This is a genomic window from Streptomyces sp. NPDC059499, from assembly GCF_042749285.1.
In the GTDB taxonomy this organism is placed as follows: Bacteria; Actinomycetota; Actinomycetes; order Streptomycetales; family Streptomycetaceae; genus Streptomyces.
The window spans coordinates 123,090-180,760 of sequence record NZ_JBHYTT010000014.1; the positions used below are offsets into that span (position 1 = coordinate 123,090).

Sequence of the window (57,671 nt, forward strand, 5' to 3'; positions counted from 1 at the left end):
CTCCGCACGGCCGTGTGGGGCTCGGGGGCCGGCGGGCAAACGCCCCCCACGGCCCCGGGGGGGGGCGGGCCGCCCCCCCCGCGGGCCCGCCCCCCACGACCACCCTCCCCGCAGCGCCCACCCGCCAAGGAGCCCCACCGTGGCAGCACCCGTCCTCAAGGCCGCGCGCCCCGCGCGGGCCGGTACGCCCCGCGCCGGCGCGTCCCGGCTGAAGCAGAACCAGCGCGGCGCCGCGGCTCTGTTCATCGTCCCGTTCTTCGTGTTCTTCGCCGCTGTCATGGCGGCCCCGATCATCTACGCCGTGTGGATGAGCCTGTTCCAGGAACGCTCCTCGACGGGCCTCGGATTCGGTGGCGCGGAACGGGCGTTCGCCGGCTTCGACAACTTCACCAACGCGCTGTCCGACCAGGGCTTCCGCGAGTCGTTCCTGCACATCGCGGTCTACTGCGCGCTGTACATCCCGGTCATGATCGGAGCAGCCCTCGGGCTGGCCCTGCTCGTCGACTCCGCCCTCGCCCGGGCGAAGAAGTTCTTCCAGCTGGCGATCTTCCTCCCGCACGCGGTACCGGGCCTGATCGCCTCGATCCTGTGGATCTACCTCTACACGCCCGGACTCAGCCCCGTGCTTGACTGGATCGGCGCCCTCGGCGGTTCATGGAGCTTCTTCAGCGACGACCATGTGCTCTCCTCCATGGTCAACCTCACCGCGTGGCAGTGGATCGGCTACAACATGGTGATCTTCTACGCCGCCCTGCAGGCCGTACCGCGTGAACTCATCGAGGCCGCCGTCGTCGACGGGGCCGGCGCCATTCGCACCGCCCTCCGGATCAAGGTGCCGATGATCGCCTCCGCGGTCGTCCTGACCGTGCTCTTCACCTGCGTCGGCGCGATCCAGCTCTTCACCGAGCCCAAACTCTTCAACCAGCGGGGCACCTCGTCGGTCGACACCGAGTGGTCGCCGACCCTGTTCATCTGGAAGGCCGGCTTCGTCCAGCACGACTACGGTCTCGCCGCCGCCGCGTCCCTGATGCTCGCCGCCCTCGGCGTGCTGCTCTCGTACATCGTCACCAAGCTCGGAAACCGGTGGAAGTCCGCATGAGCACTCACACGGTCACCAAGGCATCCGCCCCCGCACCGGCCCCTCCGGCCGAGCGCACCCCCGCCACGGCCGGCCGGCGAAGCGGGCCGACGCAACTGCTCTCCAAGGGCGTCGTCAACGGCATCCTGCTGCTCGCCGCCTTCTACATGCTGATGCCGGTCAGCTGGCTGTTCTTCGCGGCGACGAAGAACCACCGGGACCTGTTCGCCACCGGGGGCTTCACGTTCGGCGACTTCAACCTCTTCTCCAACATCCACGACGTCTTCACCTACAACGACGGCATCTACCTGCGGTGGTTCGGCAACAGCCTCCTGTACTCCGTGGTCGGCTCGGCCGCGTCGGCCTTCCTGTGCACCGCGACCGGTTACGCCTTCGACAAGTACGACTTCCGGGGCAAGGAGAAGCTGTTCGGCGTGGTGCTCGGTGGCGTCCTGGTGCCGGCCACGGTCATCCAGCTGCCCATGTACCTGCTGGCCTCCAAGGTCGGCGTCGTCAACACCTACTGGGCGATCCTGCTGCCGGCCCTGGTCAACCCGTTCGGCGTCTACCTGGCGCGTGTCTTCTCCGAGGGATACGTGCCCGGCGAGGTCCTGGAGGCGGCACGGGTCGACGGAGCGGGTGAACTGCGGATCTTCAGCCGGATCTCGCTGCCGATGCTCGCCCCCGGCTTCATGACCATCTTCCTGTTCTCCTTCACCGGAAGCTGGAACAACTTCTTCGGTGCCCTGGTCATGCTGAACGACGACTCCCTCTACCCGGTCAACCTCGGGCTGTTCATGTGGAACACCACCACCGCGCAGCAGCCCGAGTTCTACTCGCTGGTGATCACGGGCTCGCTCATCGCCGTCATCCCGCTGATCGTCGCGTTCATCGCCCTGCAGCGGTTCTGGCGCTCCGGCCTCACCGCGGGCGCGGTGAAGTGACCGTGCTCGTACCGGAAAATGCCGTCCTGCACACCCCGGACCACACCCCCGGCGTCCGGCGACCGGTCACCCTGCTCGCCATGGGCGGGGACGTCCACCGCACGCTGCTCTCCGAAGGCGGCCTCGACAGGCTGGCGGACATCGCGTCCGTGGACACCTCGCTCCTGGTCACGGACTACGCGACAGCCGACCCGGCTGCCCTCGCCGCCGCCGAAATCCTGTTCACCCACTGGGGATCCCCGCGACTCACCGGCGACGTGCTGGGCCTCATGCCGAGTCTGCGTGCGGTCGTCCACGCGGCGGGTTCGATCAAGCACCACGTCACCGAGGACGTGTGGGCGCGAGGCATCGCCGTCTCGTCCGCAGCCGCGGCCAACGCACTGCCCGTCGCCGAATTCACCCTGGCCGCGATCCTGTTCGCCAACAAGGGGGTACTCGGCGCCGCCCGGCAGTACCGCGAGGCCAGGGGCGCCTTCGAACTCCTCCCGCACTTCGCGGGGCGGGGCAACTACCGTCGCGTCATCGGGGTCGTGGGTGCCTCCCGGATCGGCCGCCGCGTGATCGAGCTGCTCCGACCGTTCGACCTGACGGTCCTGCTGCACGATCCTTACGTCGACCGCGAGGACGCCGCAACCCTCGGTGTGGAGCGCGTCGCACTCGACGAACTCGTCCGCCGCAGCCATGTGGTGTCCATCCACGCACCCCAACTCCCCGAGACGCGTCACATGTTCGATGCCCGCAGACTGGCGCTGCTGGCCGACGGGGCCACGCTCGTCAACACCGCGCGCGGCTCGCTGGTCGACACCCGCGCCCTCACCGACGAACTCGTGTCCGGCCGGATCCACGGAGTCATCGACGTGACCGACCCCGACCATCTGCCGCCCGACTCCCCGCTCTACCACCTGCCCAACGTGCTGCTGACCCCGCACATCGCCGGCTCCCTCGGCAACGAGCTCGGTCGCATGACGCACTGGGCGGTCGACGAGGTGGAGAGGTACGCACAGGGTGCGCCCTTCGCGTACGGCGTGGGCCCCGACGAGCTCGACCGCTCCGCCTGAGAAGCACTCCCGCACGCGGCACGGCCGGGCCCGCGACGGCCGGCCGTCCCCACCGGAAGGACCCACCCCTATGCCTGGCCGTGCCCGCCGTGTCCTCGTCGTCGGCATCGACGGCGTACGTCTCGACACCCTGCGCCGACTGCCGACCCCGCACCTGGACGCCCTCACCCGGCAGGGCTTCCTGACGACGGTGGCGATCGACGTGGACACCCCGACGATGTCGGGCCCCTGCTGGGCCACCGTCGTGACCGGCGTGACCGCGGCAAAACACGGCGTGTGGAGCAACGACTTCAGCGGCCACCGCCTCGGCGTCTTCCCCGACTTCGCGACCCGGCTCGCGGAAGGGGACGGGCGCCGCACCTTCGTCGCGGCCGGGTGGGAGCCCCTGATGCTCGCGCGCGGCGGCGGGCCGCTCTTCCAGGCCCCGGCCAGGGCCGCGTACGTGTCACCCGAGGTGGACACCCCCGAGGGATGGGAGCGGTGCGACGAGCAGATAACGGAGGAAGCCGTACGGGTCCTGTCGGACGACGATCCGGAAGCCTCGTTCGTCTACCTCGGCGCCCCCGACGAGACCGCGCACTTCCTCGGCTGCGGCGACGAGTACGACCGTTCCGTCCTGGCGGCCGACGAGCGTCTGGGGCGGCTCCTGGAGGCGGTACGATCGCGGCCCTCGTACGAGCACGAGGACTGGACGTACCTCGTCGTCACCGACCACGGCCATGTGGACGCGGGCGGGCACGGCGGCCGCTCGGAGGCGGAACGCACCGCATGGCTGATCGCCGCGGGACCCGGCATCGACGCGGGAAGCGCTCCCCGCGCCGTCCGCCATGTCGACGTGGCACCCCAGGTGTTCGCCTCGCTCGGCCGGCACCCCGACCGCCACTGGACACTGGACGGCAGGCCCTTCGCGGCCGCCCCGCACGCCGTGCTCCTCGACATGGACGGAACACTCGTCGACACGGAGACCCTGTGGCTGCGAACCGTCCGGGAGACCGCGGAGGGGCTCGGCCATGAACTGGGCGAGGAGGACCTGCCGTTCGTCCTCGGCCGCGCGGTCGCGGACACCGCCGCCCATCTCCGGCAGGTCTCCGGAACCGGGCGCAGCGAGGATTCCGTGGCGGGCGAACTCGACGCGGCCTTCCTGACAGCCGTCGAGCGCGAGACCGACGTACTGCCCGGAGCGCTCGAACTCCTCGATCTGCTGGAGGACCTGGACATCCCCGCGGCGCTGGTCTCGGCGTCACCCAGGCCGGTCGTGGACGCCGTGCTCAAGGTGCTCGGTGCGGAGAGGTTCCGCACGACGGTCGCCGAGGGTGAGACGCCGCGCACCAAGCCCGCCTCCGACCCCTACCGTGCGGCGGCGCGTGCCCTGGGCGTGGACCCGGCGGCGTGCCTGGCCGTGGAGGACAGCCCGACCGGTGTCGCGGCCGCCGAGGCCGCGGGGTGCCGGGTGCTCGCGGTGCCCTCGTTCACCGACATCCCGTCCGCCCCCCGCAGGACGGTGCTGCCCGGCCTGTCCGCCGTGAGCCGGCGGACGCTGTGGACCGCGGGCCTCGCCTCCCGGTGACGGGCCGGGGACGTGGGGGCGACCCACACGTCAGCCTTCGGGTTGCGTGAGGACCCCCTTGCACTGGGGGACGTTATCCGCCGTACCCGGCACGGCGGCGGCCTTGACGCTGTTGAAGTGGGCGACGTACAGGTCGTGTTGAGCGGAGTCGTCGACCTTGAGCAGGGCTTCGTCGTTCTCCCTGAGTGCCGGACCACTGTAGTTGTGGCTTCCGGTCCACAGGACCTTGTTGACCGTGCCGTCGTACTTGCCGTCGATGAGCAGGTACTTGGAGTGGATGACGCGTGCCGAGGTGGCGGCGTTGTTGTCATGGTCGTGGTGGTAACAGAGCGGGGCGAAACCCGTGGCCGAGTGGAGGGTCTCCCACGTACCGGGAGTCTGCCCGTCGGCGGAACTCGCCTTGCTGTCGGTCTCCGTGTAGACGAGCTCGACGGAACATCCTGCCTTCTTCAGCGCGACGAGCTTGTCGGCCACGCCCTGCCGCGTGAACTTGAACATGGCCACCCGGACCTTGGTGGTCTTGGCCGCGCCGTCCTGCGTGTAGGTGCAGGTGACGTTGTCGAGGGTGTTCCAGATCGTGTCGGTGGTGTTGCCGGTGCCCGGGTAGTACGGGAAGAAGTAGGCCTTGTACGGGCTCCAGGTGGAGGAGCGGTAGCGCCAGTTCTCCGCGTCCTGACGGACCAGATCGGTGAAGTACGAGGCGTAGGCGTTGTAGATGCCCGTGTTGTTCGCAACCACGAACGCGTCGTTCCAGAAGGCGCTGTAGGAAGACGGCGACATGTTCGTCGAGGTCTGGAGCGTCACGTCCGCTGCGCCGTCGACCTGGGAGAACAGCCAGAACTTGTTGTGATTGATGGACGCGCCGAACTCGGGTCTGCCGAGGCAGGACTTCCCCGCGGGGCACAACGTCACGAAGGACGGCTGTGAGGTGTCGCCACCCAGGGAGGTCCGGAGGATGCCGTAGGTCGGGTCGGACGGGCGGGCGCTGACGGTGCTCTCGTCGAGGACGAGCTGGACCCCGACGCCGCGGGCATGCGCGTCGGCGAGTGCCTGCCCGACCTCCTGGTCCCAGAAGTGGTAGAGCGCGACCTTGATCGAAGCCCCTGCGGGGCTGGTGCCGACGTACTGGAGGATCTTGGTGCGTATTCTCTGCTGCTCCTCGGCCGTGCCGAGCGGATTGTTGAAGAGGGCGCCGGACTGCTCGACCGCTGCCGGAGCGGCGGCCACCCGTGGTCCGGCGGAGGAGGAACCGTGCACCGGGGTGAAGCCTGCGGTGAGCAGCACTGCGGCCGTGGCGGCGATCGTGCCGACTGTTCTGGACAGCGCGGGGCGAGGCATGGTTTCTCCCTGAAGGAAGCGCGTACGCGTGCGGGGGAACTCGGTTTCGGACCAAGGTGGTTCCTGGACCGGGCAGGTGGTGGGGCTGCGGGCGTCAGCCTGCCGCGTCGTACGGCCCGGTATGCCCGGACCGGACTGTTCTCGCTGAGGCGTCTCTCCGCGGCGTCGGATCCGGCGGGACGCGTGACGACGCAGGACCCGACGGCACTGCCACCGGCCCGAGGCCGTCCGACGCGGATGCCGAGTATGCGGGCGTCGGGCTGATCCGCCGTCGGGGCTGCAGGTGCGAGGGGCGGCGTCGCTGCGTGCGCGCGGCCCGGGGCTTGCCCGCGGTCACCAGGTGGTGCAGTCGTGGGTCTCTCAACGGAACTGCCTTTCTCGTCGAGTCGGCAGCGGTGGTGACACCTGCGGCCTGCGGCACCTGGGGGCATGGACCGGGATGGGAACGGTCGGACGGACGAAGGGGAAGGGGCGGAGAACCCGGTGGGTGGGACATCTATACGCGGGCATCTTGTCAGATCGCTGAGCCTTGGCAAGGGGAAAGTAAAAGTCCCACCAGTCACTGCTGTTACGCCCACCCTGTGCTGGACGGGGTGGCCGGCCTGGGTTACTTTCACGGCCGCTGAAAGCGCTGTCTCCATAGGAGACATGACGTGCCGCCAGCACGTGAGCACATGTCCGATCAGTGGCTGCATTTCAGGTTTCAGGTTTCAGGTGGAGGTGGGGGCAGTGCGGAAGAGACGTCGCCTGGTGGTGCTTGGCGCCACCAAGGCGTTGATCGTCGGATTCCTCTCGGCGGTGGTCTTCGCGCCGGAGGTAGCGCTGGCGTTGCCGTCGGGAGACCAACCGAGCGTGCCGGGCAGGACTCCCGGTGCGGCGATCGAACAGCCGGCGGAACGCGGGACCACCGCGCCCCCGAAGACGGTGTGGCCTGAAAAGGGTGTAGCCACGGTGGCGGTGCCCGGGGCCGGGGCGAGCCGCAGGTCGGTGAAACCGTCCGGAGCCGAGGAATCGGTCGTTGCGGTCCGGGCGGCGAACGTCTCCACCGCGGTGACCGGGCGGCAGACCGGAGCGCCGGCCCAGGTGCGGGTGGAGGTCCTGGACCGCGGCCAGATCGAGCCGTTCGGAGGCCTGGGGCTCGGCCTGCGGGTCGCCCGGCACGACGGCGGCCAGACGTCGGCACCGGTCGAAGCGATGATCGACTACTCCGGCTTCGCGCATGCCTACGGCGGCTCCTTCGGTGATCGGCTGCGGCTGGTGAAGCTGCCCCCCTGTGCGGTGAGCACACCCGAGCGTGCGGGCTGTGCCACGGGCGAGCCGGTGCCGGGACAGCGCAACGACACGGCGACCGGGACGGTCACCGCCGTGGTCGAGGCTGCCCCGCAGATCGCTCAGATATCGGGCATGGCCGCGCTCGCCGCCCCCGCCGTCTACGCGCTCGTCTCCGGTTCGTCGTCGGACGCCGGGGACTACCGGGCCTCCCCGACGAATCCCTCGGGGAAGTGGGACGTCTCGCTCGGCTCAGGAGCGTTCACCTACCAGGTACCCATCGAGGTGCCCAAACCGCCGATGGGCGTCGCTCCGGAGCTCGCGCTGACCTACAACTCGCAGAGCATCGACGGGCGGACGTCGGCCAGCAACAACCAGGCCTCATGGGTCGGCATGGGCTGGGACCTGAACGTCGGTGCGATCGAGCGCAAGTACAGGAACTGCACCCAGGACGGGCACCCGGGCTTCGGTGACCTGTGCTGGGACTCGCCGAACTCCGCCGGCGACCCGAACGGCGCGGTCTACACGATCGTCATCGGCGGGGTCACGTCCGAACTCATCCAGGACGACACGGGCACCGGCAGCTTCCGCATCAAGGACGACCCGGCCTGGCGGGTGCAGAAGATGAACGGCGGGTTCGGTTCCGACAACACGGACGAATACTGGGTTCTGACCAAGCAGGACGGCACCCGCTACTACTTCGGCTGGGGGCGCACCGAGCGGCTGAATCTGGACAACGCGCGGGAGAAGACGAACTCCGTGCTGACCGTGCCGGTGGTCGGCGACGACGCCGGAGAGCCGTGTCACGCTTCCTTCCCCTCCCCGTGCCGACAGGCATGGCGCTGGTCCCTGGACCGGGTGGTCACGCCCAACGAGGTGGAGAACTCCTACTTCTACAACAAGGAGACCAACTACTACCGTTCGGTGGCGGCCGAGGACAAGGCACGCGGCTATGACGCGGGCTCGTACCTGTCGCGGATCGACTACGGCTGGTCCTCGCAGATCTCCGGTGCCCAGCTCCCCGCGATGATCGACTTCCAGCATGTGAACCGCTGTGTGGAACGGATGGCGGAGAAGGACCCTCTCAACACGACGCCGCCGAACTGCCCGTCCATCGACGCCGAGCCCGAGTCGTACCCGGATGTTCCCGTCGACCTGATCTGCGACGGCCCCGAGGACGGTGAGAGCTGCGCCGGCAAGACGTACTACCCCACGTTCTTCCAGCGGGACGTCCTGTGGGACATCAACGTGAGCGTGCGCGACACCAACACCTCCGGCTGGGATCTGGTCCGGCAGTACCAGATGAAGTACGCGCTCATGAACCCCTCCGGCGCCGTCGGCGACCAGCTGTGGCTGGATTACATCCAGCGCCGTGGCTACTCGGGCGACGACATCGACGAGCCCACCATCAACTTCAACGGCGAGTGGCAGGACAACAAGGTCGGCTCCGGCGAGCTGAACTTCCGGCGCGTCAACAAGATCTTCACCGAGACGGGCTCCACGGTGACCGCGACGTACGGGCACGCCACCGACGATGCGGGCTCCGTCGACCGGCAGTGTCCGGAGACGGGCGGTACGTCCGAGGCGAACAACGCCTACGAGTGCTTCTGGCAGAAGTGGACGCCCGAAGGCGGCTCCGAGAGGACGGGCTGGTTCAAGAAGTTCGTCACCAAGCGGGTCCAGGTCGACCCAGGCAAGGCCGACGACGGCGCCCCGTCGATGATCACGGACTACGAGTACGACGGCGCGCCGGGGTGGAAGTTCGCCGCGGACCCACTCGTCGACGACGAGGACGAGTCATGGTCGGAGTGGCGTGGCTACGGCAAGGTGTTGGTGACCACGGGGGCGGCGGACAACCGCCACTCGACCTACCACTGGCTGTACCGGGGCCTGAACGGGGACCGCACCTCGAAGACGGACTCCTCCGCCACCCGCCCGGTCAGCGTGACGGACTCCGAGAACAAGGCATGGCCCGACCACGCCTGGCTCTCCGGCGAGACCCTGGAGACCTCCACACGGGACACCAACGGCGACTCGCAGAAACGTGAGTGGCACGAGTACTGGTGGTACACCACCGCGCAGTACACCGGCCTGACCGATGCCCGGATGGTGCGGGAGAGCAGGACGACCACGCTGGAGAAGGTGGTCGGCTCCGCGTCCGGATGGCGGGAGCGGATCGTCGAGCAGGAGTACGACAACGCCGAGAAGGCCTCGACCGTGTTCGGCCTGCCGATGCGCACCGACGAGTGGGGTGAGACGGGCGTCTCGGACAACTCCTGCACGGAGTACGGCCGCGCCTACAACACCGACGACCTCGCGGACGACTCGACCGGCACAAGACGCTGGATGGTGTACCCGGACGATCAGAGGCACTACAGCGTCAGCTGTACGGCCGTCGCGGCCGACGAAACAGCCGGCACCCCGGCGGCCCACATGGACCGGCGTACCACCACGTACTACGACGGTGCGCTGTCCTTCTCCGAGAACGGCCCCAAACTGGTGGACGGGAACCCCACCGAGGTACACACCTACACCGCGGAGACCTCGTGGAGGACCACCAAGGCACAGTTCGACGCCGCCGGCCGGGTGGTGAAGAACTGGGACGGCAAGAACAACCTGACCACCACCACCTACACCCCGGCCACCTCCTGGCCGATCGGTGGGGTGAAGGTCACCACGCCCGACCCCGACGTGTACTCCACGACCTTCATCTCCCGCTTCTGGAACACGCCCTGGAAGACCGTCGACTCGAACGGCAGCACCACGCTGCTCTCGTACGACGCCGTCGGCCGTCTGACCAAGGTGTTCAAGCCGACCGAGGCAGCCAACTACCCTGACGGCACTGCGTCGTCGGCCTTCACCTACACCGTCCCCGTGGCCGCGTCGGCGACCGGAGTGCCGCGCGTGGCGACCGGGGACCCGATCGTCGTGAAGTCGCGGGCCCTCCAGTCAGGTACCACGTACGTCGACGCCTTCACCTACGCCGACGGCCTCGGACGCGAACGTGAGACCCAGACCGTCGCGCCCTCCGGCACCGGTCGTACGGTGACCGTGACCCGGTACGACTCCTCGGGCAACGTAGCGGGCACCTCGGCGCCCTTCTACAATTCGGCCGCCGCGGGCTCCGGCCTGGTCAACCCCGCCGTCGCGGACATCCCGTCGTACACCGACACGGTGTCGGACTGGGCAGGGCGGGTGACGCTCTCACAGATCAAGGTGAGGAATGCGAACCAGGCCGCGGGCAGGACGACCACGCAGTACCAGGGCGCGGACGAGATGACCGTGTTCCCCGCCTCCGGCAGTCCGACGAAGATGGTCAAGGACGTCTTCAACCGGGTGACGAAGGTGGTGGAGAACCTGGGCGCCGCCCAGTACGCCACCACCTACGAGTACACACGCAAGGGGCAGCTCAAGTACGTCCACGACGCGAAGGGCAACACGGCGCACTACACCTACGACTGGGCGGGCGGGCGCCTCACGGCCGAGGATCCGGACGCCGGACCGACCAGCCAGACGTACGACAACAACGGAAACCTGGCCACCACCACCGACGCTACCGGACGGGTGCTGACGCACTCCTTCGACGCACTGAACCGGCCCCTGGGCATCAAACAGGGCAGCACCGTCGTCACCGCGTACACCTATGACGCACCGGCGAGCCAGATACCCAACGGGCTGGGCCGGGTGGCCACATCCACGAGGCAGGTGAACGGGCTCGCCTACGTGAAGCGCACGGAAGGTTACGACCCGCGGGGCCGCACCGTCTCCACCTCGCTGACCGTCCCCGACGACGGCTCGGGTCTCCAGGGCGTGTACACCACCTCGCTGACGTACGACGCGGCCGACCACATCACCCAGGTGGAGCACCCGGCGATCGGCGGCCTGGCCGCCGAGACCGTCACATCGACGTACACACGCGGTCGCCTCGACAAGGTCGCCAGTCCGATCGGCACCTATCTGAGCGGTACCGGGTACGACGACAACGGCCGTCTCGTCTCCCGGTCGCTGGGAACCGCCGGCACCGGCACGAGCGCGACACGGACCTTCGCCTACGACGACGCGAACGGGACGGGCTGGCTGAAGAGCATCTCCACCGCGACACTGACCGGAGGCGTCTCGGCCAAGATCCAGGACGACACCTACACACGCAACAACGTCGGCGCCGCCACCGCGCTGCGGGAGAACACCGCCGGGCAGCAGCAGTGCTTCACCTACGACGACCTGCAACGGCTCAGCGGAGCCTGGACCACCGCGGCGACCTCGTGCACGTCCACGCCGCAGTCGGACTTCGCCGGGCCGGACCCGTACCAGACCAGCTGGTCGTACGACGCCATGGGCAACATCCAGTCGGTCACGGACAAGGCGTCCGTCGCCTCCGCGTCGGTTACCAAGGACTACAAGTACCCCGGCTACAGCGCCGACGAGACGGCGTACACGCCGGACCAGGCGCGGCCGCACGCTGTGACGAGCGTCGCCAAGTCTGATGGCGGAAGCGACAGTTACACCTACAACTCCGCCGGCCAGCTGACCGACCGGACTGTGGACTCCGTCGCCTCCGTCTTCGAGTGGAACGCACAGGACCGGGTTTCCCAGGTCACTCAGAAGAAGCCGACGGGCGACGAGGTCACGTCCTACGTCTACGACGCCGAGGGGTCGCCCCTGATGCGTCGAGCCCCCGGGGAGAACGTCCTCTACCTGTCGGGGCACGAGCTCAGGAAGTCCGGCACGGCCGCACCGAAGGCCACCCGCTACTACTCCGCGGAAGGGACCTCGCTCGCGGTCCGCGTGGCGGCTGACGGCACGACGAACGGAAAGCTGACCTGGCTGCTCTCGGACAACCAGGCCTCGACCCAGCTCATGGTCGCGGCTGTGGGTGGTGTGGTCACCCGGCGGCGCACCAATCCGTTCGGTAAGGCCCGCAACAAGTCGGCCGGCGGTCTCCCCGCCGACATGGACCGCGGGTTCCTCGGCAAGGCGGAGGACGACTCGACAGGGCTGAGCATGATGGGGGAGCGCCTCTACGATCCCGGTCTCGGCCGCTTCCTGAGCACCGACCCGGTGACCACCCCGTACAAACCGCAGACCATGAACTCCTACAGCTACGCGTCGAACAATCCCGTGTTCTTCACGGATCCGACGGGCCTCGGAGTGCCGGAGTGCATGTCCGGCGTCATCACCGGCTGCAACAACGGTGTACCGGACAAGGACTCGGTCTACCACCCGGAGCGTGAGCGCGGCGGCGTGTCCAACACGGACATCGTCGACCAGTGGATCAGCAGCGGCGACCCGTTGCCCATCCCAGGAGTATTCCGTGCGGGCCTGGGAATGCGGGACGAACTCCGCGTCATCATCTGGAACTCCGGTTTCCAGGACACGGAGGAGACGCTGGAGCAGATCAACGAGCTGAACACCGTCAATGTCGGGGCGGGCGGCGTGGAGCAGGAGATGGACATCCTGCAGATCGCGGGGGGTATCGCCCGCAGCTTCGCCAAGATGAAGAGAAGCGAGTCCGCTCAGGTCAGCAGGATCGGCCAGCGCGGTCTGACGTTCCTCAGGAACAACAAATGGGCCAGACAGCTGAGCAAGGGATCGGCCTACGCCAGCAAGTACCTCACTGCGGCGACCGCGGTCACCGACATCGTGAGCAACATACTGAGAGGTGAGGACAAAGCCACCGCCGTGCTCAAGGGCGCCATCACCGGGGCGACCACATCCGTAGGAGCCAGCGCGGGTGTGACCGTGGGCACGGCAATGTGCGGAGGACTACCGGCGTGCGGGGTCGCGGGCGGCATCATGGGGGGCTCCCTCGGTGCCGCGGTGGGTGAGGACCTCGTCGGATTCCTCGAGGACAAGGGCGTCTGGGAGAAGACCGACGGATGGTTCTCCTGGGACTGACCACAACCCCTGAGCATGCGTAGGGACCGCCTCCATCCGCAATACGGGTGGAGGCGGTCCTGGTTGTCCGGCCCGGGGCGATGCTGTACGTTCGCCGCCTGGCCGGCGAACGCACGGCATCAGGGAGTGCGACAAGGAGGCGGTACGTGGGTGCCAGGGATCTCCTCGTCGCGGCTTCTGCGCTGGTGTTCCTGGTCATGATCCCGGTGGCGGTCCGCAGGCACTGGCGCGGAGAGGTCAGCGGCCCTACGGACCGCGGAATCATGCCGATCCAGGTGTCCGTGGACACCAAGCAAGCTTTCCGCCGGACCATGCCGGTGAACTCCTTCGCCTTCTTCTGCTGCCTGGTGGCTTGGAGCCTGGTCAAGAGCGAGGAGATCCTCGACTCCCCGCTCCCGGACGCGCTGCTGACGGGCCTGGTGCTCGCGTCCGTCTCACTCGCCCTGGTCGCCGTCCTGTTCGTGAGCCCTCTCATCGTCTTGTTCAACCGGCCGGGGTTCCTGGTAGCGCCGCCGTACCGGGGCGAACCAGGGATGCTCGCGCTCCGTCGGCAGAGGCAGGGCCGCGGTCGCTGACCGGATGGTCCGGGCCCGGGGGCACGACCGGAGCCTTCAGCCCCACCCGGTCACGTTGCAGACGGTCAGGACGCCACGTCCGCGTAGGTGGTCCCGACCTTCAGTCCGTCGATCCAGTTGATCACCCGCTTGTCCTGCACCTCGGCGCCGTAACTGCCCCACCGGGTGTCGTTGCCCAGGTCGTCCCAGGTGCGGCCGGAGAACTCGGCCACCTTCGAACCGTTGTAGTACGCCTCGACCCAGCCGGCGGAGGCGGTGTCGGACGTGTGGATGCCGAGGACGATCCGCTTGTACGTGCTGGTCGTCACCGGGGTGGACCACTTGAGGGTCCAGACCTCGCCCACCTCGATGTGGAAGAGCTTGAGGACCCCGCCCTCGACCTTCATGAGCACCGGGTAGTTCTGCTGGTGCTGGTCGTTGGTGCCGTAGGACTTCCATTGGAAGATCGTCCCCGCGTCCGGGGTGTTGGTGGAGGTGTCCCAGCCCAGGTAGTACGTGCTGTTGTTCTTGAAGGTGTAGCGGGAGCCGCCCACCGACATGCCGTGGGCCTCGCAACGCAGCAGTCCGAGGGGCTTGTTGAACTTGAAGACCGTGCCCCGGCCGTCGTTGTTGTCCTGGGCGGTGAGGCTTCCGGGGGAGTCGCACAGGACGCCGTCGAACACGGCCGTTCCCCCGGAAGCGTCACCGTTCCAGATCACGGACGCGCTCGCGGGGTGGGCGACGACGAGAGACCAGGCGAAGGCCGCGGCGGCAGTGGCGAGCAGGGATGTACGCATGGTTCGTCCTCCGATGGTGAGGGGCGCGTGCCCGCTGTGCCGGTGTGGCTCACGCCGGAACAGCGGGCACGGGAGTGACGGGGGAGGCGGGGGCCGTCAGGCCGTGCGGACCTTGACGCGGTGGGTCGCGCCGGCGGTGCCGCTGAGGTCGCCGAAGGTCAGGGTGAGGGAGGAGCCGGTCCGGGCGCCGGTGACCGAGGGGGCCTTGGAGAGGACGGAGGCGACCGGCCGCCGCCAGGTCAGGGTGAGGCTCTTCACGCTGCGGGACGGGTCTGCCACCGAGATCGTCGCCGTGCCGTCGCGCTTCTCCCGGATCTGCACGCTCACCGGTGCGTCGGCCGTGACCTTGCCGGCCGTGCCCGCAGCCCAGAAATTGATCCCGGTGAAGCCGAGCGAGGGGACGCGAATGCCGTGCTGCTGCGGGGTGTTGGCGAGGATCCGCAGCCACAGCCGGTCGAGGGCGCGAGCGGCGGTACGGATCTTTCCGGCGCCGGGCATGAGGATGTACGCGTAGGAGGCGTCCTGCGGGTCGATGCCGTGGTCCTGCCACAGGGTCAGGTAACGCCGGGTGAAGGGGGCGGGGGAACTGCCGGCGTTGATGTCCTTCCACGCACCGGTGCGCTCCTCGCGCAGTGCGCTCACCCGGCTGCCGCCCGCCTCCGGGAAGACGTAGCCGGCATGCCCCTCGATGTGCGCCCACCTGGTGTGCTCCCGGGTGGTGAGCCGGCCCCGGGCGCCCGGCTGCGGGATGCCGTCGAGGACGAGCGCGGCGGTGCCCGATGCGCCGAGGTTGCGGTTGTCGATCACCGTCTCCACCGTGGCGCCGTCGGCCGAGGTGATGCCCGCGCCCAGGCAGACGACGGAGTCGTCGAGCCAGAACCACGACTTCTTCGCGGTCATCGTGCTGCCGACGCCCCGCAGGTGCTGCCCGGTGGTGCCGAACTCGCCGTCGGTGGTGCCGCCCACCCACGTGGTGTCCGGCTTCGGGTTGCCCCAGTTGCCGCCGAACCCGTCCGGAAGCTGCTTCCTCGAGACGGTGACACCGGGCAGCCGGTACGGGTCGACGGTCGGCCAGAAGGTGTCCGAGTACTGCGCGAGGCCGTGGTCGCCGCCCCACCAGGACAGCCAGCCCGAGCCGGTGTGGTAGCCGCGGGCGTGCTCACCGTTGCCGAATTCGTAGTGCGCGATCCGGGCGGAGGCCATGCTGACCGACGCGCCCCAGTCGCGGCGGCGGTGGGTGGCACGGTCCATGTTGGGGAAGGCCCGGTGCTCGCCGGGTTCCGGTGAGGCCCTGACCGTGTCGTCGTCGTACAGCTTCTGCAGCCGCGCAGTGTTGACCAGGCTCAGCTTCGGGTTCTTCAGGGCGGGTCCGTAGGAGTCCCGCAGGAGCCAGCCCTTGACCATGGAGTTCCAGCGGGCCTGCTCCTCGGCGCTCGCGCCCTGGCCGACCAGGACGACGGAGGCCATCACGCTGTGCGCGCGGGTGTGGTCGTCCTGGGGGAGCTGGAAGGGGTCCGCCGCCGTCAGGCCGCGGCTGATCCCGCGACTGGAGACGTTGTCCATCATCAGGCCGTTGTAGATGAACGGGGCGATGGCCTTCTCGACGGTGTCGAGGAAGAGCTGGCTGCCCGGGTCGTCCACCTGCCACGTCGAGTCCCGCAGCAGCGCGAACAGCCGTCCGAGGCCGTCGTGGAGCACCGCGCCGTAACCCCCGATGTACGGGACATTCGTGTGCTGGACGAATGAGCCGTCGGCGTAGAAGCCGTCGCCGGACGTCACGTAGGGGAAGACGGGGGACAGCGCGTCACGGCCGACTTCGATCTTGGCTGCGTTGCCGCCGACGACGCCGCGCAGGATGAGCCCGCGGCACAGGTCGACACGGTTGGCCCCGGTACTCGTGCCGGTGTACTTTGCCACGGCCGAGTCAGGAAGGAAACGGTCCACGGACCGGCAGTAGACGGCCACCTGCTCCGCCGAGAGGTGGTCGTGGAGCAGCACGGCGGTGTCGAGCAGCGCCTGCGGTGAACCGATCTGGAAGTTCCACCAGTTGCCGAACGGCGCCCGGTCCGCGCTGTAGACGTCGGAGCACAGGTGGTCCAGGCCCGTGATCACGGCATCCCGCAGCGCCGCGTCGCCCGTGACACCCGTCCCGGGCTGGGCGTACGCCTGGGCCATCGTGCTCAGCCGCGTGAAACTCTCGTTCATACGGGCCGAGTAGCCGTAGGACTCCTGGTCGGTGTCCGGGGTCGGATCGGCGTATCCGAGGCCGGGCCAGAGAGATCCGGCCACCGGTGCCATGGTGTCCCGGAAGCCGGCTGCCTGGGTGCCGAGCGTGGTGAGCTTCGACCGGAAGGGCTCGGCCGTCGGGCTGAAGCCCTCACCGAGGATCAGGGTGCGCCATGTGGCACGCAGCGCGGCGAAGGCTTCGTCTGTCTCCGCGGCAGCCGCCGCCGTGCTGCGGGGGGCCGCCGAGACGGCGCCGGTCTCGGCGAGGCCGACGGCTACTGCGGTGCCGCCGGTCGCCGCGAGGAAGGTGCGGCGGGACCAAGGGGGCGGGGGAGGGGGCGTCATGGGTGCTCCGGAGGCCGGGATCTGGACGGGAGAGCGCGTGGAAGTAAGGCGGTTTTTAGCACGCATACGCTCAACTGCTCAATGGAGTCGACGGAATTGATCGTTACGATCGGAACGAAGGGTTGCCTCTGGCTGGGTATGACGGAAATGCCCTTGCGATCCTCCGGCCTTCGCGCTGCCCGGCAGGGGAATGCCGTACGCGGACTGGCTGACGATGCAGGCGAGCTTCCCGTCAGCGCCCCGGGTGAACGCAAGCACGGATTCTCTCAGTTCCAGTCAGGCCGGTCGGGTGCGCACATGCGGGGGTACCACTCCTCCGGCATCCAGTCCGGTCCCGTCACCCGGGTCCAGCCGGGTCCGCCGAAGTCGGACGGCCAGTCGGTGGGTGTGGTCCCGAACCTTCTCACCTGCTGTCTCCGGCGAACGGCCCGTCCGGGGCCCCGCTATCCTCTGCTGGTCTTCGAGGGGAAGGGCGCACATGCTGGAGACGCTGGGCCTGAGCACGGGCGAGTCGCAGATGTACCAATTCCTGGTCAGGTCGGGCCGCATCCGTACCGATCAGATGCGGCACCGGCTCAACCTGAGCCATGCACAGACGGTCGAGGCGACGCAGGGGCTCGTCGCCAAAGGGCTGGTGACCCTCACCGACGAGAGGCCCGCGCAGGTGATTCCGTCTCCGCCCGACATTGCCGGGGAGGAGCTCCTGCTGCTGCGGATGAACCAGCTCCGGACGGCTCGGGGCGTCCTGGACCGGCTCACCAAGGAGTACCGGAAAACCGCCTCGGGCCCGGCTGCCCTGGAGGAGATAGCCGAGATCGTTCCCGAGGAGAGCCTGGCGCTCAGGTACGAGCAGATCCAGCGCAACGCCCGTAAGCAGGTGCTGAGGTTCGACGCACCGCCGTACCTGGTGTCCGAGGCCCTCAACGCGGCCGAGCTCGACCAACTGACGGCCGGGGTCGCGTACCGGACGGTGTACGACCGTCTGGCCGTGGCCGAGAGCGGTGCGCTGCAGGAGATCAAACAGTACGTCGACGCAGGCGAGCGGGCCCGTGTCCTCAACCAGGTCCCGCTCAAGCTGGTGATCGTCGACAGATCCGCGGCACTGGTGTCACTTCGGGCGGAGGAGGCACAGCTGCCACACGTGGCCCTCCTGATCCACCCCGGGCCGCTCTTCGAAGCGCTGCTCGCTCTCTTCGAGATGGTGTGGGCGACCGCGCTGCCGTTGGATCCCGTCTCCGATCAGGGGCCCCTGACACAGCCGGACGCCCAGATGCTGACTCTCCTGCTCTCGGGACTCACCGATGACGCGATCGCACGGCAGCTCGGCATGGGCAAGCGCACGGTGAACCGGCGGGTGCACAGCCTCATGGACCAGGCGGGCGTCTCCAGCCGGATGCAGCTGGGATGGCAGGCTGCCCGGCTGGGGTGGATCACGGATGTCCCTGAACTGGTCACGGCGTGCCGACCGGATTGACCGCGCTACTTCGTCCGGCAGTCGGCCTTCAGGAAACGATGGTCCACGGGCGGCGAAGGCCGTCACCGAAGGCGGCCAGTGCCGCGCGGGCCGCAGGGTAGACGTCTGCCGGGAAGCGTCGGTCGGACGCCAGCGTCGCTTCGAGCAGAGGGGCCGCGGCGCGGGCCGGGGCACCGATCCGGGCGATGTACCGGACCGCCGCGCGGCAGGACTCGTCCGCATCACCCGACCTCAGTGGTTCCAGCGCCGCCAGGAGTACCGGGACAGCGGCGTCCGTGTCGCCGGTGATCCGCCACCAGGCATGGGCGGCTTGCACACGTGTCCACGGGCCGTGGGACTCCAGCAACGGGCGGACCACGGCCGCGCATCGTGACGCCTGCGGGCCCAACTCCGCCAAGCGGCCAAGATCGGCATTCGCCAAACCCCGGGATGCCGCGTCCTCCAGGAAGGCCAGGAAGACCTTTGAATCCCCGGTGATTCGCCAATGAGCCCACGCCGCGTTCTGCGCGCCGTGCCATCGTCGTGTGCCGTACGGCAACAGGGGGCTGCCGTCGTGGCGCGGTGGCTGCGTGATGCCACACACGAAGCTTTCGAGAGTGTCCGCCGCGAGCGCCGCCGCCGGGCCGATACTGCCGAGCACGTCGCAGGCCCATCGGACGTTGCGGGTGGCGAGTACCGGAACGAGTTCCGGAACAGCCTCGCTCGCGGAGGGACCCCATCCGGCCAGTGCCGTGAGCACCGGCCGCAGTCCCTCCCGGTCGGCCGAGCCGACGAGTGTGCGACGGATACCGGGGTGCAACTCGTCGGCACATCCTGCCAACGGCTGCAGAATCCGCCCGAGCGAAGTCACCTGCAGGTACGGGATCTGGCCTGACGCCAGCCACCGGAGTACCGGGTCCAGAACCCCCGGATGGTCCAGGCGTGCGAGAGCCAGCGCAGCCGGCCCGGCTACCCGGTCGTAGGGATCGTTGGCGGCCACGACCAGTGCGGGAACGGCCGAGGTGATGTCCTGCGTGGAGTCGGCCGACACAAGCCCTGCCAACGCCATCGCCGCGTCGCCCCTGGCATGGGTATGACGGGACTCCAGGCATCGCACCAGGCCGGCCACCAACTCCGGACGAGGTGTACGCCATCGCCGCAGAACGTCCGAGGCGAGGGAGACCGCGCCCTCGACCAGTCCGGAACTCTCCGAGTCGAACCCGCTCAGGGCGAGCGCGACTCCACGGTCCACATGCTCGTACTCGTCCAGTCGCAGATCGTTCGGATCCACACCTGCTTCAACGAGCAACTTTCGCGCCCAGAAGCCGTGTTCCGTCCCCGCCCCGAGCGTCATGGCGCGCATCGTACAGCTGGGGGAGTGGGGCGGCCCATGAGGGTCTTACCGGGTGTGCTCGGCCGTGTCGTCGCGGTCGAGGACCTTCCGCACGTGGGCTCTTTCACGACACGGACGGTCGGGCCGCATGCTCAGCCGACCTCATCAATGCCGACCGGACTGCGATTGCGTCAGTGGTGTGTCATTCACGTTTCACGTACCGCTGTACCGTGGAGACTCTTTCACTCACATGATCGAATATTGAACATGTTGCCAGCCCGTTCCGGCCCCCTTGCGCCACGCGACCCCTTCTTGTTCACGCGTCGCGCCGACCATTTCGACGAGATCTGTCGCTGAGTCGACTTCGGCGCCGACGTGCCTCGGCCGGACCCGCGCGCACATCCCCTCCCCCGAACCGCGCCCACACCCGATCAAACAGGGTTTCCCGGACACTCTAATCCCTCGTACTTGTCGCGACCATGACATGCGTGCCGTGGTCTGCCGCTGGAAGGCGGAACCCCCATGAGCACAACGAACCAGACCGGTGTCTCCAGACGGTCCCTGCTCGGCGGCCTGGCCGCGACGGTGCTGGCCGGGCCGGCCGCGGCATCGTTGTGGCCGAGTGCTGCCTCCGCCGAGGCGCCCGCCGAGGCAGGTACCGGGCAGAGCCGCCGCAGAGCGCCGAACATCCTGCTGATCCTGCTCGACGACCTCGGACGGGGCGAACTGGGATCCTACGGTCAGCAGGTGATCCGCACGCCGGTGCTGGACGGCCTCGCCGCAGAGGGGGCGCGCTTCACCCAGGCATACGCGACGCCGTCCTGCGCCCCCACGCGCGCGTCGTTGCTGACGGGTCTGCACACCGGCCACGCACGGGTCAAGTCCAACGGTGACGCCGACGAAGGCCTGCGGGCCGAGGACGTCACCGTGGGCGAAGTGCTCCGCGACGCCGGCTACACCACGGGGCACATCGGCAAGTGGGGACTGGGACCCGACACCGGCGACAGCCCGAGCCACCCCAACCGGCAGGGTTTCGACCACTTCTTCGGCTACATCAACCAGACCCACGCGCACGACTACTGGCCCACGTACCTGTGGCGCGACGGCGAGAAGGTGCGTTACCCGGAGAACGAGAACGCCGACATCACCTACGCAACCGACCTGTTCACCCAGGAAGCGCTCGACTTCATCGACCGCAGCCGGAACGATCCGTTCTTCCTCTATCTGGGCTACACCACCCCTCACGCCCCCAACGAGATCCCGAGCGACGCGCCGTACAGCGACGAGGACTGGCCTCAGGGCGAGCGCAACCACGCCGCGCAGATCACCCGCGTCGACGCCGAGATCGGGCGTGTCCTGTCGCGGCTCGACGAACTCGGCCTGCGGGACGACACCCTGGTCCTGGTGGCCAGCGACAACGGGCCGCACAAGGCGGGGAAGAACTTCGAGCACGTGGGCAGCACCCTGCCGCACGACCCGGAGTTCTTCGACAGCAACGGCCCTCTGCGGGACATCAAGTTCACCGTGTACGAGGGAGGCATCCGGGTTCCGCTGATCGTCCGGCTGCCGAAGAGCCTGCGGGCCGGCGGTGGGATCGCACCCGGCTCCGAGGTGCACGACCCGGTTGCGGTCTGGGACTTCCTGCCGACGTTCGCCGAGGCCGCCGGCGCGCGTACACCGCCCGGACTCGACGGTGTGTCCTTCATCCCCGCGCTGACCGGTGGCGAGCAGCCGGAGCACGAGTACCTCTACTGGGAGCAGGAGGGCAAGGACCAGGCCGTGCGTTTCGGCAACTGGAAGGGTGTGCGCCTGGAGAACCGCCCCGTCGAGCTGTACCACCTGAACCAGGACGCCGGCGAGCGCGACGACCTCGCCGCTCAACACCCGGCGCTCGTCCGCAAGGTCGAGCGGCTGCTCGCCGGCGCCGTGCGGGAGAGCTGACGCGTGAGCTGCTGCACCCCTTCGGCCGAGGGCCGTGAATCCTGCTGCGCCTCCCCTGCCGGCGACGGCACGCTGATCGGCGCCATCACGCTGGGGCCCCCAGGACCGTTCCGTCCCGCAGCGGCCGACCGCGGCACCCGCGGGCAGGTGCGTCTTCCCGGGGGAACGTTCGCGATGGGCGACGCCCATGGCGAGGGCTACCCCGCCGACGGGGAAGGGCCGGTCCACGACGTACGGCTGGACCAGTTCCTGATCGACGCGACCACGGTGACCAACGCAGCGTTCGCCGCTTTCGTCAAGGACACCGCGTACGTCACCGATGCCGAACGCCTCGGCGTCTCCGCGGTGTTCCACCTGACGGTGCGAGCCGACAAGGACGACGTTCTCGGTCGGGCCACGGCCACACCGTGGTGGCTGATCGTGCGAGGGGCCTCCTGGCGCCACCCGCACGGCCCACTGTCGTCCATCGGGGACCGGCCGAACCACCCGGTGGTCCAGGTGAGTTGGAACGATGCGCAGGCGTACTGCGGGTGGGCGGGAAAGCGGCTGCCCACGGAGGCCGAGTGGGAGTACGCGTCGCGCGGTGGGCTGGCGGTCGGCCGCTTCCCGTGGGGCGACGAACTCACCCCGCGCGGCCGGTGGATGTGCAACATCTGGCAAGGCACCTTCCCCACCCACAACACCGCCGAGGACGGCCATGTCGCGACCGCGCCGGTGAAGTCCTTCCGTCCCAACGGCTTCGGTCTGTGGAACATGGTCGGCAACGTCTGGGAGTGGTGCGGCGACACCTTCGCGGCCGACACATACGCGGCACGTGCCGGGCAGGCTCCCGTGCACGACCCGCGTGGTCCCTGGCACGACACGAGCCGGTCCGCCCCACGCGTCATGCGGGGCGGCTCCTACCTGTGCCACGACTCGTACTGCTACCGCTACCGGGTTGCGGCACGGTCCAGCAACACCGCCGACTCGGCCGCGGCGAACATCGGTTTCCGCTGCGCCAACGACGCCGGCTGAAACCCGCACGTCCCCCGCCCCGCCCGGACCAAGCAGAAGGAAACCCCGTGAGAAACAGACAGCTCAGGCGACTGGGCCTGCTCGCGCTCCCGACGGTACTCGCCCTCACATCCGTCGGCGTTCCGTCCGCCGCCCAGGAGAGGGCGGCCGGACCCGCCCGTCCCGACGCCGCGCGTCCGAACATCGTCTTCGTGCTGGGCGACGACTTCGGGTGGACGGACCTCAGCAGTCCGCGGACCAACCAGGGCAACGCGAACGACTTCTACGAGACGCCGACCCTGGAGCGGATCGCCCGGGAGGGGGTGGCGTTCGACAACGCGTACGCGTCCCCGAACTGCGCGCCGACGCGGGCCGCCCTGCTCACCGGGCTGTACGCCCCGCGGCCCACCAACAACATCTACCTGGTCGACGACCTCAACCGCGGTGGTGACGACACCCTCCTGGTCGGGCCCCCACAGGGTCTGCCCGACGAGGACGTCGCGCTGCCCGCGGAGGCGGTCACGGTCGGCGAGCGGCTGCAGGGCGCCGGCTACACCACGGGATACCTCGGCAAGTTCCACGTGGCGGCGACGCCGTCCGACATCACCACGGTGCACGGCTTCGACGAGAACATCGGCGGTACGCACGCCGGCGCTCCCGGCGCGTACCACGCGCAGAACGGCACATTCGTGTCGCAGATCGGCCCGGAGCTGGACGCCTTCGCCGCCGACTACACCCAGCAGTACGTCGACGACAACATCAAGCCGTATGCCCACACCACCGACCCGTCCGCCCTCGATGCCCTCGTCGGCACCGACAAGCACGTGTCGGACGCGCTGGCGGACGCCACGATCGACTTCGTGGACCGCAACAAGGACGATCCGTTCCTCGCGTTCCTGAGCACCTATGCCGTCCACACACCGGTCGGAGCCAAACAGGCACGCGCGGACCTCCTCGCCAAGTACCGGGCGAAGACGCCGGGAACGGGTCCCTCGAACCCCGCCTACGGCGCTCTGGTCGAAGGACTCGACCAGAGCGTGGCCCGCGTGATCGAGCACCTGGAGACCACCGCCGACCCACGTCGCCCGGGCCACAAACTTGCGGACAACACCGTCGTCGTCTTCACCGGGGACAACGGCGGGGTCGGCCAGTTCACCGACAACGGTCCGCTCCGCGGGGAAAAGGGCGAGCTGCGCGAAGGCGGGCTGCGCGTGCCGCTCATCGCCTGGAGTGGTAACCCCGCACTGGTCGACGGCAACACGGTCAACCACACCCCCGTGTACAGCGCGGACCTCCACACCACCTTCGCCTCCCTCGCGGGCGCCAGGACACCGGGCGCCAGGACACCGGGCGCCAGGACACCCGCCGGCCAGCCTCTCGACGGTGTCGACCTGAGCGGCCTGTTCGCCGACGCCTCGAAGCAGCTCGACCGTGACGCTCTCTACTGGCACCTCCCCGGCTACCTCATCGACGCCTCCCGCGACCAGCACCCGCAGTCGGTGATCCGGTCCGGCCGCTGGAAGCTGCTCTACAACTACGAGGACCGCACCTGGGAGCTGTACGACCTGGTCGCCGACATCGGCGAGGGCGACAACCGGGCCGCCCGGGAACCTCAGGTCGTTCACCGTCTGGGTCACAAACTGATCCGCTGGCTCGACAAGCTCGACGCCCCCCTGGCAACCCTCCGCGACGGCCACGACCCGCTGTCCTTCACCGTTTCCGGCGACGTCTACGCCAACGGCCACACCTCCCACCACCGGAACGAAACCCTGGTCGTCGAACCCGGCGAGGAGATGCCGGTGGTGCTCACCGGCCCTGCGGCCCGGTAGACACACCCGCGCCGACCAGCCCGCCGCCGCATCTCGCGGCAATCCCCGCCCCACCCGGGCGCCCTCCGCCCCGCACCGGATCAGACGCGGGGCGGAGGGGCACCGGAGCCGGCAGGCCCCTCACCCCGCCCACCCCACGCAGAAGGAGTCCTACGTGCCCAGCCGCCGACAGTTCCTCGCCGGATCGGCAGCCGCCCTCGGTACGGCCGCTCTGTCCGCCGCCCCGGCAGCAGCCGCCGGCCACCCGGGCGGCAGACGCCCGAACATAGTGGTGCTCCTGGCCGACGACCTCGGCTACGGCGACCTCGGAGCGTACGGTCAGCAACTGATCCACACCCCGCGTCTGGACCAACTGGCAGTAGAGGGGACCAGGTTCACCCAGGCATACTCCGCAGCCGCGGTCTGCGCGCCGTCGCGGGCCTCGCTGCTGACCGGACTGCACGGAGGCCACGCGCCGGTACGACAGAACCCCTTCGGCGGTCCGCAGGGCTCGCTCGGGGACGACGACACGACCTTCGCCGAGGTGTTGCGGGCGCGCGGTTACCGCACGGCCTGCATCGGCAAGTGGGGCTTCGGGCCGGAGGAGGCCGATCAGCCCAGCCACCCCAACCGGCGCGGCTTCGAGGAGTTCTACGGATACATCACCCACGGGCACGCCCACGAGTACTTTCCCGACTACCTCTGGCACAACGGCGAGCGGGTCGAGCTGCCGGAGAACGCGGGCGGCAACAAAGGCACGTACGTCACGGACCTGATCGAGCGGCGCGCCGACGCCTACATCACCGAGCACGCGGACGAGCCGTTCCTGCTGTACCTGACCCCGAACCTTCCGCACGCGCCGAGCGACATCCCGGACACCGGCGAGTACGCCGACCAGCCGTGGGGCGCGTCCGACAAGGGCCACGCGACGCAGGTGACCCGGCTGGACTCACTCGCGGGCTCGGTCGTGGACACGTTGCGGCGCCTCGGAATCGACCGGCACACCCTGGTGCTCGTGACCAGTGACAACGGCCCCCACGAGGAGGGTGGTGTCAACCCGGACCTCTTCGACGCCAATGGGCCGTTCAAGGGCTACAAGCGCAACCTCTACGAGGGAGGCATACGGGTCCCGCTCATCGCGTGGTGGCCCGGCACCGTCGGTCCGGCCGTCACGGACCGCGTCACCCCGCTGATCGACGTGCTCCCGACCCTTGCCGAACTCGCCGACGCGCCGGCGCCGCGCGACGTCGACGGCCTTTCGGCAGCCGCCCTGCTCACCCTCGGGCCCAGCGCCGCGCCGCTGCACGACCACCTCTACTGGTACCGCAACGACCCCGGCTCGACCTCGCGTGCCAAGGCGGTCGACAAGGGCCGCATCAACGTCCTCGCCGAAGCGGTGCGCCGCGGCCGGTGGAAGGCCGTCCGATTCGCGCCCGCCCGGGACCGGGGCGTCCCCGACGATCAGTGGCAGTTCGAGCTCTACGACCTGGCGGCCGACCCGGGCGAGACCACGGACGTGCACGCCGGCAACCCCGAGGTCTCGGCGGAACTCACCGCTCTGCTCCGGGCGTCCTGGGCGGACACCTACCACCGCGAAGGATTCGGCGTGCGGCTTACCGCTCCCGAACTCGCTTTCCCCGGCAAGGTGTTCACGGCGACCGCTGTATTCACCAACGCCTCCGCCCGCGCCTGGGCGCGCCCCCGGCTCAGGCTCACGGTTCCCGACGGCTGGCGGGTCGAGCCCGTCTCCGGCCGACCTGCGGACGACCTCGCCCCGGGCTCGGCCCTGGAGACCACCTGGGCGATCACCCCGCCGGTCGAGGGGACCCCGGCCGGAACGTGGTCACTGCGGGCCGAGGCCACCGCTCGTCACGGGCGGCACCAGGTCCGCTACGAATCCCGGCGCGCCATCGCCACACCGCCCCCGGCACCGACCACCGACACCTACCTCAGTGACATCCCCTGGCTGGCGGCGACCAACGGTTGGGGACCGGTCGAGCGTGACACCAGCAACGGCAAGAAGCCGGCAGGCGACGGCACTCCGATCAGTTTCGGCGGAGTCACCTACACCAAGGGCCTGGGCGTCCACGCCCACTCGGAGATCGTCTACCACCTCGGTGGGAACGCCTCCCGGCTCACCTCGGTCGTGGGAATCGACGACTTCTCCGCCCGCCAGAGCGCGGCCGGCGGCACCAGCGCCGAAGTCTGGGGCGACGGCCTGCGGCTCTACGAAAGCGGCCTGCTCACAGCCGCAGGCGGCCCACGCCCCGTCGACGTGGACGTCACCGGCGTGAGGCTGCTCCGCCTGGTGGTGCGGAACGCCAACGACAGCACGTCCTTCGACCACACGTCATGGGCCGCTGCCCACGTCCGCGTCGGCTGACGTACGAAAGCAACGGACGGTCCCCCCGGGGGGCGTCGCAAATCCCTGCGCACCGAGCCCACCCTCCGACCCCATCACCGGGCGCCGGAGGTGTGGCAAGTGAGAACCACACATCTAGGAGCAGAATGACTACGAACCGGCCGGACCCTTCCCGCCGCCCGTCACGCCGTGCCGTGCTCACCGCCGGAGCCGCAGTGGCCGGCCTCACGGCCTTCGGCAGCACCCCGGCTCACGCCGGGACTGTCCGTCGAACGGACGGCGCTCGCCGCGGCTCCCTCGGGTCGGGCGCCTCGCTCTACTCCCTGGTCGAGGCATACAGCACGTGGCAGCATCGCACCGGGACCAGGGGCGAGGCCGCCTCGCTCCGGTGGCTCGAGCGTGAGCTGCGGAGCCTGGGTGCGGCCACCGGCCGCTGGTACTACGACTACCCGCACTACGAGTGGAAGGCGCAGGTCCGGGTCGGGAACGTCAACGTCCCCACCGTCCCGCTGTACTACGAGGGTGTCGGCCGGAGGAAGGGCCGCGCGGACTTCGTACGACCTGTGACGACCAGTAAGGACGGCAACGACCCTTCCGTGCTGGCGGCAGTGGCCGAGGCCGCTGCTGCCGGAGCCTCGGTGGCCGTCCTGCCCACGACCAGCACGACCGCCAATTACCCGGCATACGACGGGCTGGTGGCCTACAACAGCGACCCCGCCGCCCCGAAGACCGGCGTTCCCACGCTCCTGGTTCCCGGGCGGGTCGCCGGCCGGATCCAGCGGTACGGCGCCGACGTCGACTTCCGTGCCCGAACCATTCCGGCGCGTACGTACTGCCTGACCGGCTGGTTCGGCACCCGGACGCCGGTCGCCGACCCCGTCGTCGTCACCACCCCCCTCAGTGGATGGTTCACCTGCGCGGCCGAGCGCGGAACCGGCCTCGCGCTTGCTCTGGCCCTGGCAGACGAGCTCTCGCGTGAGCACCCGGTGTTCTTCCTCGGCAACACCGGCCACGAGCTCAGCAATTTCGGTGTGCGCGCCTACTTGGCCCAGGGGTTCGACCTCCGGCCGCGCGCGGTCTTCCACCTGGGCTCCGCCCTCGCGGCGGCTGCCCCCGGGGCCGACGGCCGTCTCGAACTCACGCCCCGCGGCGCGGCCAGCAACCCGGGCTTCGACGCGGTTCCCGGCCTCGCCGCACACCTCGCCACCGCGCGGTTCGGCCAGGCCGCCAAATTCCCTGGTGAGGGCGCGGTGTGGAACCAGCTCCTCGGGCCCTCGGTTCCGCTGCTCTCCCTGGCCGGGAACTTCCGCCAGTTCCACACCCCGGACGACCTGCCCCAGGTCACGACCTCGCCCGAGGTGCTGGAACAGGCGTACAACGCGGTGCGGGCCGCGGCGAGGGACCTGATCTCCGCCGGCTGATCGATCCGGTACGAATCATCTCGGCGACGAGGACCTGCGCACCTGGATGATGTCGTTCGCGACCCTGCTCGCGGTCAGCACCCAGGATCAGTGGCCTGGCGAGCGTGAGCTGGAGACGTCCGGGCCGCCGCGCGAGGCCCGTGGCAACAAAGCGCCATGTGGCGCAGATGCGCCACGGCACCCCTGGTTCCGCCGGTAACCCGCCGGTTAGGTTCCGGGCGGCGCGACATCGTACGGACGTTCGGCTGGTCACCTCCACGCTGTTCCCGGATCGCTTTCTTTGGCGCGCCTGCCTGTTGAGCGTGCGAAAGGAACCCGATGTACGTATTCCGCGAAAGACGGCTGCGAACCGCTGCCGTCGGCGGAGTGGCAGTGGCGGTCGCCCTGTCACTCACGAGTCAGCTACCGGTAGCAGCTGCTGCGGCGACCCCGCAGAGCGGCTCGCTCGTGCAGCCCACGACCGAGAAGAAGACAGCGACCACGTCGACGCTGACCCTGATCACCGGGGACACGGTGGCACTGACCACCGATGCGGACGGCCGGCAGTCGGTCAACATCCTGTCGGCGGCCGGGACGTCCAAGACGTTCGAGACCACCAGCGGACAGAACGGTGACCTGTACGTCTACCCGGACGACACGACAGCCGCGATCGCCTCGGACACGGTGGACCGCGAACTGTTCAACATCAGCCGGATGGTCCGGGACGGCTACGGCGACGCGAAGACCGACGAGGTCCCGGCCATCGTCGACTTCAAGGGCACGCCTGGCGCCGACGCTCTGAAGCAGAAGGCCGCAGACCTGCCGAGCAGTGACACCCAGCGCATTCTGCCGAGGCTGGGCCTGTCCGCCGTCCAGGTCGACAAGGACGGCGCGAAGGGTTTCTGGCGGGCGGTCAAGCCGACCACCTCGCTCACCCGCAGTGGCGACAGCAGCGTCGTTCCCGGGACCGCCGGAGTGGCCAAGGTCTGGTACGACGGCCGGGCGAGCGTCCTGCTGGACAAGAGCGTGCCGCAGATCGGTGCCCCGGAGGCATGGGCCAAGGGGTACGACGGCAAGGGCGTGAAGGTCGCCGTACTGGACACCGGAGCCGACCTGAACAACGCCGACATCAAGTCGGACATCGTTGCCAGCCAGAGCTTCGTCAACGGTCAGACGGTCCAGGACGGCCACGGCCACGGCACCCACGTCGCGGCCACCGTCGCGGGCAGCGGCGCCAACGCCGGCGGCGCGTACAAGGGCGTGGCCCCGGGCGCCGACCTGCTGATCGGCAAGGTGCTCAGCGACAGCGGGAAGGGTCTGGACTCCGGCATCCTGGCCGGCATGGAGTGGGCGGTCGCGCAGGGCGCCGATGTCATCAGCATGAGCCTCGGCGGCGCCGACACCCCCGGCGAAGACGTCATGACCAAGGCGGTCAACTCGCTCAGTGCCTCCTCCGACACCCTGTTCGTCATCGCGGCAGGCAACGAGGGCAGGAAGGGCGAGTCGACCCTCGGCACCCCCGGTGCCGCCGACGCGGCCCTCACGGTCGGCGCCGTCGACAAGTCCGACGCGCTCGCCGACTTCTCCAGCCGCGGTCCGCGGCTCGGGGACATGGCGATGAAGCCCGAGATCACCGCCCCGGGTGTGGACATCGTCGCCGCCCGCGCGGCCGGTACCACCATGGGCACCCCCGTGGACGCCGACTACACCTCCGCCAACGGCACCTCGATGGCCACCCCGCACGTGGCCGGTGCCGCCGCGATCCTCAAGCAGCACCACCCCGACTGGACCGGGCAGCGCATCAAGGAGGCCCTGACCACGCACGCCAAGTCGGCCGCCGAGCAGACCGTCTACCAGCAGGGCTACGGGCGGGTCGACATACCTGCCGCGCTCGACCCGTCGCTGGAGCTGTCGGGCACGGCCGACTTCCGCGTGATCCCGTGGCAGAAGGGCACGCACGAGAAGCGGACCCGCACTCTCACGCTCCGCAACAACGCCACGAGCGACACCGTCGTGACCCTGGCCGCATCGGTCAAGGACAAGAGCGGCACCGAGGTCCCCGCCGGCACGCTGGCCCTCTCGGGAGCGGGCCTGGCCGACGGCCGGGTCACCGTCCCGGCCGGCTCCACCGCCGAGGTCACGGTCACCCTCGACCCCAACGGACTGAAGACCAGCCACTACAGCGGATCCATCACCGCCACCGCCACCAGCGGTGAGTCGGTGCACGCCGCACTCGGCTTCGTCACCGCCGTCGAGCAGCACGACGTCACGCTGAAGGCCACGGACCGCTTCGGAAACACCCCCAAGGCGTTCAGGTTCACCCTGCACGGGGTGGACAACACCGTCTGGGAGAGCCAGACCATGTACGACAACGGCACCGCCACCCTGTCGGTACCGCTCGGCACGTACTCCGTCGAAGGCTCGATCTACTCGTCGGCACCCGCCGGCGGCGCGATCTCCTACGCGGCCGACCTGTACTCCGTGCCGAACATCGAGGTGAGCGACCGGGACCAGACCGTCACCGTCGACGGCACCACCGCCACCGACATCAGCGTGAACATCAAGGGCGAGAAGCGGCCCCTGGAGAACGGCCAGGTGAGCGCGTTCATCGTCCGTGACCCCGGCACCGCGGGCGGTTACTCGAACTTCTCCGGCATCGGCAACCTGCTCAACCACACCGACCTCAGGCAAGGCGCCATCCCCAGTGACGCCGCCACCACCGGCGCGCTGCGCCTGGAGACCGGCCTGGCCCGGCGCGAACCGCTGGTCCAGCTGGAGGTGACGTCCCCGGGGCACACGACCATTCCGCTGAAGTCCTCGGTGAACGCGAAGCGCTTCGAGGGCACCAAGCGCACCGAGCTGGTCGACCTGGGCGCCGGCACCGAGCAGGACTTCGCCGGTGCCGCGGTCAAGGGCAAGACCGTCCTGGTCTCCGTGGCCGACGTGACCAAGGCCGACGAGCAGGCCACCAGGGCCGCGGCTGCCGGAGCCGTCGCGATGATCGTGGCCCCTGCGAACCCCGGGCCGAGCGGAAGCGGCGTCCCCGCCGGACAGACCATCCCGGTCGCCCACGCCACGTACGACAACGCCGCAGCCCTCAAGGCTCTGCTGGCCAAGGACAAGGTCCGGATCGCCCTGAAGGGCGTCCTGGAGTCGGGCTACACCTACAACCCGCACTTCACCGACGACCGGATCCCCGCCGACCTGGCCAAGACCGTCGACGTCAAGGAATTCGCCAAGGTCACCAATACGTTCCGCTCGGACGGCGCCCGGCGCCTGGGTGCCGAGAACATCAACGTCTGGGGCCCCCTGCAGGTGAGCACGGGATCCGTCGGCCAGCCGCTCTACCAGGGCACCACTCGCGACGACTACTTCCTCGCGGGCACCGGGGTGTCGTACCAGTCGTCGGCGACGGCCAACTTCCAGTCCAGTGCCTGGCGGATGAGCGACCTGCGCACCACCTTCAGCACCCCGGGCAAGTCCTACACCCGGAACTGGTTCGCCGGGCCGGTGCGCCTGTCCCAGTACGAGTTCGGACCGTGCGCGTTCTGCCGCAGCGACATCTGGCAGAAGCTGCCCAGCAACAGCGGTGCGGACAACGACCCCAACCACACCATGTCGGGTCAGACCGCCACCTGGAGCTTCTACCGCGACGGGCAGCCGATCACCGGCTTCGGCCAGTTGTCGCAGGAGAAGGCGGACTACCGGTACGTCCTCGACCAGAAGCTGGCCACGGATGTCCCGGGCATCAACCTGGGCCGCGAGATACGGACCGAGTGGAACTTCAGCCAGGCGGCACCCACCACCATGGCCATCGAGGGCTGCGACACGCTGTTCGTTCCCACGCCCAAGCTCTGTGAGTCCATGCCCGTGGTCCTGCTCGACTACGACCTGCCGCTGAACGTGCTCAACCAGGCACGGGCCGGTCTGCCGTACACCTTCACCGTGGACGCGGGACGCCCCAAGGGCTGGGCCGGCTCCGCCAAGATTTCAGGTGCCAAGGTCTCCGTCTCCTACGACGACGGCGCCACCTGGAAGTCCGCCGCGATGCTGCGCAAGGACGACAACTCCTTCCAGGCGCTGCTGTGGCACCCCAAGCTGGCGGACACCAACGGTTTCGTGACCCTCAAGACCGAGGCCTGGGACTCCGCGGGCAGCCGCACCGTCCAGACCATCACCCGGGCCTACGCCCTCAAGTGAGGACCTGAACCACCGGACAGCAACTGACCGGCCGTACGCAGGACGGCAGAGGGGCCCGGAGTCCGAGTGGACTCCGGGCCCCTGTCGGCGTCCTACGGGGGGCAACCCCCGGCACGCCCTGAGGCCAGCGTGTCGGTACGTCAGGGGGAAGGCCGGATGGGACCGTCGGCTCTCCGCTGATGGGATGGACACCGAAGGCGCAGGCAACCCGAACGGAAGCGAGATCATCATGCACGCGTTAACAAGGCGCCGGCGGGACATGGTCGCCCTGAGCGCCCTGGCAGCGGTCCTCCTCGCCGCATCGACCGGGCTGCCGGCGGCGGCGAAACCCCAGCCGACCGATCCGCTCCAACAACAGGTGGACGCGATCCACGACACCGGGACCATCGGTGTGTCCGCCGAGGTGACGTCACCGGGCACACAGGACAGCGCGCGTGCCGGGACGGCCGGGACGGGCACCAGGAGACCGGTGCCACGCAACGGCAGGTTCCGGATCGGCAGCGCCACCAAGACCTTCACCGCCACGGTCGTGCTGCAACTCGTCGCCGAGGGACGGATGTCCCTGGAGGACACCGTCGAGCAGTGGCTGCCGGGAGTGGTCCGGGGCAACGGCAACGACGGCAGCCGGATCACCGTGCGGCAGCTGCTGCAGCACACCAGCGGCATCCGCGATGTCGGGCCGGAGATACCCGCGCTGAACAGCGCGGACGGCTATCGGGACGAGCGGTTCCGCACCTACACCCCCGAGGAGTTGGTGGGGAAGGCGATGCGGCACACCCCCAAGTTCCGCCCGGGCGAGGGCTGGTCCTACTCCAACACCAACTACATCCTCGCCGCGATGATCATTCACAAGGTCAGCGGCCGGAGTTGGGAACAGGAAGTGAAGGACCGGCTCATCCGCCCGCTGGGCCTGAGGGACACGAGTACGCCAGGCTCCTTCCCGTTCATCATCGGCCCGCACGCCCAGGCCTACACCGCGTTCGGCACCGACGCGGGCCCGGGCCCCGACGTCACGGCACTCAATTCGAGCATGGCCGTCGGCGCCGGTTCGATCATCAGCACCACGCACGACCTCAACCGGTTCTATGCCGCGCTGCTCGGCGGCCGGCTGCTGCCTCCGGCGCAGCTCGACGAGATGACGACCACCGCGCCCGCGCCCGAGCTGGGTGTGAACTACGGACTCGGTCTCGCCGAGATCCGGCTGTCCTGCGGCGGCAGTTACTTCGGTCACCGGGGCGAACTGCTCGGTTACGTCACCTGGGCCGGCGCCACCCGGCACGGGACCCGGACCGCCGTGGTGTACGGCACCAGCGACGGCAGCCGGGACACCCAGCGGGCCATGACCACACTTGTGGACCGGCAACTGTGCCGGACCAGCTCGTAGGGTCCGTCCTCACCCGCGGAATCGTCACCCGCCACGAGGACCGCTACCTCCTACGAAGCAGCGGTCACACTCGCACCACTCCTGCTCTGGTCGAGATCGATGTGAAGCCGGACCCCAGGACGGAGCGGCATGCGGTGGCGTGCGTGACGTGGAGGGTTTCTGCGCTCTGCGTGCTGTGACGCGAGCAGGGAGAGCGCACGGTGTTCGGTAGGGGTGATCCCGTAGGCTTCGCGGAACGCCCGGCCGAACGCCGTTGCGCTGGAGAAGCCCCAGCGGGCCGCGATCACTTGAACGGGCTGACCGCTCAGTTCCCCGCGTGCCAGGTCGGCGTGGGCGCGCTCCAGCCGGCTTCGGCGGATACGTGCCGCGACGCTCAGGTGCTGGTCACGGAAGAGGGCGTGGAGTCCCCGCAGGGACACGTTGTGCCGATCAGCGATCAGCTGAGGAGTCAGACCCGGGTCGCCGAGGTTGTTCTCGATGAAGCGGTAGATCCGCTGCAGGGTCTCCTGCGCACGCGCCTCGGCAGGCGCCTCGCCGAGGTCACCGAGCTGGTGAGCGAGAAACGCGGTGGCCAGGTCGAGGGCGACGGACCCTATGCCGCGCAGTTCCTCCGGGCGACAGCGCGTTCCGTGTTTCAGCATTGCTTTCAGGAAGTCGGCGAGGATGGCCCCTGGCCCCACGTCCGCGGCCAGTTCCTGTGCGAGGAGGCGGTCCACCCGGTCCGGGCGCAGCGCCAGGGCCGGACGGGGAATCTGCAGCACTATCGTCTCGACCTGCCCGCCGGTGCAGGCCCCGTCGCTGGGTCGTGAGGTGTCTGTGAGGACGAGTCCTCCGGCGACCACCGATTCATTGCCCCGCTGAGAGATCCTGACCGCACCTTGTGTGACGAGCGCCAGCTGCATGTGCTCGGGATCCCCACGCCGGACGTGTGCCGAAGTGCGGCGCGAAAGCACCGGTGAGCAAGCCACGGCGGACAACCGCACCACGCCGAGATCCAGGTCCGTGATGCCCGCCCGGAAGTCGGCCGTATGCCGGGCGCTGAGCTGGACAGGCATCACTTCGCTGGACACTGTCTCGCAGAACCAGTCAAACCTGTCCTCGCATGCCACGAAAGCATCCGACGCAACCGACAACCCCATGCGATCCCCCACGCGTTGAAACGTGGCAGCGCCCCAGCCCCATACCGGTTGCCGCACAGCTGTGCTTCCCCACCGCCACATGAGCAAGGATATGACGCATGTTTTCGGCCACGCACTCAGGCCGTTGCGGCGCTCGCCGACGAGCGCGCGGGACGACGTGCGCCGACTTCGTCCAGCCGGGCTCCGGGCAGACCGGGGACGCCGTGGCACGTGGCCTCGGCGTCCCCGAGTCAGAGCGTGCTGGGAGTGCCCCAGCTCACGAGGCTGTCAGTTCCACCGCTGCACGGGCGGCGCGGGCTCTCCACAGGTCCAGAGAGTGAGGTAGGCGCCGTCGGCCCAGGAGTTGCCCTTGGGAGTGATGCACTTACCACCGTGCTGCGTAAAGGTGTGGCTGTACCCCACGACGAACAGCTGAGATGCGGCGCTGCTGTTGCAGGTCCACAGAGTCAGCACTGCGCCGTTGGTGCCGCTCGCATCGCCGCTGGGCGTCAGGCACTTGCCACTCGACTTGTGCACAATTCGGTTGTCGGAGCTCTGCATCCACTGCTGCAGGTCGCTACCGGTACAACGCCACTGGGTGATGATCGCCCCATTCGCGGTGCTGTTCCCCTCGGGAGTGGCGCAGAGAGGGGCTCCCAGGTAGTAGCCGTTGTCCAACGTGCTCCAGTATCCGTAGCCCACCGCCTGTGCGGTACCGGTGTTCAGCACGCCCAGGGACAGTGAGAAGAGAAGAGCCGTCAACACTGTTGTGAATTTGCGCATCGATATTCCTAGCATGTTTTGTTCGATTGAGAATTCGGGCTGGATCGGACCAGGCACATGTACACAAGTGATCGCGGAATCCCGTCCAGGAGCCCCGCGGTGCTGTGCGGTCACCTGTGTGCGCCCATCACCGATCGGAGGTCTGCGTACTGCGGTGTTCTCGTCCGCGACACGAAACTAGGCGCCCGCGAGGGACGGAGTTGTCCATTCAGTGCACGACTCCTCGACACTGCGCGCAACGCCCGGCGCAGCCGCGCGACTTCCGCCGGCCCGGAGCGGCGGCGTCCCTTCACCCGCAGTCGGTCGGTGAGCTCCGTGGCATCGGCCCGCGCGGGAACGCCTGCCGACGACCTTCGGGACCGACTCGACCGCCGATGTTCACACGAGTGACACGATGCCGTCCGACCTGCACCGCAAGGGCCGTCCGGACGCCCGAAGCGGGCTGCCCGGAGGTTCGTGGCGCCCGCGCTCCCTCGCCTGCGGCGAACCGGTCCGACTACCGTGGTCGGGTGACCGCCCCGGCCCTGTACCGCAGATTGCACGTGGATCTGGCGCGTACCGACGCGTCCCTTTGTCGACGAACCCAGGCACCGTCCTGATCCGATCCGGAGATCGGCTCAGGACGGTCCTCACCGTTCGCACGCCTCCGCCACGGAGGCGTGCGTCGTCCCGCACGACAACGGAGAGAGATGGGCATGACCACTGTTACCAGTCATGAGATACGGCGCGTAGGACCGAGGTTCGGAGCCGAGATCATCGGCGTCGACCTCACGGACACCGTCGACGCCGAGACCGCGGAGCTCCTGCGCCAGGCCTTCCGGGAACACAAGGTCCTGGTGTTCCGTAACCAGAACCTGACGCCTGATCAGCATGTGAAGGCCGTCGACATCTTCGCGGAACCGTTCGACCACCCCACTGCCGCGAAGGACGCCGCCAACCCGCTGGTCTACCCGTACAACGTCCGGCAGACCGGCAAGGCGAGCACCTGGCACATCGGCGGGCTGTGGCGGAGCCCCGTGTTCGCCATCGAGTCACTCACCTACGAGGAGGTACCCGAGCTCGGCGGGCACACCCTGTGGGCCGATCTCCAGACGGCGTACGACGACCTGTCGGAGCCGTTCAAGGTACTGCTCGAATCGGTGAGCGCCGTTTACGACGCCGACCCCGAGAACTACGCCCAGGGCAGCAGGCGGACCCCCGTCACTGAGATGGTCGAGCATCCGGTCGTGCTCGAACATCCCGACACCGGGCGGAAGGGACTGTTCATCAGCACCTCCGCACTCGGGCTCACGGGTGTCACGCCCGAGGAGGGCAAGGCGCTGCTCGACCATCTCCTCAGGCACGCCTCCTCGCCGAACTACACCATCCGGCTCGGCTGGAACCCCGGCGACTTCGTCCTGTGGGACAACCGGGCGACCTGGCACTACGCCGTGGACGACTACGGCGACGGAGCCCGTGTGTACCGCAAGGTCATCGGCGTGGAACGTCAGGAGACCGGGGCCGCCGGCTGACGGCCCGCCGCAGGGACGTACACTCGCGCCCCGGCCCGAGGGACGCGAGTGCACGTCCGGAAGCACGGCCCGGGTGATCACGGCCACCGTCCGCGGACGGCACCGGCCGATACCGACGCAAGGAGCACCGCATTGGACGTCCACGCCACCCTGACCGACGTGGCCGACCGCGCACCGGCTCCCCGCGACGGCACCGTGCAGTGGGCCGCCACGGGCTGGGATCACCCCGACGCGGTGGCCCTGCGCAACAGGATGGACGCCGAACTGCGGCCCCGTTACGCGCCCTTCGACGCCGAACGCGCCGGCTGCCGGCCCGACTCGCCGACCGCCGAGGAGATCGTCACCACCTGGGTCGCCTACGAGGGCGACCGGCCGCTGGCGACCGCCTCACTGCGACTGCTGCACCACCACGGACCGGGCCACTACGAGATCAAGCGCGTCTACGTGCACGACGGGCACCGAGGGCGCGGCCTGGCCAAGGCGGCGCTCGACGCGGTGGAGACCAGTGCCCGCGGGCTCGGAGCCGTCCGACTGCTCCTGCAGACCGGGAAACTGCAGCCGGAGGCGATGGGGCTCTACGAACGACGGGGATGGCACCGGGTGCCGCCCTACCCGCCCTATGACACCGACCCGTTCAGCGTCTGTTACGGCAAGGACCTCCCGAACGACTGACCGGCCCGGACCTCGTCACCGGTACGGGGCCGTACGTCGTTCGTACGGACAGGTTCGAACGGCGCGAAACTGAGCAGGCGACAGGTATGGGCTCACGCGCGCGCACCACCCCGTCGCCGTCCGAGCGATTCCTCCGGCTGCGAAGCCGCAGGGCGGACCGGAGGGCTCGTACCCTCCGTCGGCATCTCCTCGCCCCGATCGCCATCGTTTTGATCACCCTCGTGGCGGCCGGCTGCGCCGGTACCTCGGGCACCTCCGGCGCGAGCTCCGCCGCACCCGGCAAGGAACGCCCCTCCGACGGGTACGCCTCCGTCCCCGCCGCGGCTACGGTCGCCCCCGACGACTCCGCCGGCTCGGAGCCCGCGGCGGCCGGGCCGGGTTCCCCGCGCTGCAGGGCCGAAGACCTGGGCATGAGTCTGGGCCGTGCCGGCGCGGGAGCCGGGCAGATCCACTACCGGCTCTCGTTCGAGAACCGGTCCCGGGCCTCCTGCACGTTGCGCGGCTTCCCCGGTGTCTCACTGATCAGGCGTGACGGCAGCGTGATCGGAGTGCCGGCCGAGCGCGAGGGCGGAATGAGGGACAGGACGGTGATCGGCCCCGGACGGACCGCGGGCGTCACCCTGCACACACTGAATGAGGGAATCGAGGACTCGGGCTGCTGGGACCGGCCCGACTACCTGCGGGTCTATCCGCCCGGTTCCACGGAGGCACTCACCCTGCGCACCCCCCAACTCCGCATCTGCGGCGACCGCTTCACCACCACGGCGATGGGTGGCTGACCAGGAATCCTCCGAACGGCGGCTCAGCATGGCACCACCGCCGGGCCGGCGGCTCTCGGCATGTTGCACAAACCCCGACGTCGGTGATTGCCGCGATTGCGCAGAGACGGTGGCCGACGGCTCCCACAGGATGTGCGGTCAGACACCGAAGTGATCCGGATGAATCACTCGGTGAACCCTGACGTCAGGAGTCGCCGTGCTGTGGAGAAGGAATCTGCTCGTCCCGTTGGCCGCTCTCACCCTCGCCCTGTCCGCATCGGTCGGCGCGGGCACAGCGTCGGCGGCATCCGCCCCTGCGGGCACCCCGACGGTCACTGCCTCCAGTGACTTCGGTGCTCCCGGCCCCTACGCCACCGCGGTGGAAGTCGGAGCGATCACCACCCTGTACTACCCGCGCGACATCGCGAGCAGCGATCGCCGCCACCCCGTGATCGTGTGGGGCAACGGCACAGGCGGCGTTCCCCTCGTCTACCGGGACCTGTTGCTCCACTGGGCCGGCCAGGGGTTCATCGTCGCAGCCGCCAACACCCCGCAGTCCAATCTCGGCATCTCCATGCGAGCGGGCATCGACATGCTCACCCGCAGGAACGCCGACCCGGGCAGCATCTTCCTCAACCACGTCGACCTCGACCACATCGGCGCATCGGGTCACTCACAGGGTGGTGCTGCCGCCATCGTCGTCGGAGCGGACCCCCGCATCGACACCATCCTGCCGATCCAGCCCGGTCCGCTGGCCGACATCAACGCGGTGCACGTACCCGCGCTGCTCCTGGCCGGTGAGAAGGACAGCATCGTCTTCCCCTTCCTCGTCAAGGCCTTCTACGACGCCGCCGACCACATCCCGGCCCTCTACGGCGAGCTGCGCGGGGCCGATCACTTCACGGTCGTCGGCGACCCCGGCCCGTTCGCCGCTCCGACCACCGCGTGGTTCCGCGCCCATCTCATGGGCGACGGGACGGCCCGTGCCCAGTTCTTCGGACCGGGCTGCGGCATCTGCACCGACACCACCACCTGGTCGGACGTCCGCCGGAACAGCCTCGCCCTGAGCGTCCCGGCCACCCCGTAACCCACAGATCTCCCTCGTCACCGCCTTCCCCGCCGCCCCCGGCAGGGAAGGCGGGCACCGCTCGTGAAAGGACGGACATGGACATCGTCGCGACCACCTGTGCAGGGAAGGTCCGAGGCCGCGTCCACGGAGGAATCGCCACCTTCCTCGCGATCCCCTACGCCGCCGCGCCCTTCGGCGCGCACCGGTTCCGTGCTCCGGCGCCCGTCGAACCCTGGGACGGGATGCGTGACGCTCTGCAGTACGGGCCGACCGCTCCGCAACGCCCCTACCGGCCACCCCTCGACCAGCTGATTCCCGAGGTGGACATCAAGGGGGACGACTGCCTCCACCTCAACATCTGGACACCTGACCTCGGTGGCGACGACGGTGCCGGACGTCTGCCGGTGATCGTGTGGATCCACGGGGGATCCCTGCGCAACGGTTCGGCCGCCATGCCTCTGTACGACGGCCGTGCCTTCGCGCGCGACGGCGTGGTCCTTGTCTCGATCAACTACCGGCTCGGGGTCGAGGGATTCGGTGTGTTCCCCGACGCCCCCGACAACCGCGGCCTGCTGGACCAGATCGCCGCCCTGACCTGGGTGAAGGAGAACATCGCAGCCTTCGGCGGAGACCCCGAACGCGTCACCGTGTGCGGAGAGTCCGCCGGGGCCGTCAGCATCGCCGCCCTGACGACCAGCCCTCGCGCGGCCGGTCTGTTCCGCCGGGCGATCCTGCAGAGCGGTCCACCGCAGACGGTGACGCGCCGCCGGGGCGCGAAGACCGTGAGGGCGATGGCGAAGGAGCTGCGGGTGCCCGCCACGGCGGAGGGGTTCGCCGAGGTGAACCGCGAACGGTTGCTGGATGCGCAGGACGCGGTGGTCGGCAGGGCGGATCCGATCAGCGGCGGGCACGGTTTCCACATCGTGGTCGACGGTGACGTGGTGCCGGCCGATCCGCCGCTTCCGTCGGTCGACCTGCTGCTGGGATGCAACCGGGAGGAGTACCGCCTGTGGTTCGTGCCCGGCGGAGCGGTGGACCGCATCAGCGGACTCACGCTGCGGCTGGCCCTGCTGAAGTTCCGGATCCCCGGGCGGGTGGCGCGGCTGTACCGGGGCACCCGGCCAGGTGCCAAGCCGGGGGTGATCCTCGGCGAGATGGCCACGGACCTCCTGGTGCGCGGACCTCTCAACCGGCTGGCCGACTCCCGGCCCGCCCGTACCTTCCTCTACGAGTTCGCCTGGCGCTCGCCGACCCTGGACCTGGGCGCGTGCCACGCCCTGGAGATCGGTTTCGTCTTCGACAACCTCCGGCACGGCGAGACACTGACGGGGCCGGACGCCCCTCAGCCGCTGGCCGACGTCATGCACCGGGCGTGGGTCGACTTCGCCACCTCGGGAGACCCGGGCTGGCCCGCCTGGGACGCACGCCGTCCGGTCATGGTCTTCGACCACCCCGAAACGGGCACGGTCCTGGCACCGCGACAGGAGGAGCTGCTGGCCTGGCTGTAGCTCCGGCCGGCCCGTCGCGGGGCACACAGTCGGGACCCGCAGACCGGGCTGCTTCCTCCTGGTCAGATGAGGTCCGTCGCGACGAGTGCCGCCTGGAGCAGGCGCGCCTCTGCCGGGACCATGAGGTCCAACCCGGTCAGTGTGCCCACCCGCTGCAATCTGTAGTCCAGCGTGTTGCGGTGGATGCAGAGCTCCGACGCGGTCCTGCGGCGGTTGTGCCCGTGGTCGACGAACACACGCAGTGTCTCCAGCAGGTACGGATGGTCCGCCAACGGGTCGAGCTTGGCCGCCAGCCGCAGCAGCGCGTCACCTGGACGCGCCAGCTGGTACTCCAGCAGCACATCATCGAGCCGGTACAGCCCGGGCGGGCGTCCCAGCCGCTGTACGAGTTCGAGTACGCGCCCGGCTTCCGCCGCCGCGGCAGGAACCGCCGTCGGCCCCACGGCCGGGGCGGCCGCCGCGAACACGGACTGCCCCACGTCCTTCCCGAGCGAATCCGGCAGGCCGGACAGGTCGCAACCGCTGGGCAGCAGCGCGATCCCGGCAACGTGATCCATCAGCACCGGGACTCCCGCGAGGGCCTCGAGCGACGACTGCACCAGCCTGGACGGCGGACTCGACTCGAAGGCCAGGGCGACCACTTCATGGCCGCCGGCCACGGTGATCCGTGCCGCCTCCGCCAGGTCTTCGTACGGCCGTCCCGCCAGCAGAGCGGTCAGCAGTGCCCGCCGTACCCGCTTGTCCTCGCTGTGGATGTCCTCCTGGGCATTCCGGTGAGCGAGCACGACAGCAGGCATGGCCGCGTGCAGGCAGGCCAGCAACTTCGCTCCCGCGCCGGTCAGCTCCTCGGGCTCCGCGGTTTCGGCCAGCACCTGCCACCACACCTCGGCACCGATGAGATAGGCGGCGATCACCGCCTCCAGGGGAACGCGTTCCTCGGCCCGGCGCCCCGACCACTCGATGAGGCGGGTCAGGTCACCCGGGCCCATCACGCCGTCCTCACGCAGTGCCCGCAGCAGCAGATCGTGCACCGCCGTGATCGACCGCGCCACCTCACCCTCGAGCGTCCGGCGCGGCAGTTCCCCGTAGAACGGCACCTCAGCCGCGCAACGGGCGACGACGGCGCCGGTGAAGTCACCGCGGCGAACAGCCATCCGTGCGTGCAGACCAGGCATCGGCGTATCGTCACATCGCCCGAATGCTTGCGTCAATCACTCGCTGCCCACCGGGATCGCCCCGCGCCGGAACCGCACCCGGGCATGCGAGCGGACGTACTGCCGGCCCGGGCCGGCCGGTGAAGGCCGGCCCGGACAGCAGGATCAGACGAGGTCGAACCGGTCGAGGTTCATGACCTTGTCCCACGCCGCGACGAAGTCCGTCACGAACTTCTCCTTCGCGTCGTCGCTCGCGTAGACCTCCGCGACGGCGCGCAGCTCGGAGTTCGATCCGAAGACGAGGTCGGCGCGGGTGCCGGTCCACTTGACCTCACCCGTGGCGGCGTCGCTGCCCTCGAAGGTGTTCGCGTCCCCGGACGTCGCCTTCCACGTCGTGCCCAGGTCGAGCAGGTTGACGAAGAAGTCGTTGGTCAGCGAACCCGGGGTCGCGGTCAGGACACCGAGCGAGGACTGCTGGTGGTTCGCACCCAGGACGCGGAGGCCACCGACGAGGACCGTCAGTTCGGGGGCGCTCAGGGTCAGCAGGTTCGCCCGGTCGAGCAGCAGGTACTCGGCCGGCAGGCGGTTGCCCTTGCCGAGGTAGTTGCGGAACCCGTCGGCGGTCGGCTCCAGCGCGGCGAAGGACTCCACGTCGGTCTGCTCCTGCGACGCGTCCACCCGCCCCGGTGTGAACGGGACCTCGACGTCGAAACCGGCGACCTTGGCCGCCTTCTCGACGCCCGCGGAGCCGGCGAGCACGATCAGGTCGGCGAGCGAGATCTGCGTGCCGTCGGTCCGGCCGGAGTTGAAGGACTCCTGGATCCCCTGCAGCGTGCGCAGCACCGTGGCCAGCCCGTCGGGCTCGTTGACCGCCCAGCCGCTCTGCGGCTGGAGGCGGATGCGCGCGCCGTTGGCACCGCCGCGCTTGTCGCTGCCGCGGAAGGACGAGGCCGAGGCCCACGCGGTGGAGACCAGCTCGGACACCGTCAGGTCCGAGGCGAGAACCAGGTCCTTGAGGGAAGCGATGCCCTCGGCGTCGACGGGCTGGTGCGTCACGGCGGGCAGCGGGTCCTGCCACACCAGCGTCTCCGCCGGAACCTCAGGGCCGAGGTAGCGCACGACGGGGCCCATGTCGCGATGGGTCAGCTTGAACCACGCGCGCGCGAAGGCGTCCGCGAACTCGGCGGGGTTCGCCAGGAAGCGCCGCGAAATCACCTCGTAGGCCGGGTCGAGGCGGAGCGAGAGGTCCGTCGTCAGCATCGTGGGAGCGTGGCTCTTCGACGGGTCGTGGGCGTCGGGGACCGTGCCGGCCCCGGCGCCGTCCTTCGGCCGCCACTGGTGCGCCCCCGCGGGGCTCTTGAACAGCTCCCACTCGTGCCCGAACAGGATCTCGAAGAAGCTGTTGTCCCACGTGGTCGGGGTGTTCGTCCAGATGCCCTCGAGGCCGCTGGTGATCGCGTCCCCGCCCTTGCCGGTGCCGAAGGAGTTGCTCCAGCCGAGGCCCTGCGCCTCGATCGGGGCGGCCTCGGGGTCGTCGCCGACGCTCTCCGCCGGGCCCGCGCCGTGGGTCTTGCCGAAGGTGTGGCCACCCGCGATCAGGGCGACCGTCTCCTCGTCGTTCATCGCCATGCGGCGGAACGTCTCACGGATGTCGCGGGCCGCGGCGATCGGGTCCGGGGTGCCGTTCGGGCCTTCGGGGTTGACGTAGATGAGGCCCATCTGGACCGCACCGAGGGGGTTCTCCAGCTCCCGGTCGCCCGTGTAGCGCTCGTCGTCGAGCCAGGTGGTCTCGGGACCCCAGTACACGTCCTCGTCGGGCTCCCAGACGTCCGCGCGGCCGCCGCCGAAGCCGAAGGTCTCGAAGCCCATCTGCTCCAGGGCGACGTTGCCGGTGAGGATCATGAGGTCGGCCCACGAGAGGCTCTGGCCGTACTTCTTCTTGACCGGCCACAGCAGGCGACGGGCCTTGTCGAGGTTCCCGTTGTCCGGCCAGCTGTTGAGGGGGGCGAAGCGCTGCTGCCCGGCGCCGGCGCCGCCGCGGCCGTCGCTGATCCGGTAGGTGCCCGCGCTGTGCCACGCCATCCGGATCATGAACGGGCCGTAGTTGCCGAAGTCGGCCGGCCACCAGTCCTGCGAGGTCGTCAGGACATCCGCGATGTCCTGCTTCACGGCCGGGAGGTCGAGGGTCTTGAACGCCTCGGCGTAGTCGAACTCCTCGCCGAGGGGATTGGCCACGGCGGGATTCTTGGCGAGGATCTTCAGATTGAGCCGCTCCGGCCACCACTGGCGGTTTCCGCCGCCCTGCGTCGGGTGCGGGGCGCGCCCGTGCGCGACGGGGCAGCCACCTCCGCCTTCTGCCTTCGCGTCGGTGACGATTGCGTCATGGTTCTCGGACATGGGAATCCTTCCGGACTGGGCGGATCGCATTGCTCAGGAACTACGGGCGGTGGAGCGGTCGGGGCACAGGATCTGAACGGGGATGCCCACGCGATCGCTCACCCCGGAGGCGATCGCCCCGGCAACTCCGAGGCGGTCACCCACCCGGAGGGTCTCGAGCGGCGTGACGCGGGCAGTTGTCATCCGCAGGACGGCATCGCGCAGGTCCCTGGTGATGGTCCCGTCACGTCGCTCTCCTGCCGTAATGGAGTCTTCCTGTCCCTTGGCTATCGCCGGAACTGATCCTACGATGGATAGAGTCCAGGTCAACAAGAACACCAGACTCGTACTCAATCGGAGGCCGGACACTCACCGGTGGACGTCGGGTATCCCGCCAAGGCTGAATAGGTGAACCGATATGAGTGACCTGCTGGAGCGACTGCGAGGACGTGGCTGGCGGATGACCTCGCAGCGGCGTGTCGTCGCGGAGGTGCTCGACGGCGACCACGTGCACCTCACCGCCGACGAGGTGCACGCGCGTGCGGTGCGGCTGTTGCCCGAGATCTCCCGAGCGACGGTGTACAACGCCCTGGGCGAGCTGGTCGCCCTGGGTGAGGTCATCGAGGTCTCCACCGACGGCCGTGCCAAGCGCTTCGACCCCAACGCGCACCGCCCGCACCAGCACCTGGTGTGCTCCAAATGCGGCACTGTCCGGGATGTTCACCCGACCGGCGATCCGCTGGCCGATCTCCCGGTCGACGAGCGGTTCGGCTTCACGGTGTCCGAGGCCGCGGTCACCTACCGTGGCCTGTGCCCGTCCTGCGTCCCGGTGTCCTGACCCGCAGGGGGCGGGCGCGGCCGCACCTCCCGGGCCCTGGAACGCAGTTCGGCCCTGACGGCGCATCGGCGTTCGCCCGCACCTCATGGGGGAGGGCCGCCGGCGGGCGCTGGTGGCCGGAGCCGCGTGAGACGCTCCCGGCCCCGGACACCGTGTCACCGGTCCCACGCCTGATTCCCTCGGCGTGACCTATCTCCCGCTGGTGGGAGATCGACGTCAACGCTACTGATCGGTACCGTCCACGGGGACAGCGGATGCCGATCCCGGCAGCCGGAATGACATCGCCACCTGGGGCCGCTGTGCCCGAAACACGACAGGGGACATTGATGTTCCGCAAGGTATTGGTCGCCAACCGGGGCGAGATCGCGATCCGCGCGTTCCGTGCGGCGTTCGAGCTCGGCATCTCCACCGTGGCCGTGTTCCCCCACGAGGACCGCAACTCGCTCCACCGCGCCAAAGCCGACGAGGCCTACCAGATCGGTGAAAAGGGCCATCCGGTGCGGGCCTACCTCTCGGTCGACGAGGTGATCAAGGCCGCGCGCAAGGCGGGTGCCGACGCGGTCTACCCCGGATACGGCTTCCTGTCGGAGAACCCCGATCTCGCCGCCGCGTGCGCCGAGGCCGGGATCGTTTTCGTGGGACCACCCGCTTCCGTACTGCACCTGACCGGCAACAAGTCCCGCGCGGTGGCGGCCGCCCGCGAGGCCGGGGTTCCCGTCCTGAAGTCGTCGGAGCCGTCGACCGACGTGGACACGCTGGTCGCCGCGTCCGACTCCATCGGGTTCCCGGTGTTCGTCAAGGCCGTCGCCGGCGGCGGCGGGCGGGGAATGCGGCGTGTCGCCGAGCCCGCCGAGCTGCGGGAGTCGATCGACGCGGCGATGCGCGAGGCGGAGTCGGCGTTCGGTGACGCCACCGTCTTCCTCGAGCAGGCCGTCATCAACCCGCGCCACATCGAGGTGCAGATCCTCGCCGACGCCCAGGGCAACGTCGTCCACCTGTACGAGCGGGACTGTTCGTTGCAGCGGCGCCACCAGAAGGTGGTCGAGATCGCGCCCGCGCCGAACCTCGACCCCGAGCTGCGCGCGCGCATCTGTGCCGATGCCGTGGCGTTCGCCAGGCACATCGGGTACGTCAACGCGGGCACCGTGGAGTTCCTGGTCGACGAGCGCGGCAACCACGTCTTCATCGAGATGAACCCCCGCATCCAGGTGGAGCACACGGTCACCGAGCAGGTCACCGGCCGGGACCTGGTGATCGGGCAGCTGCGGATCGCCGCGGGGATGTCACTTCCGGAACTGCGCCTGACGCAGGACGACATCGTGCTCAACGGCACCGCCATGCAGTGCCGTATCACCACCGAGGACCCCGCCAACGGCTTCCGTCCCGACACCGGCACCATCTCCGCGTACCGTTCCCCGGGCGGCCCCGGGGTGCGGCTCGACGGCGGCACCGTCCACACCGGTGCCGAAGTGTCCGCCCACTTCGACTCGATGCTCGTCAAACTGACCTGCCACGGCCACGATTTCGCCAACGCCGCCCGCCGCGCGCGGCGCGCGATCGCCGAGTTCCGTATCCGCGGAGTCGCCACCAACCTGCCCTTCCTGGGCGCCGTGCTCGACCATCCCGGCTTCCGCGAGGGCCGCATCACGACGAGCTTCATCGCCGACCACCCCGAACTGATCCGGGCGCGCCCCTCGGCGGACCGCGGAAGCCGCATGCTCACGTACCTCGCCGAGACGACCGTCAACCGTCCCCACGGCCCGCGTCCCCAGGTCATCGACCCGGCCCTCAAGCTCCCGTCCGTCTCCCCGGGCACACCGTTCCGCGACGGATCACGGCAGCGCCTCGCGGCACTCGGGCCGGAGGGGTTCGCGGCGGAGCTGCGGGCGCAGCGGGCCGTCGCGGTGACGGACACGACCTTCCGCGACGCCCACCAGTCCCTGCTGGCCACCCGGGTGAGGACGCGCGACCTGCTGGCCGTCGCCCCGCACGTCGCCCAGACCGCACCGGAGCTGCTGAGCCTGGAGTGCTGGGGCGGCGCCACCTATGACGTGGCCCTGCGCTTCCTCGCGGAGGATCCCTGGGAGCGGCTCGCGGCCCTGCGGGAGGCGGTGCCCAACATCTGTACGCAGATGCTGCTCCGCGGGCGCAATACCGTCGGCTACACGCCCTACCCCGTCGAGGTGACCGAAGCCTTCGTGGCCGAGGCGGCTGCGACCGGCATGGACATCTTCCGGATCTTCGACGCCCTCAACGACGTCTCGCAGATGCGTCCCGCCATCGACGCCGTACGGTCCACCGGCACCGCGCTCGCCGAGGTCGCCCTCTGCTACACCGCGGACCTGTCGAACCCGGCCGAGAAGCTGTACACGCTCGACTACTACCTTCGCCTCGCGGAGGAGATCGTCGAAGCGGGCGCGCACGTCCTGGCCATCAAGGACATGGCCGGCCTGCTGCGCCCGCCCGCCGCCCGCACCCTGGTGACCGCGCTGCGCGAGCGCTTCGACCTTCCGGTGCACCTGCACACCCACGACACCGCGGGCGGCCAGCTCGCCACGCTGATCGCCGCGATCGACGCGGGCGTGGACGCCGTCGACGCGGCCGTCGCCTCGATGGCGGGCACCACCAGCCAGCCGTCGCTGTCCGCGCTCGTCGCGGCCACCGACCACACCGAGCGCGCGACCGGGCTCTCGCTGGACGCGGTCGGCGGACTCGAGCCGTACTGGGAAGCCGTACGCAAGGTCTACGCGCCCTTCGAGTCGGGACTGGCCTCGCCCACCGGACGTGTCTACCACCACGAGATTCCCGGTGGGCAGCTGTCGAACTTGCGTCAGCAGGCCATCGCGCTCGGCCTCGGCGACCGCTTCGAGCTGATCGAGGACTGCTACGCGGCGGCCGACCGGATGCTGGGCCGGCTGGTCAAGGTGACCCCCTCGTCGAAGGTGGTGGGCGACCTCGCCCTGCACCTGGTCGGAGCCGGGGTCAGTGCGGCCGACTTCGAGTCCGACCCCGGCAAGTTCGACGTACCGGACTCGGTGGTCGGATTCCTGCGCGGAGAGCTGGGCGACCCGGCCGGCGGCTGGCCCGAGCCCTTCCGTACGCGCGCACTCCAGGGCCGCCCCGCGCGGTCCGAGGCCGCGACCCTGTCGGAGGAGGACCGCGAAGGACTCGGCCGGAACCGGAAGGCGACGCTGAACCGGCTGCTGTTCCCCGGCCCGACCAAGGAGTTCGACGCCCACCGCGAGGCCTACGGCGATACCTCCGTACTGCCCACGCAGGACTTCTTCTACGGTCTGGAGCCGGACACCGAGCACACGGTCACCCTGGGGGCCGGTGTCACGCTGCTGATCGAGCTGGAGGCGATCTCGGAGGCCGACGAACGCGGCTTCCGTACGGTGATGGCCACGCTCAACGGCCAGTTGCGACCGGTCGCGGTGCGGGACACGTCCGTCGCCACCGAGGTCAAGGCCGCGGAGAAGGCCGAGCGGGGCAACGACGGGCACGTCCCGGCGCCGTTCGCGGGCGTCGTGACGCTCCAGGTGGCGGAGGGTGATGCGGTGTCGGCGGGCCAGACGGTCGCCACCATCGAGGCGATGAAGATGGAGGCTTCCATCACCGCCCAGCGCGCGGGCACGGTCGCGCGGCTCGCGATCGGACGGATCCAGCAGGTCGAGGCGGGCGATCTGCTCATCGAGATCGGCTGACACCGGCCCTTTCATGACGGAAGGCCGGCCCGGGAGAGGTTCCCGGGCCGGCCTTCCGTCATGCGCCGTGTCACCCGGCGGCCGGGGCCTCTTCCGCCTCGATGCGGCGCAGCCGTTCGGCGTCGCAGGTGCGGGGGCAGGTGTCGCACGCCTCCGCGGGGCGGATCGTGTAGTAGAGGCAGCAGCCCGCCCGGTCCCGCGTCGGGTACGACCTGCCGTCCGCGCCCGTCAGGTCCCGGAAACCGGCGCCGGCCGGGAACGGTGAGACGGGCCCCGGCAGCAGCCGTCCGGCCGCGCCGACCGCCCGTTCCTCCTCGCCGAGCATGCGTCCCACGTACCAGATGCCCGACACGAGGTCGTCCTCGACCATGCCCCACAGCGCCCGGGGCCCGCGACGCACCCGGGGGCCCAGAGCCGCGCACAGGGGGCGCACCAGATCGGCGACCGCCGTCCGCAACGCGTCCCCGAGCGCCGCCTCGTCCGACACCCGGCGCACCCCTGGAAGCCCCTCGGCGGGGTCGCCCGGCAGACAGGCGAACGTACCGGGCACCACCTGGTACCGGTCCTCGCACCGGCCGATCCGTACATCCTCCGGCCGGGGCAGCGGAACCCGGCGGTCCAGGTACCAGGGCCCGCTGAGCAGCAGGCACAACGACCAGAGGCAGTCGTGCAACAGGCGGGAGGCCACGACGTCGGGGCGCGCCCGGTGGTCGTAGCGCTCCGTGATCCGGGCGGCCTCCGTCTCGAGGAAGGCGTCCAGCAGTCCGGGCCGGAGCGCCAGTTCGGCGACATCGACCCAGCTCTGCCCGGCCGGCGCACCCGGCCCCGCGACCTCCGCGTCCAGCCCCGGACAGAGAGCGGTGAGGCGGCGGTAGGTGGAGGCGAGGAGGGCGGAGGCGCTCTCGGCGGGCCGGAGGGGCGCCGGTGCCGGGGCGAGGATCACGGAAGTCTCCTAGAGGGGGTGCGCATACATGCGCAGGCGCGATCCACGGGAAGGGCGACAGCCCCGGCGGAGCGCGCGACTTAGGGGAGGCTCACCTTACTACCGATCAACCCACAGGTCGATGAACCCCCCGTGCGTGTCGATCAGTTGGTGAAAGTAGGTTTGCCTAACCTAAGCTCTCTTTCGTTTCTCGTCGTACCAGCGCGCCGGAAGTGACCGCCCATGCAGACGTACCTGCTTGCCCTCAATCCGACCGATTCGGTCATCAGCGGCTTCCTGCCGGCCGCCGGGCGGCTCGGCCTGTCCGTGACACTGCTGACCGACCAGCCGGAGGTGTACGGGCCACCCGGTGCCCTCGGGCCGGACGTGGAGGTCGCCGCCTGCGACGTCCGCGACCACCGCGCGGTGATCACCCACATCTCCCGGCACGGGCAGCCCGCCGCTGTCTTCACCAACAGTGACCACCTCCAGACCCAGGGCGCGCTCGCAGCCGAGTTCTTCGGCCTGCCCGGCAAGGACTGGCGGGCCGCGCTGCGCACGAAGGACAAGGCCCTGATGCGCCGCCATCTCGCCGCCGCCGGGGCCGAACCCGTCCGTTCCGTCGAGATCCTCCCCGGACAGTCGCCGGCCGCGTGCGTCGAGGCCGGGGGAGTGGTGTATCCCTGCGTCGTGAAACCGCGCGACGGCGTCGCCAGCGAGGATGTCGTACGCGTCGAGGACCCCGCCGAACTCCTACGACTGTGCGCGGAGATCCGTGCACGCCGGCCGGACGCCGCCCTGGTCGTCGAGGAGTTCCTGCCCGGCGAGCTCTACACCCTGGAGACCCTGGGCGACGGCCGACGCCTCCACGTCCTCGGCGGATTCCACACCCGGCTCTCGCCGCCGCCCCACTTCATCGAACAGCGGCTGACCTACGTCCCCGGCCACCCCGCCCCCGTACGCGAGCAGATCCTGGAACAGCTCGCGCTGCTCGGTGTGGGATTCGGCTCCTGTCACACGGAGTTCGTCGTCCACGAGGGCCGGGCGCGCATCATCGAGGTGAACTACCGGGCGATCGGCGACCACGGTGACCTGCTTCTCGCCGAACTGCTCGACATCCCGCTCTTCGACCACATTTTGGCCACCCATCTGGGCGAGGCCCTGCCGGAGAGCCTAGGTGCCCGCACGGGGCGGGCCGCCCGGATCGACTCCCCGTGCGCCGACCGGGCAGGGGTTCTCACCTCCGCGCCCGGCGCGGTCGACCGGGCGGAGGGAGGCGTGCGCCTGACCTACCGGCCCATGCGCCCGACCGGCGAGCGCCACCCGCTGCACCGCACCAACCGCGACTACCTCGGCATCCTGCGGACCGTCGGCCCCGACCAGGACTCCGTGGACCGCGCCGCCGACGCGTTCCTCGCCGCCCAGCGGTGGGAGATCACCCCGTGACCGCCGACCGGTCGCGTACCTCCGGCGAATCGGGGGCGGCCGCCCGGTACGGGGACGCGGAACCCCCTGCCGTCGCGCGCCCTGCCTCGGCAGCCCACCAGTTGCTGCGGGTTCTCGGTGCCCTGCTGCGCGAGGACGTGGCCGGGCTGCGCACCCGTTCCACCCTCCTCCACCGCACCGACGGTCCCTGGCTGCGGCTCGCCACCGGTCCCGGCAGCGCCCTGCTCCTCCCCGTGCGCGAGGACGGCTTCCAGGGGACCTGGGGCGCCCGGCTGCCCCTCCTGCGCCAGGAACCGGACGGCACCGACCTGGCCACCACCGACGAGGTGCTCGACGCTCTGGCCCGGCTCGCCGCGCCGGAGGACGCGCCCGGCTACGCGGCCTTCGCCGAGGAGTGCCGCAGTGACCTCGCGGCCCGCCGACTGCACGCCGCGACCCGGGCCCCGGTCCTCGCCCGGCTGACGGACCGCCACGGGCCCGATCCGGCCCACTGGCGCGGCCACACCGGAGCCCTCGCCCACGACACCCTCGCCGCCCGGACCGACCACCCCGTGCACCCCGTGTCCCGGGGCAGAAAGGGCCTGGGGGAACGGGAACTGCGCGCCTACGCACCCGAGTTCCACCCCCGCTTCGCGCTCCGCTGGCTGTCGTTGCCCGCCGGGCGGGTCACCGTGGCCCCCGGAACAGGGCCCGACGCGGCCCCGGCGCCGTACACCGCCTCCGAGACCGGAGGCGTACCCCTGCACGACGGCTGGCCCACACCCGCCGAACTGGGACTGCCCGCCGGCCACCACGAGGGGCACGTCCTGCTGCCCGTCCACCCCCTCACCGCCGCCGGCCGCCTGCGCGACGTCCTGGCCGTAACCGGTCTCGCCGGGCACGCGGTCCTCGCCGAGCGGCCCATGCTCGACGCCGTCCCGACCCTGTCCATGCGGACCGTCGCGCTCGCGGTCCTGCCCGACACCCACCTCAAACTCCCCCTTGCCACCGCCACCCTGGGGCTGCTCAACCGGCGTACCGTCACCCCTGGTTCACTGCGCGACGGTGCCGCCGGGCAGCGCCTGCTGGAGGGCGTGCTGCGCCGCGAACCCCGCTTCGCGGGGCGTGTCCTGCTCGCCGACGAGACCAACTACGCCCACGCCGGACACGAACTCCTCGCCGTACTCCGCCGTACCCAGCCGGCCGGGCTCGACGACGCCGCCGTCCTCCCGCTCGCCGCACTGCCGGCTCCCGCCCCCGACGGGCGCCCGGTCATCGAGCACCTGGCCGACCGTTTCCACGGTGGCGACCCGGTCGCCCTCGCCGACGCCGTACTGACCCTGCTGCTGGACTGGCAGACGACCCTCTTCGGCCACGGCATCGCCCTGGAGTCCCATCAGCAGAACGTCTCCCTCGTGCTCGGCGGGGGAACGGACGGGCCCCGGCTGCTCCTCAAGGACAACGACGGCCCGCGCGTCCACACCCGGCGGCTGGCCGAGGCATGGGGGTGCGCGGAGCCCACCGCCGACAGCCTCGGCTTCGCCGACGGGCGGATCTGCGGCACGGAGGACGCGCCGGTCGCCGACCTGTTCACCACGATCACCGTCCACCTCTGCGCGGGCTCCCTGGCCTTCGGTCTCGCCGCACACGGCACGGCGCCCCTCGACCGGCTGCTCGGGCTGATACGCGACCGGCTCGCGGAGGCGATCGACCGGACCGCCGTCACCATGCCCGGCGCCGCGGCCGTGCTGCGCGCCCGCGTCCTCGAAGCACCCGAGCTGCCCGTGAAGGCCATGGTGACGGCCGGCACCCTGCTCACCAAGGCCCGGTCCGGCGCCGCCGACATCAATAAGCACTACACCACCGGCCCCAACTACCTTTTGCGGAAGGCATGAACACCGATGCCCAGCACCACCACGCCCCGCACCCGGGCCCGCACACCGGTACGCCCGCCCACCGCCGACGAAGCGGTCGGCCACACCCTCCTCAACTGCCTGCTGCGTGAGGCGACCGCGCCGCGGGACCGCACCCTCGCGGACGACCGACTCGTCCTGCGCCTGCCACACCACGACACCCTTCTGCGGATCGGTGTACGCCGCGCTTCCCTCCTCGGCGCCCACCGCTTCACCGGCCCCGTGAGCATCCGGGAGGGCCGGCCGGGCGGCGCGTGGACGACGATCGGATGGCAGCGGCTCGCCGAACTGGTGCACGCCGAACTCTCCCTGCGCACCGGCACGGAGAACGACGAGTTCCTGGCCCAGGTGTCCGCCAGCCACCGCGTGGTCGCCGGCGCCCTCGCCCGCCGGGCCACCGCCTCCGCCCCCGGGGACGCAGCGGCCCGGCCGGATCCGCTCGCCGCCTACCTCGCCTCCGAGCAGTCGCTGCTTCTCGGCCACCGCTTCCACCCCACACCCAAGGCGCACGGCGGAGACCCCGACGCCTGGACCGCGTACGCCCCGGAGCAAGGCGCCAGCTTCCCGCTGCGGCTGCTCGCCGTCCGGGAGCGGTTCCTCGCCGAGGAGACCGCGGAGCCCGGGGGAGCGGCGGCCCTCGACCGGGCCGGAGAGGCACCGCCCGGGTACCGGCTGCTGCCCGCGCACCCCTGGCAGTTCCGACTGCTGGGCGGCCACCCCGCTCTCCTGGCCGCCCTCGCCCGGAAGGACGTACTCGACCTCGGTCCGGCAGGGGCACCCGTCACCCCCACCGCCTCCGTACGCACGGTCCACGACGGGCATGCCTTCCTGAAGTTCAGCCTGGACGTGCGCATCACCAACTGCCTGCGCAAGAACGCCTCGTACGAGCTCACCGGTGCCGTCGCCCTGACCCGGCTGCTGGCCCCCGTTCTCGCCGACCTCGCCCGCAGCCACCCCGCCGCCGCCGTGCTCCGCGAGCCCGCCTACCGCTCCCTCGCTCTCCCCGGGGCGGACGGCCGCCCCGACCGCACCCTGCTCGAAGGCTTCGGTGTGATCGTCCGGGAGGGCCTTGCCCGCCATACCCCGGCGGGCGCAACGCCTCTGCTGGCCGCGGCTGTTGCCGACGAGTACCCGCTCGGCCCCGGCCGGGTCTCCGCACTCCTGGCCGGCGCCGGACCCGACGAGGCCGCCGAGTGGTGGCGTCGCTACACCAACCTGCTCGTCCCGCCCGTCCTGACGGCGTACTTCCGCCACGGCGTGGTGCTCGAACCGCACCTCCAGAACGTCGTCGTCTGCGTCGGCCGCGACGGCTTTCCGGAGCGGGTCCTCTTCCGCGACCTCGAAGGAACCAAGCTCCTGCCCGAGCACCACGCCGCGGCGCTGCGCAGGCTTCCCCGCGAGGTCGCCGGCCCCCTCACCTACGACCGACGGCGCGGCTGGGACCGGGTCGTCTACTGCCTGTTCGTCAACCACCTCGCCGAACTCCTCGCCGCTGTCGCCGACCTGCACCCCGAGACCGAACCCGCCCTCTGGCGGCAGGTGCGCACCACACTGGAACAGAGTGCGGACTCCCTCGGCCGCCCGGCCCAGCTGAGGGCCCTCCTGGCCGGGGCACCGCTGCCCGCCAAGGCGAATCTGCTCACCCGCTGGCGCCGTTCGCCGGACCGCGACGCGGGGTACGTCCGCCTGCCGTCCCCGCTGGCCCCGCGACCTGCCGGCCGGCCGCACGCCCCCTGACCCCGTGCCCCTCCGGCCGACCAGCGGCCCGCCGACGACGAACGGATCACCGTTGCCCCCTTCTCTGCTCAACCCCGCCGTACGGGCCGAGGCCCGTGCTCTCGAACCCGGTGAACTGCCCTGCTACGTATATGACCTGACCGCCTTGGGCCTCCACGCGGCGGCTGTGCGCGCAGCCCTGCCGCGAACAGTGGAGCTGTACTACGCGGCGAAGGCCAACCCCGAACCGGAGGTCCTCGCCACCCTCGCCCCATGGACCGACGGCTTCGAGGTGTCCTCCGGCGGCGAACTCGCCCATGTCCGGACCGCCGTGCCGGGGCAGCCCCTCGCCTTCTCCGGCCCGGGCAAGACCCCCGACGAGCTTGCTGCCGCACTGGCCGCCGGGGTGGAGCGCGTGCATGCCGAAAGCCTCCACGAGGTGCGGATGCTCCGGGCCCTCGCCGCTCGCTCCCCCGTGCCGGGCCGCCCTCCCACCCGGGTGCTGCTCCGCATCAACCCGGCCGTGCCCGAGGGGACGCTGCGGGGCAGCGCACTCACGATGGGAGGCCGGCCCACGCCCTTCGGCATGGGGACCGAAGAGGCATCGGAAGCGCTGCGTCTGCTCACCGGCGACGACTGCCCCGGGCTCGAAGCGGCCGGATTCCACGCGCACCTGGCCAGCGGTCTGCCCGCCGACGCCCTGGTGCGAGTGGCCGGGGCGATCGTGGACGCGGCGTCCGGTGCGGCCCGCCACCACGGGACGGCCCTTCCGGAAGTCGTCGTGGGCGGCGGCATGGCCGTGGACTACAGGCGCCCCGCCGACCGCTTCGACTGGGCCGCCTACGGTGCGGGTCTGGACGCCCTGGCCCGGCGTCACCCCGGCGTGCGCCTGCGCGTCGAGCCCGGCCGTGCCCTGACCGCGTACTGCGGCTGGTACGTGACCGACGTACTGGACGTGAAACGCAGCCACGGGGAGGACGTGGCCGTGGTCCGCGGCGGCACCCATCACCTGCGGACGCCGGCCGCCAAGGGACACGACCAGCCGGCGGAGGTGGTGCCCGTCGAGCCGTGGCCCCACCCGTGGCCGCGCCCGGCGGCGGAGGGCGGCCGGGTGACGGTCGCCGGTCAGCTCTGCACGCCGAAGGACGTGCTCGCCCGGGAACTGGAGGCGGCCGGGCTCAGGGCGGGGGACCGGGTGGTCTTCGCGCTGGCAGGCGCGTACGCCTGGAACATCTCCCACCGCGACTTCCTGATGCACCCACCGCCGGGCTTCCGATTCATCGGCGGGTCGGGGACGCCGAGCCCCGGAGGATGCTAACTTAGGCAAGCCTAACCTAAGGAGACGATATGACGGTCGCCCCTGCTCGCACCGCCGAGCTGTCCCACGCGGAGCGGATCCGCTCCGTCATCGCCGCCGCGGGCTCGCTCAGCCTGACCACCGCCGGCGCGTCCTACGACCTCATCGCCATGCACACGGTCGAGAACGGGCGGTTCGTGCTCCGCGTGCCCGAAGACACGCCGCTCGCCGCCGAGATGGTGAGTGCTCCGCACGGCGCGCTGGGCGCGCTCGTGGAGTTCAGTGATGTCGCACCCGTCCGGGCACGGGACCGGATCCGTGCCCGGGTCACGCTGTCGGGCCGGCTGACGCAGTCAGGTCGCGGGCACGGGAACGTCCTGGTCCTGGGCCTGGACCCGGCGCGCGTCAGCATCCAGTGGCACGGCCGCGTCGAACACGTGGGCCTCGACGAGGTCTTCCGCGCTGAGCCGGACGCCCTCGCGCTTCAGGAGGCGGCCATGCTGGGCCATCTGGACGACGACCACCACGACGTGGTGGCCCGGCTCGCCCGCCTGGCCGCCCCCGAGGTGCGCCGGGGAGTGGTCGACGTCCGCCCGTACGCCATGGACCGGTACGGGTTCACCCTCCGCTACGAGTACGCCCAGGGCCACCGCGACGCCCGCCTCCTCTTCCCGGCCCCGGTGCGGGACGCCGCGGAGGTCGGGGGCCAGGTGGAGACCCTGCTCGCCCACGCCCGCCACTGTCGGGGTGCCTCCCACTCCTGATCAGCCGCCCATGACGCTCGTACGGCCCCGGCCTCAGCCGTGCAGCCGCACCGGCAGCGTCCGCACGCTGTTGCCCACGAAGGACGCGTGTCGCGGCAGTTCGGGCTCGGGGACGGCGAGATCGAGGTCGGGGAACCGTGTGAACAACTGCTCGAGCGCGACCGTGCTCTCCATCCGGGCCAGGGGTGCGCCCATGCA

General features: G+C 70.1%; 36 protein-coding genes and 1 pseudogene (1 of these 37 only partly in view). 26 read left to right on the top strand and 11 right to left on the bottom strand.

The genetic code is table 11. The annotated features are described in order from the left end of the window. Positions 1 to 244 precede the first annotated feature (244 nt). From ACFW9O_RS28035 to ACFW9O_RS28050, 4 genes are all read left to right on the top strand, one after another. Positions 245 to 1,099 (top strand): carbohydrate ABC transporter permease, encoded by an 855-nt coding sequence (locus tag ACFW9O_RS28035; protein WP_384613246.1) that lies wholly within the window; start codon positions 245 to 247, stop codon positions 1,097 to 1,099. Then, a complete protein-coding gene (locus ACFW9O_RS28040) occupies positions 1,096 to 2,022 on the top strand; it encodes a carbohydrate ABC transporter permease (RefSeq protein WP_384613190.1) in 927 nt (308 codons plus the stop codon). Before ACFW9O_RS28035 ends, ACFW9O_RS28040 begins: the two co-directional genes overlap by 4 nt. A gap of 80 nt (positions 2,023 to 2,102) precedes the next feature. Next, positions 2,103 to 3,080 (top strand): hydroxyacid dehydrogenase, encoded by a 978-nt coding sequence (locus ACFW9O_RS28045; RefSeq protein WP_384613248.1) that lies wholly within the window; start codon positions 2,103 to 2,105, stop codon positions 3,078 to 3,080. 70 nt (positions 3,081 to 3,150) lie between these two features. Beyond that, entirely contained in the window at positions 3,151 to 4,647 is a 1,497-nt protein-coding gene (locus ACFW9O_RS28050; RefSeq protein ID WP_384613192.1) for an HAD-IA family hydrolase, read from the top strand. Positions 4,648 to 4,677: 30 nt separating this feature from the next. Here ACFW9O_RS28050 and ACFW9O_RS28055 read toward each other — a convergent pair whose 3' ends face one another. Then, positions 4,678 to 5,985, bottom strand: coding sequence for a phospholipase D-like domain-containing protein (locus ACFW9O_RS28055; protein ID WP_384613194.1), 1,308 nt, complete (start codon positions 5,983 to 5,985; stop codon positions 4,678 to 4,680). Positions 5,986 to 6,714: 729 nt separating this feature from the next. Between ACFW9O_RS28055 and ACFW9O_RS28060 the strand changes: the two genes are divergently transcribed. Together ACFW9O_RS28060 and ACFW9O_RS28065 are read left to right on the top strand one after the other, a co-directional pair. Continuing rightward, positions 6,715 to 13,149: an RHS repeat-associated core domain-containing protein gene (locus ACFW9O_RS28060; protein WP_384613196.1), complete on the top strand. Its 6,435-nt coding sequence runs from the start codon at positions 6,715 to 6,717 to the stop codon at positions 13,147 to 13,149. Between the two features lie 146 nt (positions 13,150 to 13,295). After that, positions 13,296 to 13,724, top strand: coding sequence for a hypothetical protein (locus ACFW9O_RS28065; RefSeq protein WP_384613198.1), 429 nt, complete (start codon positions 13,296 to 13,298; stop codon positions 13,722 to 13,724). Between the two features lie 65 nt (positions 13,725 to 13,789). On the opposite strand, the gene ACFW9O_RS28070 is transcribed toward ACFW9O_RS28065, so the two are convergent. Together ACFW9O_RS28070 and ACFW9O_RS28075 are read right to left on the bottom strand one after the other, a co-directional pair. Then, positions 13,790 to 14,500 carry a hypothetical protein gene (locus ACFW9O_RS28070; RefSeq protein WP_384613199.1) on the bottom strand — a complete coding sequence of 237 codons (711 nt, stop codon included), beginning with the start codon at positions 14,498 to 14,500 and terminating at the stop codon, positions 13,790 to 13,792. Positions 14,501 to 14,596: 96 nt separating this feature from the next. After that, positions 14,597 to 17,071: a polysaccharide lyase 8 family protein gene (locus ACFW9O_RS28075; protein WP_384613201.1), complete on the bottom strand. Its 2,475-nt coding sequence runs from the start codon at positions 17,069 to 17,071 to the stop codon at positions 14,597 to 14,599. 478 nt (positions 17,072 to 17,549) lie between these two features. On the opposite strand from ACFW9O_RS28075, the gene ACFW9O_RS28080 reads away from it, so the two are divergent. Then, positions 17,550 to 18,545: a helix-turn-helix domain-containing protein gene (locus ACFW9O_RS28080; protein WP_384613203.1), complete on the top strand. Its 996-nt coding sequence runs from the start codon at positions 17,550 to 17,552 to the stop codon at positions 18,543 to 18,545. Between the two features lie 28 nt (positions 18,546 to 18,573). Here ACFW9O_RS28080 and ACFW9O_RS28085 read toward each other — a convergent pair whose 3' ends face one another. Beyond that, entirely contained in the window at positions 18,574 to 19,878 is a 1,305-nt protein-coding gene (locus ACFW9O_RS28085; protein ID WP_384613205.1) for a hypothetical protein, read from the bottom strand. A 501-nt stretch (positions 19,879 to 20,379) separates the two neighbouring features. Between ACFW9O_RS28085 and ACFW9O_RS28090 the strand changes: the two genes are divergently transcribed. From ACFW9O_RS28090 to ACFW9O_RS28120, 7 genes are all read left to right on the top strand, one after another. Then, positions 20,380 to 21,798, top strand: coding sequence for an arylsulfatase (locus ACFW9O_RS28090; protein ID WP_384613206.1), 1,419 nt, complete (start codon positions 20,380 to 20,382; stop codon positions 21,796 to 21,798). A 72-nt stretch (positions 21,799 to 21,870) separates the two neighbouring features. Continuing rightward, on the top strand, positions 21,871 to 22,812 hold the full coding sequence (locus ACFW9O_RS28095; protein ID WP_384613250.1) for a formylglycine-generating enzyme family protein: 942 nt from the start codon (positions 21,871 to 21,873) through the stop codon (positions 22,810 to 22,812). Between the two features lie 47 nt (positions 22,813 to 22,859). Then, complete coding sequence (locus ACFW9O_RS28100; RefSeq protein ID WP_384613207.1) at positions 22,860 to 24,620, top strand: sulfatase; 1,761 nt, start codon at positions 22,860 to 22,862, stop codon at positions 24,618 to 24,620. 154 nt (positions 24,621 to 24,774) lie between these two features. Then, positions 24,775 to 26,982 (top strand): sulfatase-like hydrolase/transferase, encoded by a 2,208-nt coding sequence (locus ACFW9O_RS28105; protein WP_384613208.1) that lies wholly within the window; start codon positions 24,775 to 24,777, stop codon positions 26,980 to 26,982. A gap of 125 nt (positions 26,983 to 27,107) precedes the next feature. Further along, a complete protein-coding gene (locus ACFW9O_RS28110; RefSeq protein ID WP_384613209.1) occupies positions 27,108 to 28,382 on the top strand; it encodes a hypothetical protein in 1,275 nt (424 codons plus the stop codon). Between the two features lie 318 nt (positions 28,383 to 28,700). Then, a complete protein-coding gene (locus ACFW9O_RS28115; RefSeq protein WP_384613210.1) occupies positions 28,701 to 32,561 on the top strand; it encodes a S8 family serine peptidase in 3,861 nt (1,286 codons plus the stop codon). A 229-nt stretch (positions 32,562 to 32,790) separates the two neighbouring features. Then, complete coding sequence (locus tag ACFW9O_RS28120; RefSeq protein ID WP_384613252.1) at positions 32,791 to 33,945, top strand: serine hydrolase domain-containing protein; 1,155 nt, start codon at positions 32,791 to 32,793, stop codon at positions 33,943 to 33,945. 50 nt (positions 33,946 to 33,995) lie between these two features. Here the strand turns inward: ACFW9O_RS28120 and ACFW9O_RS28125 are convergent, their stop codons facing one another. Both ACFW9O_RS28125 and ACFW9O_RS28130 read right to left on the bottom strand, forming a co-directional pair. Beyond that, on the bottom strand, positions 33,996 to 35,165 hold the full coding sequence (locus ACFW9O_RS28125; protein WP_384613253.1) for a helix-turn-helix domain-containing protein: 1,170 nt from the start codon (positions 35,163 to 35,165) through the stop codon (positions 33,996 to 33,998). A gap of 186 nt (positions 35,166 to 35,351) precedes the next feature. Beyond that, entirely contained in the window at positions 35,352 to 35,846 is a 495-nt protein-coding gene (locus ACFW9O_RS28130) for an RICIN domain-containing protein (RefSeq protein WP_384613211.1), read from the bottom strand. A 695-nt stretch (positions 35,847 to 36,541) separates the two neighbouring features. Between ACFW9O_RS28130 and ACFW9O_RS28135 the strand changes: the two genes are divergently transcribed. The 5 genes from ACFW9O_RS28135 to ACFW9O_RS28155 all read left to right on the top strand — a co-directional run bounded on the left by ACFW9O_RS28135 (position 36,542) and on the right by ACFW9O_RS28155 (position 41,364). Then, positions 36,542 to 37,357, top strand: coding sequence for a TauD/TfdA dioxygenase family protein (locus ACFW9O_RS28135; protein WP_384613212.1), 816 nt, complete (start codon positions 36,542 to 36,544; stop codon positions 37,355 to 37,357). Positions 37,358 to 37,489: 132 nt separating this feature from the next. Next, the gene (locus ACFW9O_RS28140) at positions 37,490 to 38,029 is read left to right on the top strand and encodes a GNAT family N-acetyltransferase (RefSeq protein ID WP_384613213.1); all 540 of its coding nucleotides are present in this window, start codon (positions 37,490 to 37,492) and stop codon (positions 38,027 to 38,029) included. Between the two features lie 209 nt (positions 38,030 to 38,238). Continuing rightward, on the top strand, positions 38,239 to 38,808 hold the full coding sequence (locus tag ACFW9O_RS28145; protein WP_384613214.1) for a DUF4232 domain-containing protein: 570 nt from the start codon (positions 38,239 to 38,241) through the stop codon (positions 38,806 to 38,808). 196 nt (positions 38,809 to 39,004) lie between these two features. After that, complete coding sequence (locus ACFW9O_RS28150) at positions 39,005 to 39,874, top strand: alpha/beta hydrolase family protein (protein ID WP_384613215.1); 870 nt, start codon at positions 39,005 to 39,007, stop codon at positions 39,872 to 39,874. 77 nt (positions 39,875 to 39,951) lie between these two features. Then, positions 39,952 to 41,364 (top strand): carboxylesterase/lipase family protein, encoded by a 1,413-nt coding sequence (locus tag ACFW9O_RS28155; protein WP_384613216.1) that lies wholly within the window; start codon positions 39,952 to 39,954, stop codon positions 41,362 to 41,364. A 62-nt stretch (positions 41,365 to 41,426) separates the two neighbouring features. Here the strand turns inward: ACFW9O_RS28155 and ACFW9O_RS28160 are convergent, their stop codons facing one another. The 3 genes and pseudogenes from ACFW9O_RS28160 to ACFW9O_RS28170 form a co-directional block, all read right to left on the bottom strand. Beyond that, positions 41,427 to 42,539 (bottom strand): PucR family transcriptional regulator, encoded by a 1,113-nt coding sequence (locus ACFW9O_RS28160; RefSeq protein WP_384613217.1) that lies wholly within the window; start codon positions 42,537 to 42,539, stop codon positions 41,427 to 41,429. Between the two features lie 144 nt (positions 42,540 to 42,683). Continuing rightward, complete coding sequence (katG, locus tag ACFW9O_RS28165) at positions 42,684 to 44,915, bottom strand: catalase/peroxidase HPI (RefSeq protein ID WP_384613218.1); 2,232 nt, start codon at positions 44,913 to 44,915, stop codon at positions 42,684 to 42,686. 84 nt (positions 44,916 to 44,999) lie between these two features. After that, positions 45,000 to 45,098: pseudogene (locus ACFW9O_RS28170) on the bottom strand (transcriptional repressor); the annotation flags it as partial. A 214-nt stretch (positions 45,099 to 45,312) separates the two neighbouring features. Here ACFW9O_RS28170 and ACFW9O_RS28175 point away from each other — a divergent pair. Continuing rightward, the gene (locus tag ACFW9O_RS28175) at positions 45,313 to 45,732 is read left to right on the top strand and encodes a Fur family transcriptional regulator (protein WP_384613219.1); all 420 of its coding nucleotides are present in this window, start codon (positions 45,313 to 45,315) and stop codon (positions 45,730 to 45,732) included. Positions 45,733 to 46,058: 326 nt separating this feature from the next. Further along, the gene (locus ACFW9O_RS28180; RefSeq protein WP_384613220.1) at positions 46,059 to 49,436 is read left to right on the top strand and encodes a pyruvate carboxylase; all 3,378 of its coding nucleotides are present in this window, start codon (positions 46,059 to 46,061) and stop codon (positions 49,434 to 49,436) included. A gap of 70 nt (positions 49,437 to 49,506) precedes the next feature. On the opposite strand, the gene ACFW9O_RS28185 is transcribed toward ACFW9O_RS28180, so the two are convergent. Continuing rightward, positions 49,507 to 50,379 carry a (2Fe-2S)-binding protein gene (locus ACFW9O_RS28185; RefSeq protein ID WP_384613221.1) on the bottom strand — a complete coding sequence of 291 codons (873 nt, stop codon included), beginning with the start codon at positions 50,377 to 50,379 and terminating at the stop codon, positions 49,507 to 49,509. 222 nt (positions 50,380 to 50,601) lie between these two features. Here ACFW9O_RS28185 and ACFW9O_RS28190 point away from each other — a divergent pair, with 222 nt between their 5' ends. The 5 genes from ACFW9O_RS28190 to ACFW9O_RS28210 are packed head-to-tail and all read left to right on the top strand — an operon-like array spanning position 50,602 to position 57,473. Continuing rightward, entirely contained in the window at positions 50,602 to 51,804 is a 1,203-nt protein-coding gene (locus ACFW9O_RS28190) for an acetyl-CoA carboxylase biotin carboxylase subunit family protein (protein WP_384613222.1), read from the top strand. Then, positions 51,801 to 53,678, top strand: a complete 1,878-nt coding sequence (locus ACFW9O_RS28195) for an IucA/IucC family protein (protein WP_384613223.1) — start codon at positions 51,801 to 51,803, stop codon at positions 53,676 to 53,678. Before ACFW9O_RS28190 ends, ACFW9O_RS28195 begins: the two co-directional genes overlap by 4 nt. A 6-nt stretch (positions 53,679 to 53,684) precedes the next feature. Continuing rightward, positions 53,685 to 55,433 carry an IucA/IucC family protein gene (locus ACFW9O_RS28200; RefSeq protein WP_384613224.1) on the top strand — a complete coding sequence of 583 codons (1,749 nt, stop codon included), beginning with the start codon at positions 53,685 to 53,687 and terminating at the stop codon, positions 55,431 to 55,433. A gap of 52 nt (positions 55,434 to 55,485) precedes the next feature. Further along, the gene (locus ACFW9O_RS28205; RefSeq protein WP_384613225.1) at positions 55,486 to 56,730 is read left to right on the top strand and encodes a type III PLP-dependent enzyme; all 1,245 of its coding nucleotides are present in this window, start codon (positions 55,486 to 55,488) and stop codon (positions 56,728 to 56,730) included. 29 nt (positions 56,731 to 56,759) lie between these two features. Next, positions 56,760 to 57,473: a DUF2470 domain-containing protein gene (locus ACFW9O_RS28210; RefSeq protein ID WP_384613226.1), complete on the top strand. Its 714-nt coding sequence runs from the start codon at positions 56,760 to 56,762 to the stop codon at positions 57,471 to 57,473. Between the two features lie 33 nt (positions 57,474 to 57,506). Here the strand turns inward: ACFW9O_RS28210 and ACFW9O_RS28215 are convergent, their stop codons facing one another. Then, positions 57,507 to 57,671 carry the 3' portion of a cytochrome P450 gene (locus tag ACFW9O_RS28215; RefSeq protein ID WP_384613255.1) on the bottom strand. The gene runs 1,038 nt beyond the window's last position, so the window shows 165 of its 1,203 coding nt (coding positions 1,039–1,203); the start codon falls outside the window, past its right edge; the stop codon is at positions 57,507 to 57,509.

What these genes read in the sequence shown, in the direction of transcription:
- ACFW9O_RS28070 (WP_384613199.1), bottom strand. Translation starts at nt 14,500, where the DNA reads ATGCGTACATCCCTGCTCGCCACTGCCGCCGCGGCCTTCGCCTGGTCT.
- ACFW9O_RS28055 (WP_384613194.1), bottom strand. Translation starts at nt 5,985, where the DNA reads ATGCCTCGCCCCGCGCTGTCCAGAACAGTCGGCACGATCGCCGCCACG.
- ACFW9O_RS28130 (WP_384613211.1), bottom strand. Translation starts at nt 35,846, where the DNA reads ATGCGCAAATTCACAACAGTGTTGACGGCTCTTCTCTTCTCACTGTCC.
- ACFW9O_RS28200 (WP_384613224.1), top strand. Translation starts at nt 53,685, where the DNA reads ATGCCCAGCACCACCACGCCCCGCACCCGGGCCCGCACACCGGTACGC.
- ACFW9O_RS28120 (WP_384613252.1), top strand. Translation starts at nt 32,791, where the DNA reads ATGCACGCGTTAACAAGGCGCCGGCGGGACATGGTCGCCCTGAGCGCC.
- ACFW9O_RS28125 (WP_384613253.1), bottom strand. Translation starts at nt 35,165, where the DNA reads ATGTGGCGGTGGGGAAGCACAGCTGTGCGGCAACCGGTATGGGGCTGG.
- katG (WP_384613218.1), bottom strand. Translation starts at nt 44,915, where the DNA reads ATGTCCGAGAACCATGACGCAATCGTCACCGACGCGAAGGCAGAAGGC.
- ACFW9O_RS28160 (WP_384613217.1), bottom strand. Translation starts at nt 42,539, where the DNA reads ATGCCTGGTCTGCACGCACGGATGGCTGTTCGCCGCGGTGACTTCACC.
- ACFW9O_RS28175 (WP_384613219.1), top strand. Translation starts at nt 45,313, where the DNA reads ATGAGTGACCTGCTGGAGCGACTGCGAGGACGTGGCTGGCGGATGACC.
- ACFW9O_RS28040 (WP_384613190.1), top strand. Translation starts at nt 1,096, where the DNA reads ATGAGCACTCACACGGTCACCAAGGCATCCGCCCCCGCACCGGCCCCT.
- ACFW9O_RS28080 (WP_384613203.1), top strand. Translation starts at nt 17,550, where the DNA reads ATGCTGGAGACGCTGGGCCTGAGCACGGGCGAGTCGCAGATGTACCAA.
- ACFW9O_RS28090 (WP_384613206.1), top strand. Translation starts at nt 20,380, where the DNA reads ATGAGCACAACGAACCAGACCGGTGTCTCCAGACGGTCCCTGCTCGGC.
- ACFW9O_RS28085 (WP_384613205.1), bottom strand. Translation starts at nt 19,878, where the DNA reads ATGACGCTCGGGGCGGGGACGGAACACGGCTTCTGGGCGCGAAAGTTG.
- ACFW9O_RS28155 (WP_384613216.1), top strand. Translation starts at nt 39,952, where the DNA reads ATGGACATCGTCGCGACCACCTGTGCAGGGAAGGTCCGAGGCCGCGTC.
- ACFW9O_RS28115 (WP_384613210.1), top strand. Translation starts at nt 28,701, where the DNA reads ATGTACGTATTCCGCGAAAGACGGCTGCGAACCGCTGCCGTCGGCGGA.
- ACFW9O_RS28210 (WP_384613226.1), top strand. Translation starts at nt 56,760, where the DNA reads ATGACGGTCGCCCCTGCTCGCACCGCCGAGCTGTCCCACGCGGAGCGG.
- ACFW9O_RS28075 (WP_384613201.1), bottom strand. Translation starts at nt 17,071, where the DNA reads ATGACGCCCCCTCCCCCGCCCCCTTGGTCCCGCCGCACCTTCCTCGCG.
- ACFW9O_RS28135 (WP_384613212.1), top strand. Translation starts at nt 36,542, where the DNA reads ATGACCACTGTTACCAGTCATGAGATACGGCGCGTAGGACCGAGGTTC.
- ACFW9O_RS28110 (WP_384613209.1), top strand. Translation starts at nt 27,108, where the DNA reads ATGACTACGAACCGGCCGGACCCTTCCCGCCGCCCGTCACGCCGTGCC.
- ACFW9O_RS28045 (WP_384613248.1), top strand. Translation starts at nt 2,103, where the DNA reads ATGGGCGGGGACGTCCACCGCACGCTGCTCTCCGAAGGCGGCCTCGAC.
- ACFW9O_RS28180 (WP_384613220.1), top strand. Translation starts at nt 46,059, where the DNA reads ATGTTCCGCAAGGTATTGGTCGCCAACCGGGGCGAGATCGCGATCCGC.
- ACFW9O_RS28190 (WP_384613222.1), top strand. Translation starts at nt 50,602, where the DNA reads ATGCAGACGTACCTGCTTGCCCTCAATCCGACCGATTCGGTCATCAGC.
- ACFW9O_RS28050 (WP_384613192.1), top strand. Translation starts at nt 3,151, where the DNA reads ATGCCTGGCCGTGCCCGCCGTGTCCTCGTCGTCGGCATCGACGGCGTA.